The sequence below is a fragment of the Blastococcus sp. SYSU D00922 genome (assembly GCF_054050495.1).
This window is the reverse complement of sequence record NZ_JBJGZL010000010.1, coordinates 1-56,386: the sequence shown is the minus strand read 5'-3', so window position 1 is coordinate 56,386 and position 56,386 is coordinate 1. Positions and strand designations below refer to the sequence as shown.

Annotated in this window: 50 protein-coding genes; 23 read left to right on the top strand and 27 right to left on the bottom strand. The window is 73.3% G+C overall.

The genetic code is table 11. The features are described from left to right. Positions 1 to 33: 33 nt before the first annotated feature. From lpdA to ACI78T_RS14925, 3 genes are all read left to right on the top strand, one after another. Positions 34 to 1,413 (top strand): dihydrolipoyl dehydrogenase, encoded by a 1,380-nt coding sequence (gene lpdA / locus ACI78T_RS14935; RefSeq protein ID WP_456558898.1) that lies wholly within the window; start codon positions 34 to 36, stop codon positions 1,411 to 1,413. 51 nt (positions 1,414 to 1,464) lie between these two features. Next, positions 1,465 to 3,330 (top strand): 2-oxoglutarate dehydrogenase, E2 component, dihydrolipoamide succinyltransferase, encoded by a 1,866-nt coding sequence (gene sucB, locus ACI78T_RS14930; RefSeq protein WP_456558897.1) that lies wholly within the window; start codon positions 1,465 to 1,467, stop codon positions 3,328 to 3,330. Between the two features lie 78 nt (positions 3,331 to 3,408). Beyond that, the gene (locus tag ACI78T_RS14925; protein ID WP_456558896.1) at positions 3,409 to 4,314 is read left to right on the top strand and encodes a TIGR01777 family oxidoreductase; all 906 of its coding nucleotides are present in this window, start codon (positions 3,409 to 3,411) and stop codon (positions 4,312 to 4,314) included. A gap of 12 nt (positions 4,315 to 4,326) precedes the next feature. Here ACI78T_RS14925 and ACI78T_RS14920 read toward each other — a convergent pair whose 3' ends face one another. Further along, positions 4,327 to 5,982 carry a serine/threonine-protein kinase gene (locus ACI78T_RS14920; protein ID WP_456558895.1) on the bottom strand — a complete coding sequence of 552 codons (1,656 nt, stop codon included), beginning with the start codon at positions 5,980 to 5,982 and terminating at the stop codon, positions 4,327 to 4,329. A 118-nt stretch (positions 5,983 to 6,100) separates the two neighbouring features. Here ACI78T_RS14920 and ACI78T_RS14915 point away from each other — a divergent pair, with 118 nt between their 5' ends. The 3 genes from ACI78T_RS14915 to lipB are packed head-to-tail and all read left to right on the top strand — an operon-like array spanning position 6,101 to position 8,743. Further along, a complete protein-coding gene (locus ACI78T_RS14915) occupies positions 6,101 to 7,351 on the top strand; it encodes an NAD(P)/FAD-dependent oxidoreductase (RefSeq protein WP_456558894.1) in 1,251 nt (416 codons plus the stop codon). Then, positions 7,351 to 8,085 carry a Type 1 glutamine amidotransferase-like domain-containing protein gene (locus tag ACI78T_RS14910; protein ID WP_456558893.1) on the top strand — a complete coding sequence of 245 codons (735 nt, stop codon included), beginning with the start codon at positions 7,351 to 7,353 and terminating at the stop codon, positions 8,083 to 8,085. Before ACI78T_RS14915 ends, ACI78T_RS14910 begins: the two co-directional genes overlap by 1 nt. A gap of 13 nt (positions 8,086 to 8,098) precedes the next feature. Then, positions 8,099 to 8,743, top strand: coding sequence for a lipoyl(octanoyl) transferase LipB (lipB, locus tag ACI78T_RS14905; RefSeq protein ID WP_456558998.1), 645 nt, complete (start codon positions 8,099 to 8,101; stop codon positions 8,741 to 8,743). A 21-nt stretch (positions 8,744 to 8,764) separates the two neighbouring features. Here lipB and leuS read toward each other — a convergent pair whose 3' ends face one another. Further along, positions 8,765 to 11,677, bottom strand: a complete 2,913-nt coding sequence (leuS, locus tag ACI78T_RS14900) for a leucine--tRNA ligase (protein WP_456558892.1) — start codon at positions 11,675 to 11,677, stop codon at positions 8,765 to 8,767. Between the two features lie 260 nt (positions 11,678 to 11,937). On the opposite strand from leuS, the gene ACI78T_RS14895 reads away from it, so the two are divergent. Further along, on the top strand, positions 11,938 to 14,232 hold the full coding sequence (locus ACI78T_RS14895) for a putative bifunctional diguanylate cyclase/phosphodiesterase (protein WP_456558891.1): 2,295 nt from the start codon (positions 11,938 to 11,940) through the stop codon (positions 14,230 to 14,232). Between the two features lie 12 nt (positions 14,233 to 14,244). Here the strand turns inward: ACI78T_RS14895 and ACI78T_RS14890 are convergent, their stop codons facing one another. Then, positions 14,245 to 15,174, bottom strand: a complete 930-nt coding sequence (locus tag ACI78T_RS14890; RefSeq protein WP_456558890.1) for an LLM class F420-dependent oxidoreductase — start codon at positions 15,172 to 15,174, stop codon at positions 14,245 to 14,247. A gap of 114 nt (positions 15,175 to 15,288) precedes the next feature. Between ACI78T_RS14890 and ACI78T_RS14885 the strand changes: the two genes are divergently transcribed. The 4 genes from ACI78T_RS14885 to ACI78T_RS14870 all read left to right on the top strand — a co-directional run bounded on the left by ACI78T_RS14885 (position 15,289) and on the right by ACI78T_RS14870 (position 18,832). Then, positions 15,289 to 16,398 (top strand): hypothetical protein, encoded by a 1,110-nt coding sequence (locus ACI78T_RS14885; protein WP_456558889.1) that lies wholly within the window; start codon positions 15,289 to 15,291, stop codon positions 16,396 to 16,398. 75 nt (positions 16,399 to 16,473) lie between these two features. Further along, a complete protein-coding gene (lipA, locus tag ACI78T_RS14880; RefSeq protein WP_456558888.1) occupies positions 16,474 to 17,448 on the top strand; it encodes a lipoyl synthase in 975 nt (324 codons plus the stop codon). A gap of 50 nt (positions 17,449 to 17,498) precedes the next feature. After that, positions 17,499 to 18,278, top strand: a complete 780-nt coding sequence (locus ACI78T_RS14875) for a DUF4191 domain-containing protein (RefSeq protein ID WP_456558887.1) — start codon at positions 17,499 to 17,501, stop codon at positions 18,276 to 18,278. 83 nt (positions 18,279 to 18,361) lie between these two features. Further along, complete coding sequence (locus ACI78T_RS14870; RefSeq protein WP_456558886.1) at positions 18,362 to 18,832, top strand: nitroreductase/quinone reductase family protein; 471 nt, start codon at positions 18,362 to 18,364, stop codon at positions 18,830 to 18,832. A 7-nt stretch (positions 18,833 to 18,839) separates the two neighbouring features. Here the strand turns inward: ACI78T_RS14870 and ACI78T_RS14865 are convergent, their stop codons facing one another. Then, a complete protein-coding gene (locus ACI78T_RS14865; protein WP_456558885.1) occupies positions 18,840 to 19,259 on the bottom strand; it encodes an RDD family protein in 420 nt (139 codons plus the stop codon). Positions 19,260 to 19,423: 164 nt separating this feature from the next. Here ACI78T_RS14865 and glnA point away from each other — a divergent pair, with 164 nt between their 5' ends. Further along, the gene (gene glnA / locus ACI78T_RS14860) at positions 19,424 to 20,857 is read left to right on the top strand and encodes a type I glutamate--ammonia ligase (RefSeq protein WP_456558884.1); all 1,434 of its coding nucleotides are present in this window, start codon (positions 19,424 to 19,426) and stop codon (positions 20,855 to 20,857) included. 117 nt (positions 20,858 to 20,974) lie between these two features. Then, positions 20,975 to 21,844: a DUF4349 domain-containing protein gene (locus ACI78T_RS14855; RefSeq protein WP_456558883.1), complete on the top strand. Its 870-nt coding sequence runs from the start codon at positions 20,975 to 20,977 to the stop codon at positions 21,842 to 21,844. Positions 21,845 to 21,856: 12 nt separating this feature from the next. On the opposite strand, the gene ACI78T_RS14850 is transcribed toward ACI78T_RS14855, so the two are convergent. Continuing rightward, entirely contained in the window at positions 21,857 to 22,402 is a 546-nt protein-coding gene (locus tag ACI78T_RS14850) for a hypothetical protein (RefSeq protein ID WP_456558882.1), read from the bottom strand. A gap of 280 nt (positions 22,403 to 22,682) precedes the next feature. On the opposite strand from ACI78T_RS14850, the gene ACI78T_RS14845 reads away from it, so the two are divergent. Beyond that, the gene (locus ACI78T_RS14845) at positions 22,683 to 23,069 is read left to right on the top strand and encodes a hypothetical protein (RefSeq protein WP_456558881.1); all 387 of its coding nucleotides are present in this window, start codon (positions 22,683 to 22,685) and stop codon (positions 23,067 to 23,069) included. 64 nt (positions 23,070 to 23,133) lie between these two features. Here the strand turns inward: ACI78T_RS14845 and ACI78T_RS14840 are convergent, their stop codons facing one another. The 3 genes from ACI78T_RS14840 to ACI78T_RS14830 form a co-directional block, all read right to left on the bottom strand. After that, positions 23,134 to 24,630 carry an MFS transporter gene (locus ACI78T_RS14840; RefSeq protein ID WP_456558880.1) on the bottom strand — a complete coding sequence of 499 codons (1,497 nt, stop codon included), beginning with the start codon at positions 24,628 to 24,630 and terminating at the stop codon, positions 23,134 to 23,136. Positions 24,631 to 24,731: 101 nt separating this feature from the next. Beyond that, positions 24,732 to 25,403 (bottom strand): Pr6Pr family membrane protein, encoded by a 672-nt coding sequence (locus ACI78T_RS14835; protein ID WP_456558879.1) that lies wholly within the window; start codon positions 25,401 to 25,403, stop codon positions 24,732 to 24,734. Positions 25,404 to 25,431: 28 nt separating this feature from the next. After that, positions 25,432 to 26,160 carry a glutamine amidotransferase gene (locus ACI78T_RS14830; RefSeq protein ID WP_456558878.1) on the bottom strand — a complete coding sequence of 243 codons (729 nt, stop codon included), beginning with the start codon at positions 26,158 to 26,160 and terminating at the stop codon, positions 25,432 to 25,434. Positions 26,161 to 26,285: 125 nt separating this feature from the next. On the opposite strand from ACI78T_RS14830, the gene ACI78T_RS14825 reads away from it, so the two are divergent. Next, positions 26,286 to 26,675: a VOC family protein gene (locus ACI78T_RS14825; RefSeq protein WP_456558877.1), complete on the top strand. Its 390-nt coding sequence runs from the start codon at positions 26,286 to 26,288 to the stop codon at positions 26,673 to 26,675. A 12-nt stretch (positions 26,676 to 26,687) separates the two neighbouring features. Here the strand turns inward: ACI78T_RS14825 and ACI78T_RS14820 are convergent, their stop codons facing one another. The 8 genes from ACI78T_RS14820 to ACI78T_RS14785 all read right to left on the bottom strand — a co-directional run bounded on the left by ACI78T_RS14820 (position 26,688) and on the right by ACI78T_RS14785 (position 34,905). Continuing rightward, positions 26,688 to 27,812 (bottom strand): 5-methyltetrahydropteroyltriglutamate--homocysteine S-methyltransferase, encoded by a 1,125-nt coding sequence (locus ACI78T_RS14820; protein WP_456558876.1) that lies wholly within the window; start codon positions 27,810 to 27,812, stop codon positions 26,688 to 26,690. A gap of 43 nt (positions 27,813 to 27,855) precedes the next feature. Then, positions 27,856 to 28,023 (bottom strand): hypothetical protein, encoded by a 168-nt coding sequence (locus tag ACI78T_RS14815; RefSeq protein WP_456558875.1) that lies wholly within the window; start codon positions 28,021 to 28,023, stop codon positions 27,856 to 27,858. Between the two features lie 167 nt (positions 28,024 to 28,190). Continuing rightward, positions 28,191 to 28,397 carry a DUF1353 domain-containing protein gene (locus ACI78T_RS14810; RefSeq protein WP_456558874.1) on the bottom strand — a complete coding sequence of 69 codons (207 nt, stop codon included), beginning with the start codon at positions 28,395 to 28,397 and terminating at the stop codon, positions 28,191 to 28,193. 103 nt (positions 28,398 to 28,500) lie between these two features. Then, positions 28,501 to 30,150: a P-loop ATPase, Sll1717 family gene (locus tag ACI78T_RS14805; RefSeq protein WP_456558873.1), complete on the bottom strand. Its 1,650-nt coding sequence runs from the start codon at positions 30,148 to 30,150 to the stop codon at positions 28,501 to 28,503. A gap of 119 nt (positions 30,151 to 30,269) precedes the next feature. Beyond that, positions 30,270 to 32,564: a xanthine dehydrogenase subunit D gene (gene pucD, locus ACI78T_RS14800; RefSeq protein WP_456558872.1), complete on the bottom strand. Its 2,295-nt coding sequence runs from the start codon at positions 32,562 to 32,564 to the stop codon at positions 30,270 to 30,272. Continuing rightward, positions 32,561 to 33,031, bottom strand: coding sequence for a (2Fe-2S)-binding protein (locus ACI78T_RS14795; protein ID WP_456558997.1), 471 nt, complete (start codon positions 33,029 to 33,031; stop codon positions 32,561 to 32,563). Before ACI78T_RS14795 ends, pucD begins: the two co-directional genes overlap by 4 nt. A 2-nt stretch (positions 33,032 to 33,033) precedes the next feature. After that, entirely contained in the window at positions 33,034 to 33,909 is an 876-nt protein-coding gene (locus ACI78T_RS14790) for an FAD binding domain-containing protein (protein ID WP_456558871.1), read from the bottom strand. 150 nt (positions 33,910 to 34,059) lie between these two features. Continuing rightward, positions 34,060 to 34,905: an SDR family NAD(P)-dependent oxidoreductase gene (locus tag ACI78T_RS14785; RefSeq protein ID WP_456558870.1), complete on the bottom strand. Its 846-nt coding sequence runs from the start codon at positions 34,903 to 34,905 to the stop codon at positions 34,060 to 34,062. A gap of 74 nt (positions 34,906 to 34,979) precedes the next feature. On the opposite strand from ACI78T_RS14785, the gene ACI78T_RS14780 reads away from it, so the two are divergent. Next, a complete protein-coding gene (locus tag ACI78T_RS14780; RefSeq protein WP_456558869.1) occupies positions 34,980 to 35,993 on the top strand; it encodes an iron-containing redox enzyme family protein in 1,014 nt (337 codons plus the stop codon). Between the two features lie 115 nt (positions 35,994 to 36,108). Next, the gene (locus tag ACI78T_RS14775) at positions 36,109 to 37,614 is read left to right on the top strand and encodes a methyl-accepting chemotaxis protein (protein ID WP_456558868.1); all 1,506 of its coding nucleotides are present in this window, start codon (positions 36,109 to 36,111) and stop codon (positions 37,612 to 37,614) included. A 2-nt stretch (positions 37,615 to 37,616) separates the two neighbouring features. On the opposite strand, the gene ACI78T_RS14770 is transcribed toward ACI78T_RS14775, so the two are convergent. From ACI78T_RS14770 to ACI78T_RS14755, 4 genes are all read right to left on the bottom strand, one after another. Beyond that, a complete protein-coding gene (locus ACI78T_RS14770; protein ID WP_456558867.1) occupies positions 37,617 to 37,940 on the bottom strand; it encodes a CDGSH iron-sulfur domain-containing protein in 324 nt (107 codons plus the stop codon). A gap of 73 nt (positions 37,941 to 38,013) precedes the next feature. Further along, the gene (locus ACI78T_RS14765) at positions 38,014 to 38,847 is read right to left on the bottom strand and encodes an MIP/aquaporin family protein (protein WP_456558866.1); all 834 of its coding nucleotides are present in this window, start codon (positions 38,845 to 38,847) and stop codon (positions 38,014 to 38,016) included. A gap of 120 nt (positions 38,848 to 38,967) precedes the next feature. Next, on the bottom strand, positions 38,968 to 42,078 hold the full coding sequence (locus ACI78T_RS14760; protein WP_456558865.1) for a bifunctional [glutamine synthetase] adenylyltransferase/[glutamine synthetase]-adenylyl-L-tyrosine phosphorylase: 3,111 nt from the start codon (positions 42,076 to 42,078) through the stop codon (positions 38,968 to 38,970). After that, on the bottom strand, positions 42,075 to 42,806 hold the full coding sequence (locus ACI78T_RS14755; protein WP_456558864.1) for a type 1 glutamine amidotransferase: 732 nt from the start codon (positions 42,804 to 42,806) through the stop codon (positions 42,075 to 42,077). Before ACI78T_RS14755 ends, ACI78T_RS14760 begins: the two co-directional genes overlap by 4 nt. A gap of 163 nt (positions 42,807 to 42,969) precedes the next feature. Between ACI78T_RS14755 and ACI78T_RS14750 the strand changes: the two genes are divergently transcribed. Continuing rightward, entirely contained in the window at positions 42,970 to 44,889 is a 1,920-nt protein-coding gene (locus ACI78T_RS14750; protein ID WP_456558863.1) for a hypothetical protein, read from the top strand. 36 nt (positions 44,890 to 44,925) lie between these two features. Here ACI78T_RS14750 and ACI78T_RS14745 read toward each other — a convergent pair whose 3' ends face one another. Beyond that, positions 44,926 to 46,266 carry a glutamine synthetase family protein gene (locus ACI78T_RS14745; RefSeq protein WP_456558862.1) on the bottom strand — a complete coding sequence of 447 codons (1,341 nt, stop codon included), beginning with the start codon at positions 46,264 to 46,266 and terminating at the stop codon, positions 44,926 to 44,928. A 103-nt stretch (positions 46,267 to 46,369) separates the two neighbouring features. After that, the gene (locus ACI78T_RS14740; protein ID WP_456558861.1) at positions 46,370 to 47,599 is read right to left on the bottom strand and encodes an NAD(P)/FAD-dependent oxidoreductase; all 1,230 of its coding nucleotides are present in this window, start codon (positions 47,597 to 47,599) and stop codon (positions 46,370 to 46,372) included. A 157-nt stretch (positions 47,600 to 47,756) separates the two neighbouring features. On the opposite strand from ACI78T_RS14740, the gene ACI78T_RS14735 reads away from it, so the two are divergent. Together ACI78T_RS14735 and panB are read left to right on the top strand one after the other, a co-directional pair. Continuing rightward, positions 47,757 to 49,604: an NAD+ synthase gene (locus tag ACI78T_RS14735; protein ID WP_456558860.1), complete on the top strand. Its 1,848-nt coding sequence runs from the start codon at positions 47,757 to 47,759 to the stop codon at positions 49,602 to 49,604. Next, the gene (gene panB, locus ACI78T_RS14730) at positions 49,601 to 50,431 is read left to right on the top strand and encodes a 3-methyl-2-oxobutanoate hydroxymethyltransferase (RefSeq protein ID WP_456558859.1); all 831 of its coding nucleotides are present in this window, start codon (positions 49,601 to 49,603) and stop codon (positions 50,429 to 50,431) included. The genes ACI78T_RS14735 and panB overlap by 4 nt, the downstream gene beginning before the upstream one ends. 7 nt (positions 50,432 to 50,438) lie before the next feature. On the opposite strand, the gene ACI78T_RS14725 is transcribed toward panB, so the two are convergent. The 4 genes from ACI78T_RS14725 to ACI78T_RS14710 all read right to left on the bottom strand — a co-directional run bounded on the left by ACI78T_RS14725 (position 50,439) and on the right by ACI78T_RS14710 (position 52,821). Further along, a complete protein-coding gene (locus ACI78T_RS14725) occupies positions 50,439 to 51,416 on the bottom strand; it encodes a hypothetical protein (RefSeq protein WP_456558858.1) in 978 nt (325 codons plus the stop codon). Positions 51,417 to 51,555: 139 nt separating this feature from the next. After that, complete coding sequence (locus ACI78T_RS14720) at positions 51,556 to 51,840, bottom strand: DivIVA domain-containing protein (RefSeq protein WP_456558857.1); 285 nt, start codon at positions 51,838 to 51,840, stop codon at positions 51,556 to 51,558. After that, positions 51,840 to 52,535, bottom strand: a complete 696-nt coding sequence (gene npdG, locus ACI78T_RS14715; RefSeq protein ID WP_456558856.1) for an NADPH-dependent F420 reductase — start codon at positions 52,533 to 52,535, stop codon at positions 51,840 to 51,842. Before npdG ends, ACI78T_RS14720 begins: the two co-directional genes overlap by 1 nt. Positions 52,536 to 52,638: 103 nt before the next feature. Further along, positions 52,639 to 52,821, bottom strand: a complete 183-nt coding sequence (locus ACI78T_RS14710) for a hypothetical protein (RefSeq protein ID WP_116452400.1) — start codon at positions 52,819 to 52,821, stop codon at positions 52,639 to 52,641. Positions 52,822 to 53,018: 197 nt separating this feature from the next. Here ACI78T_RS14710 and ACI78T_RS14705 point away from each other — a divergent pair, with 197 nt between their 5' ends. After that, positions 53,019 to 53,180, top strand: a complete 162-nt coding sequence (locus tag ACI78T_RS14705) for a hypothetical protein (protein WP_456558855.1) — start codon at positions 53,019 to 53,021, stop codon at positions 53,178 to 53,180. Between the two features lie 12 nt (positions 53,181 to 53,192). Here ACI78T_RS14705 and ACI78T_RS14700 read toward each other — a convergent pair whose 3' ends face one another. Further along, a complete protein-coding gene (locus tag ACI78T_RS14700) occupies positions 53,193 to 53,666 on the bottom strand; it encodes a cupin domain-containing protein (protein ID WP_456558854.1) in 474 nt (157 codons plus the stop codon). A gap of 124 nt (positions 53,667 to 53,790) precedes the next feature. Here ACI78T_RS14700 and ACI78T_RS14695 point away from each other — a divergent pair, with 124 nt between their 5' ends. Together ACI78T_RS14695 and ACI78T_RS14690 are read left to right on the top strand one after the other, a co-directional pair. After that, complete coding sequence (locus ACI78T_RS14695) at positions 53,791 to 54,933, top strand: diguanylate cyclase (RefSeq protein ID WP_456558853.1); 1,143 nt, start codon at positions 53,791 to 53,793, stop codon at positions 54,931 to 54,933. 48 nt (positions 54,934 to 54,981) lie between these two features. Beyond that, positions 54,982 to 56,289 (top strand): M24 family metallopeptidase, encoded by a 1,308-nt coding sequence (locus ACI78T_RS14690; protein ID WP_456558852.1) that lies wholly within the window; start codon positions 54,982 to 54,984, stop codon positions 56,287 to 56,289. The last annotated feature ends 97 nt before the right edge of the window (positions 56,290 to 56,386 follow it).

Here is a 56,386-nt window from a genome sequence, read left to right as displayed (position 1 = left end):
AGCGGGGCGCGACGACTGCATCGAGGAGAACTCGTGAGCTCACCCACCTCCCCCGCCGACCTGGTCATCCTCGGTGGTGGCTCCGGTGGCTACGCAGCGGCCTTCCGCGCGACCGAGCTGGGCCTGAACGTCGTCCTCATCGAGAAGGACAAGGTCGGTGGCACCTGCCTGCACCGCGGCTGCATCCCGACCAAGGCGCTGCTGCACGCCGGCGAGGTCGCGGACCTGGCCCGCGAGGGCGAGCAGTTCGGCGTCAAGACGTCGCTGGCCGGCATCGACATGGACGGCGTCAACGCCTACAAGGACGGCGTCATCTCCAAGCTCTACAAGGGGCTGCAGGGCCTGGTGAAGGCCCGCAAGATCACCTACGTCGAGGGCGAGGGCCGGCTGACCTCCCCGACGACCGTCGAGGTGAACGGCCAGACCTACGAGGGCAAGCACGTCCTGCTGGCGACCGGGTCCTACGCCCGCTCGCTGCCCGGCCTGGAGATCGACGGCAAGAAGGTCATCACCAGCGACCACGCCCTCAACCTCGACCGCGTACCGGCCTCGGCGATCATCCTCGGCGGCGGTGTCATCGGCTGCGAGTTCGCCAGCGCCTGGAAGTCCTTCGGCGTCGACGTCACGATCATCGAGGCGCTCCCCCACCTCGTCCCGCTCGAGGACGAGTCCTCCTCGAAGCTGCTCGAGCGCGCCTTCCGCCGCCGCAAGATCGCCTTCGAGCTCGGCAGCCGCTTCTCCGGCGTCCAGGACACCGAGAACGGGGTCAAGGTCTCGCTGGAGAACGGCAAGGAGATCGAGGCCGAGCTGCTGCTCGTCGCTGTCGGCCGCGGCCCGGTCAGCCAGGGCCTGGGCTACGAGGAGGCCGGGGTCGCCATGGACCGCGGCTACGTCCTCGTCGACGAGTACTGCCGGACCAACGTCCCGACCATCTCGGCCGTCGGCGACCTGATCCCCACCCTGCAGCTGGCCCACGTCGGCTTCGGCGAGGGCATCCTCGTCGCCGAGCGGGTGGCCGGGCTCGAGCCGGCGCCGATCGACTACGCCGGCGTCCCGCGCATCACCTACTCCGACCCGGAGGTGGCCTCGGTCGGCCTCACCGAGGCGCAGGCCAAGGAGCGCTACGGCGAGGTCAAGACCCTGACCTACGACCTCGCGGGCAACGGGCGCAGCCAGATCCTCAAGACCACCGGTGCGGTGAAGCTGATCCAGGCCCCCGACGGCCCGGTCGTCGGCATCCACATGGTGGGCAGCCGGGTCGGCGAGCTCATCGCCGAGGCCCAGCTCATCTACAACTGGGAGGCCGAGGCCGACGACGTCGCCAGCCTCATCCACCCGCACCCGACCCAGAGCGAGGCGCTCGGCGAGGCCCACCTGGCCCTCGCCGGCAAGCCGCTGCACGTGCACGGCTGATCGACCCCCACTCCCCCATCCCCGCACAGCGCCAGAAGGAGCACTGCCCCGATGCCGACGTCCGTCACCATGCCCGCCCTGGGCGAGAGCGTCACCGAGGGCACGGTCACCCGCTGGCTCAAGCAGGAGGGTGAGCAGGTCGAGGCCGACGAGCCCCTCCTCGAGGTCTCGACCGACAAGGTCGACACCGAGATCCCCTCGCCCGCGGCCGGCGTGCTGACCAAGATCCTGGTCGCCGAGGACGAGACGGTCGAGGTCGGCGCGGAGCTGGCGGTCATCGGTGGCGACGGAGACGGCGGTGGGGACGCCGCTCCGCCCGCCTCGGCCGAGGACGCCGAGGAGCCGCAGACGCCGGCCGAGCAGGTCGAGGACGCCGGCCCCGGGTCGTCGGAGGCCGAGCAGCCCGCGCCGCAGCAGGAGGAGCCGGCACCGGCCTCCGCCGACAGCGGCTCCGGCGGCGGTGGCGGTGGCGGTGGCGGCGAGGGCACCCCGGTGACCATGCCCGCCCTGGGCGAGAGCGTCACCGAGGGCACCGTCACCCGCTGGCTCAAGGCCGTCGGTGACGAGGTCTCGGCCGACGAGCCGCTGCTCGAGGTCTCCACCGACAAGGTCGACACCGAGATCCCGTCCCCGGTCAGCGGCACGCTGCTCGAGATCACCGTCAACGAGGACGAGACCGTCGACGTCGGCGCCCAGCTGGCGGTCATCGGTGCCGCGGGTGGCGGGTCCGCCCCGGCCCCGGCCGCTCCGCAGCAGGAAGCCCCGGCGCAGGAGGCCCCGAAGCAGGAGGCCCCCGCTCAGGAGGAGCCGCAGGCGGCTCCGGAGGCCAAGCCCGCCGCGCCCGCCACCGCGACGACGCAGCCGGGTGGCGACTACGGCGCCAGCGGTGCCCAGCCCGCCCAGTCGCCGACCTCCGCCCCGCCGCCGCAGGTGGCGCCGCAGGCACCGGCCGCCCAGCAGTCGTCCGACAACGGCGCCGGCGCCTACGTCACCCCGCTGGTGCGGCGCCTGGCGGCGGAGAAGGGCGTGGACCTCGGCTCCGTCTCGGGCAGCGGCGTCGGTGGCCGCATCCGCAAGCAGGACGTGCTCGCCGCGGCGGAGAAGGCCTCGGCACCGGCACCGGCTGCCGCTCCGGCTGCCGCCTCGGGCGGGGCGCGGACGCCGTCCCCCGCCGCCATGCCCGACACCTCGGTGCGCGGCCGCACGGAGAAGATGTCGCGGCTGCGGACGGTCATCGCCCGCCGGATGGTGGAGTCGCTGCAGGTCAGCGCCCAGCTGACCACCGTGGTCGAGGCCGACGTCACCAAGATCGCCCGGCTGCGGTCGAAGGCGAAGAGCGACTTCGAGTCCCGCGAGGGCGTCAAGCTGTCGTTCCTGCCGTTCTTCGCCAAGGCCGCCATCGAGGCGCTCAAGGTGCACCCGTCGGTGAACTCCTCCATCGACCAGGAGGCGGGCACCGTCACCTACCACGACGCCGAGAACCTCGGCATCGCGGTGGACACCGAGCGCGGCCTGCTCGTGCCGGTCATCCACGACGCCGGTGACCTCAGCCTCGGCGGGATCGCCCGGAAGATCGCCGACCTCGCCGAGCGGACCCGCACCAACAAGGTGACGCCGGACGAGCTGGGTGGCGGGACCTTCACGCTGACCAACACCGGCAGCCGGGGCGCCCTGTTCGACACCCCGATCATCAACCAGCCGCAGGTCGCCATCCTCGGCGTCGGCTCGGTGGTGAAGCGGCCGGTGGTCGTGCAGGACGCCGACCTCGGCGAGGTCATCGCGATCCGCTCGATGGTCTACCTGGCCCTGACCTACGACCACCGGATCGTCGACGGTGCCGACGCCGCCCGCTTCCTCACCACCGTGCGGGAGCGGCTGGAGGCCGGCCAGTTCGAGGGCGAGCTCGGGCTCGCCTAGCAGCACACCCGATCGGGGCCCCGGCGCGAGCCGGGGCCCCGATCGCGTTCCGCCACCTCGTCCCCGGGAGGACCTGCCGTGAAGATCGCCGTGTCCGGCGCCTCGGGCCTGATCGGCGGCGCCCTGCTGCCGGCGTTGCGGGCCGACGGCCACGACGTGCTGGTGCTGGTCCGCCGCACGCCGCGGACCGCCGACGAGCACCGGTGGGACCCGCAGCACCGCCGCATCGACCCCGGTCTGCTCGCCGACGTCGACGCCGTCATCAACCTCGGCGGGACCCCGATCCGGCCCCGCCCGTTCACCGCGGGCTACAAGGAGCAGCTGCTGCGCAGCCGGGTCGACGCGACGACGACGATCAGCGAGGCGCTCGCGACCGCCGCGGCCGCCGACCGGTCGCGCCCCCGGGTGCTGCTCTCGGCGTCGGCAGTCGGCTACTACGGCGACACCGGGGACCGGACGGTCACCGAGGAGGAGCCCGCGGGCTCGGACTTCCTCGCCCAGGTCTGCGCGCAGTGGGAGGCGGCGACCGCTCCCGCCGAGGCGGCCGGCGTGCGCGTCGTGCGCATGCGGACCGGCCTGGTGCTCGACCGCAAGGCGATGCTGGTGCAGGTGCTGGGCACGGTGTTCCGGCTCGGCCTCGGCGGGCGGATCGGCAGCGGCCGGCAGTACTGGCCGTGGATCAGCCTGGCCGACGAGGTGGGCGCGATGCGTCACCTGCTCACCGCGGACGTGTCCGGTGCGGTGAACCTCACCGGGCCCGCGCCGGCCACCAACGCGGAGTTCACGCAGGAGCTGGCGCGGCAGGTGCGCCGGCCCGCGGCCATCCCCGTGCCGGCGTTCGCGGTGCGCCTGGGCCTCGGCGAGTTCGGCCGCTCCAGCGTGCTCGCCGGGCAGCGCGCGATCCCCGCCCGGCTGGAGGAGTCGGGCTACCGGTTCACCCACCCGGACCTCGCGTCCGCGCTGGCGGCGGCCACGACGCGCTGAGACCCGCGAGGGTCACCCCAGGCGCTGCGCGCTCTCGATGCGCCACCCCTCGGGGGTGCTGATCAGGACCATGCGCACGTTCGACTCCGGGCGCCCGGGCAGGGTGCGCAGCGCCGGACCGTCCGGTGCCGCTGCCGCGAGGACCTCGTAGCCCGCCCAGCGGTCGACGAGATCCATCTCCACGCGGTCCGTCCCGTCGTCCACCGCGGTGACCGCCACCACGACGGGCGTGAAGCCGCGCAGGACCTCGCCTGCCTCGGCCAGGCCGCGGATGTGCGCCTCGTCGGCCGCCCGCAGTTCGCTCCCGACCGGGTAGACCCCGGCGAGGACGTCCGGGGACGCCGTGCCGAACGCCGTCGCCCGGCGCTCGTAGAGGTCGCTCACGACGGACCGCCAGCCGGTCACCGAGTCCGGCCGCTCGTGCCGGTCGGCGGGCCGGGCCGGGTCCTGGTCCGCCGACGCGGCCGACGGCGACGGCGAGGCGGAAGGCGACGACGGAGCGGTGACCTGCCGGCCCGTCGGAGGGAGGTCGGAGGCCACGGCTGCCTCCACCGGACCGCCGGCGTCCGGCGATCCCCCGGCCCAGCGGACGCCGAGCCAGCCGGTCGCGAGCAGGACGACCGTCGCAGCGGCGACGAGGGCGGCACGGGCAGCGGGGATCCGGTCGGCCCGGCCGTGCACCGGCCACCAGCGGAACCGCCGCTCCGGCGGCCCGACGACGACGGGGGCGGGCCGGACGCGGCGGCCGGGGACCTGGTGGGTCAGCTCCGTCCGCGGCCCCCGGCCCGTGCGGCCGAGATCGGCGTCGGGGACGCCGTCGGCCGGCAACCGCACGGGTTCCGGGCGGCAGGCGTGCCGCAGGTCGAGGGCGAACGCCGCCGCGGACCCGCGGTCGTGCGGATCGGGCGACAGCCCGCGGTCGATGACCGCGATCAGCTCGGCCGGCGCGTCCGGCGCGAGCTCCGCCAGGTCGGGCAGGTGCCCGGACGCCGCGACGGCCAGCGTGTCGCCGGGGGTCGCAGCGTTCCAGGGCGCGATCCCCGTGAGCGCGTGGAACGCCGCCGCGGCGATCCCGAAGACGTCGGAGGCCGGCCCCGGTGCCCCACCTCGGGCGACGGTCGGGTCGACGTAGGGGGGCGTCACCTCCGCCGCCGCGGCCTCCCCCAGCACCCGCGCCACACCGAGGTCGGTGAGCACGGGGCGGCCCTCGGCGGTGAAGACGATGTTCCCGGGTGACAGGTCGCCGTGGACAACCCCTCCCGCGTGGGCGTGCGCGAGAGCCGCGGCGACCGGCGCGATGGCCGTCACCACCTCCCCCGGCCGCAGCCGGCCGCGCCGGGCCAGCAACGCGGCGAGGCTGCCGCCGGCCAGGAGCTCGAGCACGAGGGCGACCCGGGTCGCCCCGCCGCGCTGGGGCTGGTGGACGACCTCGATCAGCCGGACGAGGTGCGGGTGGTCGAGCCCACCGAGCAGCCCCGCCTCGCGCGCCTGCCGCTCCGGATCGCCGGCCACCAGCACCTTCACCGCGACCGGCTCGCCGCCCCGGCGGGGCACCGCCCGCCACACCTCGCCGGAGCCGCCCCGGCCGAGCAGCTCCTCGAGCGTGTACCCGGGCACCACGGGGGGACGCGAGGGTCCCGGTGCGTCCAGCGGTCCAACGGCAGGCATGTCCCGGACGGTAGGGCGCCGGGCGACGGCCCGGCTCCGGCTGTCCACACGGAGAGGCGCTGTCCACGTCCCGGAACCGCGCGGTGGGCGGACCGGGCGGTCCGGATACGGTCGGACGATGTCGTCGGGTGCCGAGGTCGTGGTGGTCGGGGCGGGTCTGGCCGGCCTCTCGGCGGCGACCCGGCTGGCGGCGGCCGGGGTCGACGTGCACGTCCTCGAGTCCGGCGGTCACGCGGGCGGACGCCTGGCCACCGAGCGGATCGACGGCTTCGTCGTCGACCGGGGCTTCCAGGTGCTCAACACCGGCTACCCACGGGCCGCTGATCTCGACCTGGACGCCCTGGAGCTCGGCTGGTTCGAGCGGGGGGCCGTCGTCCGAGTCGACGGCAGGGCACACCGGGTGGTCGATCCCCGCCGGCGTCCCACCGACGTCGTGGGTACCGCGACCGCTCCGCTCGGCTCAGCCCGGGACAAGGCGGCGCTCGCGGCCTTCTCCCTGCGGGCCGGGTACTCCCCGGTGGGCCGGTTGCTCGCGGCGCCGGAACGGACCGCGGAGCGGGCGCTGCGCGCGACCGGCGTGGGCGACACGGCCCTGGAACGGTTCTTCCGGCCGTTCCTCGCGGGTGTCCTGCTCGAGAGCGAGCTGGAGACCTCGAGCCGCTACCTCGACCTCCTCTGGCGCAGCTTCGTCCGCGGCTCGATCGGGCTGCCGGCCGACGGCATGCAGGCCGTCGGCGAGCAGCTGGCCGGACGGCTGGCTCCCGGACGGCTGCACCTGCGCACGGCCGTGCGCAGGGTCGCGCCCGGGTCGGTGCTCACCGACGAGGGCACGTGGTCCGCGGACGCCGTCGTCGTCGCCACCGACCCCGGGACAGCGGCCCAGCTGCTGCCGGGCGTCGAGGCGGAGGCACCGCGACAGGTCACGACGCACTTCCACGTGCTGCCCCGCTCACCGTGGAGCCTCCCGCTGATCGTCCTCGGGCAGCCCGGCGGCCGGCTGGTCAACAGCGTCGTGCTCTCCGACGCGCAGCCCCGCTACAGCCCCGACGGGCGCGCGCTGGTGGCCAGCTCCACCCTCGCGCCGACCCGGGAGGACGAGGTGCGTGCCGAGGTCGCGGCGGCGCACGGCGTCGCGCCCTCCGACCTCGACCACCTCACGACCGTGACCGTGCCCGGCGCCCAGCCGGCCGCGCTCCCGCCCCTCCAGCTGCGCCGGCCGGTCGACCTCGGGGACGGGCTGTACGTCTGCGGCGACCACCGCGACACCCCGTCCATCCAGGGCGCCATGGCCAGCGGCGCACGCACCGCTCGCGCCGTGCTGCGCGCCCTGCGCCCGACCACGCCACCCGATGACCGGAGAAGCACCTGATGCCCGCAGCCCAGCCCACGATCCTCGCCACCAGCATGGGGTTCGCCTCCCGCGGCCGGGGCCCCTACGACTGGCGTCCCGGTCCGGTGTTCGACCTGGCCTTCGAGCTGGCCGGTGCCCCCGAGCGCCCCCGGCTCTGCTACCTGGGCACGGCCACCGGCGACGACCCGGTGCGCGTGGCCGGCGTCTACGGCGCGTTCGCCGGCAGCCCCGTCCAGGTCAGCCACCTGAGCCTGTTCACGATGCCGACGGTCCCCGACATGCGCGCCCACCTGCTGGCGCAGGACGTCGTCTGGGTGGGCGGTGGCAGCGTCGCCAATCTGCTCGCGGTCTGGCGGGTGCACGGGCTCGACGAGATCTTCCGCGAGGTCTGGGAAGCCGGCGTGGTGCTCGGCGGCGTCTCGGCCGGGTCGCTGTGCTGGCACGTCGGCGGCACCACCGACTCCTACGGCCCCGACCTCCGCCCGGTCACCAACGGCCTGGGGCTCATCCCCACCTCGAACGGCGTGCACTACGACTCCGAGGAGCAGCGCCGCCCGCTGTACCACCGGCTCGTCGCCGACGGCACCCTTCCCGGCGGGCACGCGACCGATGACGGCGTCGGCCTGGTCTACCGGGGCACCGAGCTCGTCGAGGCCGTCGCCGACCGGTCGGGCGCGGCCGCGTACCGGGTGGAGCGCGGCCCCGACGGCACGGCGGTGGAGACCCGCCTCGAACCACGGCGGCTCGGCTGACCGCGGGCATAGGCTGGGCGCCGTGACGCTCGACGTGCTGCGGCTGGGCCTGGTCGACTACGAGGAGGCGTGGGCGCGCCAGCGTGAGCTGCACGCCGCGGTCGTCGAGGGCACCGGCCCCGACACCCTCCTGCTGCTCGAGCACCCGCCGGTCTACACCGCCGGGAAGCGCACCGAGCCGCACGAGCGGCCGTTCGACGGCACGCCGGTGATCGACGTCGACCGCGGCGGCAAGATCACCTGGCACGGGCCGGGCCAGCTCGTCGGCTACCCCATCGTCCGGCTGCCCGACCCGGTCGACGTCGTCGCCCACGTGCGCCGGATGGAGGGCGCGCTGATCGACGTCTGCGCCGGGCTCGGTCTGGCCACCGATCGGGTCGAGGGCCGCAGCGGCGTCTGGGTGCGGGCCGACGAGCGCGGACCCGACCGGAAGATCGCCGCGATCGGCGTCCGGGTCGCCCGGGGTGTGACCATGCACGGGTTCGCCCTCAACTGCGACCCCGACATGTCGGCCTTCGGCAACATGATCCCGTGCGGGATCCCGGACGCCGGTGTCACGTCGCTGAGCGCCGAGCTCGGCCGCGACGTCCCGGTCGCCGAGGTCATCGACGCCGTGGAGACCACCATGCGCGCCGTCCTGACCCCGACGGCCGTCTGAGCCGCCGCCGGGGTCCCTCGATCACCCGAGGACGAAGTTGACCAGCCGGCCCGGGACGGCGACGACGCGCCGGACTGTCGCCCCGTCCAGGTAGCCGGCGATCTTCTCGTCGGCCCGCGCCGCCGCCTCCAGCGCGGCGGCGTCGGCGTCAGCGGCCACGCTCACCTGCGAGCGCACCTTGCCGTTGACCTGGACCGCCACCTGCACGGTGTCCTCGACCAGCCAGCGCTCGTCGGCCACGGGGAACGGCGTCCACGCGGACGAGCCCTCGTGGCCGAGCCTGGTCCACAGCTCGTCGGCCATGTGCGGCGCCAGCGGGGCCACCATCAGCACCAGGGCCTCGGCGACCTCGCGCGGCACCGGCGACGTCGCCCCGTAGGCCTGCGTCAGGTGGTTGGTCAGCTCGGTGATGCGGGCGATCGCGATGTTGAACCGCAGCGTGGCGAAGCCGTCGCGGACCCCGGCGATCGTGCGGTGCAGCGCCCGCAGCGTCTCCTCGGCCGGCTCGACGCCGTCGGCCGCCCGCACGGCGCCGGACACCTCGTCGACGACCACGCGCCAGATCCGCTGCAGCAGTCGCTGCGAGCCGACGACGGCCTTGGTCTCCCACGGTCGCGACTGGTCGAGCGGGCCGGTCGACATCTCGTACACCCGGAAGGTGTCCGCGCCGTAGGCGCCGATCATCTCGTCCGGCGTCACCATGTTCTTCAGGCTCTTGCCGATCTTCCCGTACTCGCGGTTGACCGGCTTGCCCTCGTAGAAGAACTGGCCGTCCTTCTCCACCACGTCGGCGGCGGGCACGTAGAACCCGCGCTCGTCGGTGTAGGCGAAGGCGGAGATGTAGCCCTGGTTGACCAGGCGGCGGAACGGCTCCTCGCTGGAGACGTACCCCAGGTCGTGCAGCACCTTGTGCCAGAACCGGGCGTACAGCAGGTGCAGCACCGCGTGCTCGACGCCGCCGACGTACAGGTCGACGCCGCCCACGTCCCCGGGCTCGCGCGGGCCGAGCCAGTACTGCTCCAGCGCCGGGTCGACCATCCGCTCGTCGTCGGCGGGGTCCAGGTAGCGCAGGTAGTACCAGCAGGAGCCCGCCCAGTTGGGCATGGTGTTCGTCTCGCGCCGGTACTTCTTCGGCCCGTCGCCCAGGTCCAGCACGACCGTCGTCCAGTCCGTCGCGCGGGACAGCGGCGGCTCCGGCGAGGAGTCGGCGTCGTCGTCGGCGAAGGTCTTGGGCGAGTAGTCGTCGACCTCGGGCAGCAGCACCGGGAGCATGGACTCCGGGACGGCGATCGGCAGGTCGTCCTCGTCGTAGACGATCGGGAACGGCTCACCCCAGTAGCGCTGCCGGCTGAACAGCCAGTCGCGCAGCTTGTAGGTGGTGGTGGCCTCGCCGTAGCCGTGCTGGACCAGCCAACCGGTGATGCGTTCGATGGCCTCGGCCTTGCTGAGTCCGTCCAGCGAGATCTCGTCGTTGGACGAGTTGATCATGCGGCCGGGGCCGGTCCAGGCCCCGGACTCCTCGTCGAAGCCCTCGGGGCGGTCGACGGTCGGGATGACCTCCAGGCCGAACTTCCGCGCGAATTCCCAGTCGCGCTGGTCCTCGCCCGGCACGGCCATGATCGCGCCCGTGCCGTAGCCGGTCAGCACGTAGTCGGCGATGAAGACCGGGAGCTCCCGGCCGTTCACCGGGTTGACGGCGGTGACGCCCAGCCAGACGCCGGTCTTCTCGCGTCCGGTGTCCTGCCGGTCCAGCTCGGAGCGGCGGGAGGCCTGCAGCTGGTAGCCGCGCACCGCCTCGGCCGGGGTGGCCGCTCCCCCGGTCCAGCGGGGATCGGTGCCGTCCGGCCAGGCGTCGGCGGTCAGCGCGTCGACCAGCGGGTGCTCGGGCGCCAGCACCATGTAGGTGGCGCCGAACAGGGTGTCGGGCCGCGTGGTGAAGACCTCGACCTGCTCCGCGCCCGCGGCGAACCGGACCTTCGCGCCCGTCGAGCGGCCGATCCAGTTGCGCTGCATCAGCTTCAGCGAGTCCGACCAGTCCAGCCGGTCCAGGTCGTCGATCAGCCGGTCGGCGTAGGCGGTGATCCGCATCATCCACTGCTTGAGCGGGCGCCGGAACACCGGGAAGTTGCCGCGCTCGGAGCGCCCGTCGGCGGTGACCTCCTCGTTGGACAGCACCGTGCCCAGGCCCGGGCACCAGTTCACCGGCGCCTCGTGCAGGTAGGCCAGCCGGTGCGCGTCGACGACCTTGCGCCGCGACACCTCGTCCAGCTCCGTCCACGGCAGGCCGGAGGGGTTCGTGCCGGGGGCGGGCTCCCGCGTCCCGGCGTCCAGCTCGGCGACGAGCTCCTCGATCCGGCGCGCCTTGCCGACGGCCGGGTCGAACCAAGCGCCGAACAGCTGCAGGAAGATCCACTGGGTCCACTTGTAGTAGCCCGGGTCGATCGTGGCGAAGCTGCGGCGGTCGTCGTGGTCGACGCCCAGCCGGCGCAGCTGCGCCTTGATGGCCTTGATGTTGGCCTCGGTGGTGATCCGCGGGTGCTGGCCGGTCTGGACGGCGTACTGCTCGGCGGGCAGGCCGAAGGCGTCGTAGCCCATGGGGTGCAGGACGTTGTCGCCGTCCATCCGCCGGAACCGGCTCGTGACGTCGGTGCCCAGGTAGCCCAGCGGGTGGCCGACGTGCAGCCCGGCGCCCGAGGGATACGGGAACATGTCCATCAGGAAGTACTTCGGCCGGCCGGCGACCCGCTCGAACCCCGCGCTCAGCCGGCCGGTCGGGTTGGGCGTGTGGAAGGTGCCCTCGGCCTCCCAGCGGTCCTGCCAGGCGAGCTCGATCTGCTGCGCCAGCGCCGGCGTGTAGCGGTGCTGAGGTATCTCCCCACCCACCCGGTCGCCAGTCGCCTGCTCGGCGTTGGGCTGATCGGCGGTCTGGCTCATCGCTGGTGCTCCCGGGTCATCGCGGTACACGTACCGGCGGCAGACATGAAGAAACCCCTCACGCAGGAGGGGTCGCCGTGCTGGTCTGAACGTCTCAGGTCAGCACGGCCGGTGGAGCAGGAGCCGCCTGGTCACCCCGCCAGCCTACCGCGCGGCGGAGGCACCGGTCCGCGTCGGGCACCGGACCCGTCTCACCCCTCCGGGCCGGAATCGGCCGGTTTCGGCTGTGGTCGGGCGGCATCCCCGCCGATGACGTTCCCGTGGACCAGGACCAGCGAGGGACGACGGGGCGCGGCGCGCCGTCCGTCGCGCTCCTGGGCCTGGCCCTGCTGTGCCTGCTCGCGTTCGCCTCCGGCGTCGCCTGGCGTCCCACGGGCCCGGGCTGGGACGCGGCGTACGACGTCGTCCTCTACAACGCCACCTACCTCCCGGCCGCGGCGCTCTGCTGGCTGGCCGGCCGGCGGGTGCCGCGCGAGCGGATCGCCTGGCGGGCCCTGTGCGTCGCGCTCCTCATGAGCGCGACCGCCAACACGCTGCGCACCGCGGGCGCCGGGGTGGACGGCGCCGCGAACGGCTCGGCCGCCGTGGACGGCCTCGCGCTGCTGGCCTACCTGACCCTCTACCTCACCCTCGTCGGGTTCATCCGCGCCCGCGTGCCGCGCTTCCACCCGAGCATGTGGCTCGACGGCGTCATCGGCGCCCTCGGCGCCACCGCGGTGGGCGTCGCCTTCCTGCTCGGGCCGTACCTGGACGCGGCGCCCGGCCGGGACCCGATCCCCCTGCTCCAGCTGGGCATGCCGGCGACCGACGTCCTGCTCCTGGCGCTGCTCGTCGCGGTCGGCTCCATCCTCGGCGTGCGCCTCGACCGCACCCTCGTGCTGGTCGCCGCGGCCCTGGCGCTGATGATGGTCGGCGACCTGGTCCTGTTCGCCCGGACCGTCCTCGGCACCTACGTGGACGGCGGCCTGCTGGAGCTGACCTGGCTGTCGGCGATCGTCCTCGTCGCCCTGTCGGCCCACCTGGCGCGTCCGCGGCCGCAGCCACGGGCGGGGGCCGACAGCCGCACGCGCCTGGGCTGGCGCCTGCTCGCCCTGCCCCTGGCCTGCAACGTGGCCAGCCTCGTCGTCCTCGCCATCGGCTGGGGCGACGAGCTGCCGGGCGCGGCCGCCTGGCTGGCCATCGGCTGCGTCGTCGCGGCGATCGCCCGCACGGGCATCACCTTCCGCGAGGTCCGCGCCTTCAACGAGGTGCGGGAGCAGGCGCGCACCGACGAGCTGACCGGCCTGCCCAACCGCCGGGCGCTGCTGGAGAGGGCCGAGCGCGTCCTCGCCTCGGCGACCGCCCGCAGGCCCGCCGCGCTCCTCCTCCTCGACCTCGACGGGTTCAAGGAGGTCAACGACAGCCTCGGCCACACCGCCGGCGACCAGCTGCTCGCCCAGATCGGCCCGCGGCTGGAGCCCGCGCTCCGCGAGGGCGAGCTCCTGGCCCGGCTGGGTGGGGACGAGTTCGCCGTCCTGCTGCCGGAGGCGTCGCTCGACGAGGCCCAGGACCGCGCCGAGCGGCTGCGCAAGCTCCTGCTGCTCCCGTTCGCCGTCGAGGACATCCGGCTGCACGTCGGGGTCAGCATCGGCATCGCGACCGCGCCGGTCCCCGCCGCCACGGTGCAGGAGATGCTGCGCTGCGCCGACGTCGCCATGTACGCCGCGAAGGCCGCTCGCGAGGGCGTGCACGTGTACGTGCCCGACCCGCACGGGGGCAGCGGCGACCGGCTGCGCACGATGGAGGAGCTGCGGACGGCGCTGCAGTCCGACCAGCTCGTCGTCCACCTGCAGCCGCAGGTCGACCTCGGCGACGGCCGCGTCGTCGGCGTCGAGGCGCTCGTGCGCTGGCAGCACCCGGTGCGCGGGCTCCTCTCCCCCGCGGAGCTGCTCCCGGCCGCCGAGCAGGCCGGGCTGCTGCGGCCGCTCACCGACACCGTCCTCGAGCTGGCGCTGACCGCGACCGCGCGGTGGTGGCGGACCGACCGCGTGCCGGTGTCGGTGAACCTGGCTGCGGCGAACGTGAACGACATCGACCTGCCCGCGAAGGTCGCGGCCGCCCTGGCCCGGCACGGCCTGCCCGCGGAGGCCCTGACCCTCGAGCTGGTCGAGGACACCCTCATGGCCGACCCGGAGCGCGGCCGGCAGGTGCTGGCGCAGCTCCGCCGGCTCGGCGTCCGGACGTCGATCGACGACTACGGCACCGGGTACAGCTCGCTGGCCTACCTGCGGCACCTGCCCGCCGACGAGCTCAAGCTCGACCGGAGCCTGACGGCCGACGTCGACAGCGACGACCGTGCCGCCGCCATCGTCGAGCACACCGCGGCGCTCGCGCACGCCCTCGGCCTGCGCCTGGTCGCCGAGGGGGTCGAGGACGACGCGACCGGCGCCGCGCTCGCGCGGCTCGGCTGCGACATCGCGCAGGGCTACGCGATCGCCCGCCCCATGCCGGTGGCCGACTTCCTGCGGTGGCTGGCCGCGCCGCGCGCCTGGCTGCCGGACCGCTCGCGCAGCTGACCGCCGCCTCGCTCAGCCCAGCTGCGGGGCCACCTCGCTCGCGACGAGGTCGAGGTGGTCGAGGTCGGAGAGGTCGAGCACCTGCAGGTAGACCCGCTGCGCCCCCGCCTCGGCATAGCGGCCGATGATGTCGACCGCCTCAACCGGGGTGCCTGCGACGCCGTGCTCGCGCAGCTCGTCCACCTCCCGGCCGATGGCCGCCGCGCGGCGCGCGAGCTCCGCCTCGTCCCTGCCCACGCACAGCACCAGCGCCGAGCTGAACACCATCGACCCCGGGTCGCGGCCGACCTCCTCGCACGCCTCCCGCACCCCGGCGAACAGGCGGGCGTTGTCGGCCGCCGACATGAACGGCACGTTGAACTCGCCCGCGTAGCGGGCCGCCAGCCGCGGTGTCCGCTTCTTGCCGGCGCCGCCGACGATCACCGGGATGCCGCCGTCCTGGACCGGCTTGGGCAGCGCCGGCGAGTCCGAGACGGGGTAGTACTTGCCGTCGAAGTCGAATGTCTCACCGGCCGGCGTGCCCCAGAGCCCGGTGACGACGGCGAGCTGCTCCTCGTAGCGGTCGAAGCGCTCGCCGAGCGGGGGGAACGGGATGCCGTACGCCGTGTGCTCGGCCTCGAACCAGCCGGCACCGATGCCCAGCTCGACGCGCCCACCGCTCATCTGGTCGACCTGCGCGACCGAGATCGCCAGCGGGCCGGGCAGCCGGAAGGTGCCGGCCGTCATGAGCGTGCCGAGGCGGATGCGGCTGGTCTCGCGCGCCAGCCCGGCGAGGGTCACCCACGCGTCGGTGGGTCCGGGCAGGCCGTCGCCGCCCATCGTCAGGTAGTGGTCGGACCGGAAGAAGGCGTCGAAGCCGGTCTCCTCGGTGCGCCGGGCGACGGCCAGCAGGTCGTCGTACGTGGCGCCCATCTGGGGCTCGGTGAAGATGCGCAGCAGCACGGTCCCGACGCTAGCCAGCGGGGCCCGCCACCGCCGCCCGGGGCCCTCCGGGGTGTGCTCGCCGCCCGGACCGGGCAGGATGATCGCGAGACGATCAACTCGGAGGTGCAGCTCGTGTTCCGCAAGAAGACGCGTGGTCAGGTCATCGGTGCCGAGCTCCAGGAGGGTCTCGCCCACATCGGGGTAGCGGCCACCGAGGCCGGCCGCCTCGCGGCCGAGCAGCTCGCACCGCGCGTCGCCGCGGCACGCGAGGCAGCAGGCCCGGCGCTCGACGCCGCCCAGAAGGCCGCCGCCACCAAGGTGGCGCCCAAGGTCGCCGCGGCGGTGGCGGCCACCGCGCCGGCCGTCGCGACGGCACGCGACACCCTCGCCCCCAAGGTCGAGGCCGCCCGCGACGCGCTCGCCCCGCGCGTCGAGGCCGCCCGCGAAGCCGCCGCTCCCCGCGTCGCGGCCGCGCAGGCCGCCGCCGCCAAGGCCGCGGCCGACCTCGCCCCCCGGGTGGAGGCGGCCCAGAAGGCGGCGCAGAAGGCGCTCAAGGACGACGTGGTCCCCCGGCTCGAGGCCGCCCAGGTGGCCGCGCTCGCCTACGCCGCCCCCAAGGTGGTCGCCGCCCGGGAGGCCGTGACGCCCGCGCTGGAGAGCGCCCGCGAGACGCTGGCCGCCGGCGTCGACAGCGCGCTGAGCGAGCTGGACGCCCGCCGCGCCGAGTTCGTGGCCACGGCCGAGAAGTCCACCCGCAAGGCCCGCAAGGGGGCGAAGAAGGCCCGGAAGACCGCGGTCAAGAAGCGCCGGGAGTTCGAGAAGGCCGCCGCCGCGACGGCGAAGACGGTCAAGCGCAAGACCGGGATCGAGAAGGAGCCGCGGCGCTGGCCGTGGGTGTTCCTGGCCTTCGCCCTGGGTACGGCAACGTTCGTCCTGCTGCGCCGCAAGAAGGACGACACCTGGACCCCCGCCCCCGCGGGCGACGGCCCGGTTCCCAGCTACCGAGAGGACCCCGTGCCCAGCTCCGACAGCACGTCCGGCAAGACCGTCTCCACCGCCGACACCACCGGCGACTCCGCCCCGGCCGAGTCGGACATGGGCATGCGCGATGCGCAGCTGGTCGACGGCGACGGCCCCGACGACACCACGCCGCCGGAGTCCACCGCTCCGGAGCCGTTCACCTCCGGCAACGGCGGCTCCGACGCGGGCCCGACCGCGGGACCGGCCGACCGGCAGGTCTGAGCACCTCATCACATCCGACGCCCCCGTCGCCGCTGGCGACGGGGGCGTCGTGTGTCCCGGAGTACCGTGGAGATCATGAGTGAGACGGCCGCTCCAGCGCATTCGTCGGGCTCCCCGCTCGAGCCGGCCGGCCGCAAGCTCCTGCGCCTCGAGGTGCGCAACAGCCAGGTCCCGATCGAGCGCAAGCCGGAGTGGATCAAGACCCGGCTGAAGACGGGGCCGGAGTACACCGAGCTCAAGTCGCTGGTCCGCCGCGAGGGCCTGCACACGGTCTGCGAAGAGGCCGGCTGCCCCAACATCTACGAGTGCTGGGAGGACCGGGAGGCCACCTTCCTCATCGGTGGCGACCAGTGCACGCGGCGTTGCGACTTCTGCCAGATCGACACGGGCAAGCCCGCCGCCTTCGACGCCGACGAGCCGCGCCGGGTCGCCGAGAGCGTCGCGACCATGGGCCTCAAGTACGCCACCGTCACCGGGGTCGCCCGTGACGACCTCCCCGACGGCGGCGCCTGGCTGTACGCCGAGACGGTCCGCCAGATCCACGCCCAGCTCCCCGGGTGCGGCGTCGAGCTGCTCATCCCCGACTTCAACGCCGACCCCGACCAGCTCGCCGAGGTGTTCTCCTCGCGGCCGGAGGTGCTGGCGCACAACGTGGAGACGGTGCCGCGGATCTTCAAGCGCATCCGCCCCGGCTTCCGCTTCGAGCGGTCGCTCGCCGTGATCACCGCCGCCCGGGAGGCCGGCCTGGTCACCAAGTCGAACCTGATCCTGGGCATGGGCGAGGAGCCGCACGAGGTCGTCGAGACCATGCAGGCCCTGCACGACGCCGGCTGCGACCTGCTGACGATCACGCAGTACCTGCGCCCCTCCCCGCGGCACCACCCCGTCGTCCGGTGGGTGAAGCCGGACGAGTTCGTCGGCTTCCAGGCCGAGGCCGAGCGGATCGGCTTCCCGGGTGTCCTCGCCGGCCCCCTGGTGCGCAGCTCCTACCGCGCCGGGCGGCTCTACCAGCAGGCCGTCGAGGCCCGCGGGCTCACCCAGCAGGGCTGACCCGGCGGGATCGGCGCGGAAAGCGGCGCACGCGCCCCTATCCTGGGGACATGGCACGCAGCAAGCCCGCAGACTCGACCGCTCCGAGCGGCAAGGGTTCCGGCAGGGCCCCGAAGCTCGACAAGAACGGTCAGCCCAAGGTGGGCCGGCTGAAGAAGCTCGGCGGCCAGGCCCGCATGATCAAGCAGGCCTACTCGCTCACCCGTCGCAACGACCCGAAGCTGCCCTGGGTCATGCTGATCTGGTTCGTGGCGGTCGCCGCGGTGGTCGAGCTCATCGGCATCCTGCTCGACTCCCCCTTCGTGTTCCTGCCGTTGGCGCTCATCACCGGTGGGCTGGCGGCGCTGATCGTCTTCGGCCGCCGTGCGCAGGGCTCGGCCTACCGGCAGGTCGAAGGCCAGCCGGGTGCCGCAGCGTGGGTCCTCGAGGGCATGCGCGGCGACTGGCGGGTCACCTCCGGCGTCGCCGGCACCCAGCAGATGGACGCCGTCCACCGCGTCCTGGGCCGGCCCGGCGTGATCCTGGTGGCCGAGGGCGTGCCCGGGCGGGTGCGCGGGCTGCTGGCGCAGGAGAAGAAGAAGATCGCCCGCGTGGTCGGCGACGCCCCGATCTACGACATCATCGTCGGGGAGGACGAGGGGCAGATCCCGCTGCGCAAGCTCAGCACCCACGTCATGAAGCTGCCCCGCAACCTCAGCGCCGCGGAGGTCAACGCGCTCGGCCGCCGGATGAGCGCCCTGGGTGGCGCCCGCATGCCGGTGCCCGGTGGGCCGCTGCCCGGCGGCAAGCAGATGAGCGTCAGCCAGCGCCAGGTCCGGCGCCGCGGCTGACCGCCCGATCTCCGTCGAACCCGTCCCGCCGGGACGGGGCGTTCTCCCTTCTCGCGGTACTTCCCCCGTGCCAGGGTGACGGCGTGGCCGGCCCCACCTCGACCCGTCCTCCGCGCGTCCCGCCGTCCTGGTTCGTGCACTCGGCCTGGCGCGCCCACCGGGCGCTGCACCGGCTCAGCGGCGGCCGCTTCCTCTGGACGCCGTCGAACAAGCGGGGCTGGGGTGCGCTGCACCTCACCACCGTCGGCCGGCGGACCGGGCAGCCGCGCGGCGTGATCATCGGCTACCTCGAGGACGGCCCCCGCCTGGTCACGATCGCGATGAACGGCTGGGAGGAGGGCCACCCCGCCTGGTGGCTCAACCTGGAGGCCCACCCCGACGCCGTCGTCCGGCTCCCCGGTCAGCCGCCCCGACCGGTGCGGGCACGCCTGGCCGCGGGTGACGAGCGCGACCGTCTCTGGCAGCGGTGGAGGGCGGTCGACCCGCGCCTCGACGGCTACGCCGGCCGGAGGTCGACGCAGACCCCGGTCGTCGTTCTGGAACCGGCCGGCTGACCTCGGGTCAGCCGCGGACGACGGCGGTGTCCGTGACGCGGTCGTGCAGGCCGCGCCCGTCGGCGTCGACGATCAGGGCCGGGATCAGCAGGCAGAGCAGGGCGGTGCGGACGACGGCCCGCCACGGGGCCAGCCGCTGACCCGGCCGCGGGTGCGCCAGGCGGAGGCCGGTGAGCCGCATGCCGGGGGTCTGGCCGAAGAGCGCGAGGGTGAGCACGGTCAGCCCGGCGAAGGCGGCCAGCGCCCAGTTGCCCGGCAGCTCCGGCGCGGTGAACAGGCCGGCGGTCAGCGCGGACCCGAGGGCGTCGACGAGGAAGGCCACGACCCGGGTGCTGAAGGGCGCGAGCGACCCCGGGCCGTCCGCGGGCAGACCCAGAGAGGCGCCGCGCACGCGGTCCTGAGAGGGTGGCTGCACGTCGTTGACCATGCGACAAGCGTAGGACCAGGTTCGAGCGGTGCCCGTATGCCTCGATGAGGTGACCCGGCGACACGCCGGGAGCGTTGTTACGCCTCCGAAACACTCGGGACACCGGGGGGCAACTCCGCCCTCGTAACTTGCGGTTCGGCAGTCAGCCCAATCCCGGAGGATCGATGTTCACCAGCCCCGACGAGGTCGCCGCCTACATCCGCGACAACGACGTCGAGTACGTCGACGTCCGCTTCTGCGACCTCCCCGGCGTCATGCAGCACTTCACCATCCCGGCGTCGACCTTCGGCGAGGACACGTTCTCCGAGGGCCTGGGCTTCGACGGTTCGTCGATCCGCGGCTTCCAGGCGATCAACGAGTCGGACATGCTCCTGCTGCCCGACGCCAACAGCGCCTTCCTGGACCCGTTCCGCCGGCACAAGACGCTGAACGTCAACTTCTTCATCCACGACCCGATCACGCGCGAGGCCTACAGCCGCGACCCGCGCAACGTGGCGAAGAAGGCGGAGGCGTACCTCGCCAGCAGCGGCATCGCCGACACCGCGTACTTCGGCCCCGAGGCGGAGTTCTACATCTTCGACTCGATCCGGCACTCGACCGGGATCAACGAGGGCTACTACCACATCGACTCGGTCGAGGGCTCCTGGAACTCGGGCGCGCTGACGGGTGAGAACGGGGGCCCGAACCTGGGCTACAAGACCCGTGCCAAGGGCGGGTACTTCCCGGTCGAGCCCTACGACCACTACAGCGACCTGCGGTCGACGATGATGACCAACCTGACCAACGCCGGCCTCGAGCTCGAGCGCGGTCACCACGAGGTGGGCACCGGCGGCCAGGCCGAGATCAACTACAAGTTCGACACGCTGCTGCGGTCGGCCGACAGCCTGATGCTGTTCAAGTACATCATCAAGAACACGGCCTGGGCCCACGGCAAGACGGCGACCTTCATGCCCAAGCCGCTCTTCGGCGACAACGGCTCCGGCATGCACTGCCACCAGAGCCTCTGGAAGGACGGCGAGCCGCTCTTCCACGCCGAGACCGGCTACGCGGGCCTGTCCGACACCGCCCGCCACTACATCGGCGGCCTGCTGGCCCACGCCCCGTCGCTGCTGGCCTTCACCAACCCGACGGTCAACAGCTACCACCGCCTGGTGCCCGGCTACGAGGCCCCGATCAACCTCGTCTACTCGGCCCGCAACCGCTCCGCCTGCTGCCGCATCCCGATCTCGGGTGACAGCCCCAAGGCCAAGCGCATCGAGTTCCGCGTGCCCGACCCGTCGGCCAACCCGTACCTCGCCTTCTCGGCGATGCTGATGGCCGGCCTCGACGGCATCAAGAACAAGATCGAGCCCCCGGCGCCGGTCGACAAGGACCTCTACGAGCTGCCGCCCGAGGAGGCGCTCGGCATCGAGAAGGTCCCGGCCTCGCTCGACGCCGTCCTCGACCGGCTGGAGACCGACCACGAGTACCTGATCGACGGCGGGGTGTTCACCCCCGACCTGATCGAGACGTGGATCGAGTACAAGCGGGAGAACGAGATCGACCCGATCCGCCTCCGCCCGCACCCGCACGAGTTCGCCATGTACTACGACATCTGAGTCCCCTCCTCATCGCGGCCCCCGTCCTCACCCGAGGCCGGGGGCCGCGGTGCGTCCGCGTCACGATTGGGCATCGAGCCTGGTCAGCCGCGAGCCGACCGGCCTACCGTCCGCTGCATGAGGCGCCTCCCGGGCTCCGTGATCGCAGCGCTCGCCGTCGCGCTGGTCGTCGGCTGCTCGGGGCCGTCCGGGGACTCCGGCGGCGCCGACTCCGGATCCGGCACGGGCGCCGTCGCACCCGAGCCCGCCGCCCCCGGCGATCCGGAGGCCGCTCCCGACGACGCCGACCGGCAGGTGGTCACGACCGCGTCGGCCTCCCTCGCCGTGGACGACCCGGCCGACGGCGCCCAGCGGATCAGCGAGCTGGTTGAGGCCGCGGGCGGCCGGGTGGAGGAGCGCACGGAGCGGGGGGCGTCCGAGGAGGACGGCGGCGGCGCCGCTGCCGATCTCGTGGTGCGCGTGCCGTCGGACGCGCTGACGGACCTGCTGGCCGACCTCGAGCAGATCGGCGACGTCGAGAACGTGTCCGTGTCGCGCTCGGACGTGACCGCCAGCGCGGTCGACCTCGACGCCCGCATCGCGGCGCTGCGGACCTCGGTGGCCCGCCTGCAGTCGCTGATGGACCAGGCGGCCGACACCGAGGCGCTCCTGGCAGCGGAGGCGGCGCTGTCCGAGCGGCAGGAGGAGCTGGAGTCGCTGCAGTCCCAGCGGACGCTGCTCGCCGACCAGGTGGAGCTGTCCACCTTGAGCCTGCACCTGGAGCCCTTCGGCGTGGCACCGGCCGGCGGCCCCGACGGCTTCCTCGACGGCCTCGGCACCGGCTGGCGGGCCCTGGTGACCGCCCTGAGCGGCCTGGTCGTCGTCCTCGGGTTCGCCCTCCCCTGGCTCGCCGTCGCGGGGCTCGTCACCGCCGCGGTGCTGGTACCCGTCCGCCTGTCGCGCCGGCGGGCCGCCGTCGAGGCGCCCACCCCGCCGCAGGGCGGCTGAGCGTCGGGCCGTTCACCCGCGGTCGAGGGCGACCTGCCACGCGACGCCGGTGGCCCCGCAGTCGAAGCCCTGGATCGTCGACTCGGCGTAGCTCCCGGTCAGCCGGCCGTCGGCGACCACGAGCTCCACCCGCCACTGCGCGCTCCGGGTGGGGCTCCCGCCACAGCGGGGTGCGACGTCCGGTGGCAGCGGGCCGACCGCCCGGTAGACCCCGTCCTCGAAATGCAGCGGTGGGCTGCCGTAGCTGCTGTCGAAGGGCGTCACCACGCAGCCGCCGGCCGGGCACTCGATGCTGAGCCGGAACGCCCGGGTCCCGGAGCAGTCCTCGTCGGAGAACCCGGCGCAGCGCTGCAGGGTGCCGCCGCCGGTCCACTCCCCCGCCAGTTCGGCGTCCGCCACCGGTCCCGTCATGGTCGCCGGGGCGACCGCGCCGGTACCTCCGCGCTCTCCCCGGTCGACCACCAGGAGGGCCGCGAAAGCCAGCACCACGACCGCGACGACGCCGAGGGGGAGCCAGAGGGTGCGCCACCTGGGCGCCCGGCCGTACCCGTCGGTCACCGGCCCACCTCCAGCACCCGCCGCGCGAGGAATGTCACCGAGCGTTCCCGGTGTTGTCACCAGGCAGCAACGGGTCCGCTCCTAGACTGGACCCGTGCCCGACGTGGCACGAACCGGCCCGACGACCGCGCACCGCACAGCGACGAGCAGCGCGCGAGGCCCCCGGTTCCCGGCACCGACGCCGGCCCCGCAGCGTTGCGACCCCCACGACTCGCGCCGGCACGAGCCCGGCGTTTCCTGCGGCGACCCGGTCGCCCGACCCGAGACGGATGGAACACGCATGACCACTGCACGACCGACAGCACTCAACGACGACCACGGCGACCAGTTCCCCGGCGCCGTTCCCACTCCCGCCGCGACCGCCGGCCCGGCGGGCCACGACCGGCTCGTCCGGATGCACGCGGCGTACGTCCACAAGGTCAACGCCGTCGTCGGCTCCGGCAACGACGACCTCGCCCACGAGCTCGCGCAGAGCTTCGACGAGGAGACCGGCGCCCCCACCAGGACGCACGCCGACCGCCGGACCGCCGGACGCCGCACGCCGGGCCGGGGCGACGCCGGCCGCCGCCCGGGCCGGGTCGGCTCCCTCGCCCGCCGCTCGCTGCAGCGCTTCGACCGCTACACCCTCGACGTGTTCAACGCCGGGACGCCGTCCCGGGAGCGCTGAGCCCTCGACGCACCGCGGCCCCTCACCTCGGACGAGGCGAGGGGCCGCTGTGCGTCCGGGGCGATCAGGGCCGCGCGGACCCCTCGGCGCGGGTGCCCGGCCGACGGGCGGCGAACGGCGTGGCCAGGTCCTCGAGGGACTTGCCCTCGGCGGCGACGCCGATGACCGCGGCGACGATGCCGCCCACCGCCATCACGCCGGCGCCGAGCAGGTAGCCGCCGAACAGCGGGCCGCGGTCCTCGCCCTCGCCGATCAGCGCGCCGTAGATGACCGGGCCCAAGGCTCCGAAGCACTGGGCGATGGCGAAGAACACCGCGATCGCCTTGGCCCGGACTTCCTGCGGGAAGATCTCGCTCACCGTGAGGTAGGCCGAGCTGGCCCCCGCGGAGGCGAAGAAGAAGATCACGCTCCAGGCGATGGTCTGCGTCGTCGCGTTCAGCACGTCGGCCTCGAACAGGAACGCGGTCACCGCCAGCAGGACGCCGGACAGGATGTAGGTCGTCGCGATCATCTGCTTGCGGCCGATGGTGTCGAAGAGGTGGCCCAGGAGGAACGGCCCGCTCAGGTTCCCCAGGGCGAACGCGATGAGGAACAGCGGCGCCGTCTTCTCGTCGACGCCGTAGAAGTTGGTCAGCACGAGCGTGTACGAGAAGAAGATCGCGTTGAAGAGGAACGACTGCGTGATCATCAGCGTGGCGCCGTAGAAGGCCCGCCGCGGGTACTCCTTGAACAGCACCCGGGTCAGCGCTGCGTACCCGATGTCCTCGGCCGGTGTGAGGTCGATGGCCTTGGCCGGGTCGACGTCGGGCAGCTCCCGGCCGCCGTGGCGGACCTCGTGCTCGATGTAGTCGATCGACTCCTCGGCCTCGGCCTCGCGACCGTGCATGACCTGCCACCGGGGGCTCTCCGGCAGGTGCCGCCGCACCACGATGATGACCAGGCCCAGCACGGGGCCCAGCAGGAAGGCGACCCGCCAGGCGATGCCCGGGTCGAGCTGGTTCAGGAAGATGTAGGTGCCCAGCGTGCCGATCACCGCGCCGGCCCAGTAGGTGCCGTTGACCATGATGTCGACACGTCCCCGGTAGCGGGCCGGGATCAGCTCGTCGATCGCGGAGTTGATGGCCGCGTACTCGCCACCGATGCCCATGCCGGCGATGAAGCGGGTCAGGTACAGCCAGACCAGCGACAGCGCCCCGTTGCTGATCGTCAGCGCCGTCAGCCCGCTGCCGATGAGGTACACGGCCAGGGTGATGACGAAGAGCTTCTTGCGGCCGAGCTTGTCCGACAGCCGCCCGAAGAACAGCGCCCCGGCGACCTCGCCCGCGAGGTAGACCGTCGCGATGAGGCCTACCTGCGTGCTCGTCAGCGCGAGGGTGTCCTCCTGCGTCAGCGTGGCCACGACCGCACTGGCGACGGTGATCTCGAGACCGTCCAGCACCCAGGCGACGCCGAGGGCGATGACCATCCGGGTGTGGAAGGGGGACCACGGCAGGCGGTCGATGCGCGCCGGGATGAGGCTGCGGATGGCTCCAGGCGCCGGTGCCTGGGAAGCGGTCGTCATGGATGGACCTCCGGGTGAGCGGGACCGGCCGATACCCGCTCCCGCTTGGTTGACGCATCCAACGGCCCGGGAGCCACCCACTCGGGCGAACGCCCCTCCGCTCAGGCCGGGACGACGTCCTCCCGCCGGGCGGCGGAGGGAAGCCTGCGGTCCGCCACGAGGAAGAGCAGCAGGAACGCCAGTGCCGCCACCACGACCGCGGCGAGGTTGCCCAGCGCGACGGCGTAGCCGTGGATCTCGACGGACATGAAGTCGTACGGGTACCAGTGCGTCACGGCGCCCTGCGCGAGGATCCACGCGATCCAGAGCACCGGCCAGACCAGCGCGCGGCCGACGACGGCCCCGGCGATGCGCGGCCGGGGCCCGAACAGCAGCCAGCCCACGAGCGTCATCACCGGGGACACGTAGTGCTCGCCGGCGTTGGTCCAGGCGTGCAGACCCTGCGGGTCGTACAGCGGCGCCAGGACGACGGCGTAGACAAGCCCGGTGATCGTGATGCCGAGCAGCGAGGCGAGCCGGACGACGCGCCACAGCGGGCCGTCGTGCTCCGGGTCGCGGACGAGCGGCAGCACGGCGGCGAGCACGAGCAGGTTGCTCTGGATCGTGAAGTAGCTGAAGAAGCGGACGACGCGACCGAGGATGCTCAGCGACTCGTCCGCGGGATCGGCCAGGTTGAGCATGAACTGCACCGAGACCGACAGCGCCACGACGACGACCAGCACGCCCCACCACGCGCGGGCAGGGCCGATCCGGCGCGAGGGCGTCCCCGTCACGGCGGGGATCATGCCCTGACGTCTCCGGTCAGCCGTACCTCGCCACGAAGTTGGCCAGCATCCGCCCCGGCTCGGTGATCACCGCGGGGGTCAGCCGCGCGATCAGGTCGTCGCGCTCGTCGGGCGGGTAGTAGCCGGCGTGCTGGTAGACGCGGACCCGCGTGATGATGCCGTCGACGTCGAGCTCGGGGTGGAACTGCGTCGCGTACAGGTTCCGCTTGATCCGGAACATCTGCACCGGGCACGCCTCCGAGCTCGCCAGCAGCACCGCGCCGGGCGGCAGGACGCTGCACGCCTCGCGGTGCCCCACGAACGCGTCGAACTCCGGCGCCATGCTGGCCAGCACCGGGTCGGCCAGGCCGTCCGCGGTCAGCCTGATGCGGACGGCGGAGATCGGCTCGGCGTACGTGCGGTCGATGACCCCGCCCTGGTGCACCCCGAGCGTGCCGACGCCGTAGCAGGCGCCGAAGAACGGGAAGTCCCGCGCGACGATCTCGTCGAGCAGGGCCGACAGCTCGCGCTCGACCCGGCGCTGGACGTCGGACTTCTCCAGCGGCGGGTCGCTGGAGTTGAACGGCCCGCCCCCGACGAGGACCCCCGCGTAGTCGTCGAGGTCGATCGCCGGCAGCGGCCCGGCCTCCATGCGGATGCGCCGCAGGCGCTCCGGGGGCAGGCCGGAGAAGCGCAGGAAGGCCTCGTACTCCCCGTCGGCGGCGAGGTCCTCGGCGCGCGAGGACAGCAGGAGGAAGGGCCGCACGACGGGGATCCTAGGTCGGCCCGCGGATCGGGCGGACGCGCCAGGTCCCGTTGTCGCGGTCCCCCGGGAGGACTAGCTTCCGGCGCCATCGTCGCGGGGGACATCCATCGGTCAGGAGCGGACCCATGCTGAACGACAGCAAGGTGACGGCGAACATCCCGGCGGGCGACCTCGGTCGGGCGCGGGACTTCTACGCGGACAAGCTGGGGCTCACGCCCATCCAGGAGCTCGGTGGCGAGGCACTCGTCTACCGGACCGCGGGCGGCACCGAGTTCCAGGTCTACCGGACCGACTACGCCGGCCAGGCCGGGCACACCATCGCCCAGTTCCACGTGTCCGACATCGAGTCGGAGGTGCACGACCTGGAAGCCAAGGGCGTCACGTTCGAGACCTACGAGATGCCGGGCGTGCAGTGGGACGGGGTCATCGCGTCGCTGGAGGGCCTCGGCCGCGCCGCCTGGTTCAAGGACAGCGAGGGGAACACGATGTGCATCGACCAGGTCCCCGCGGGCTGACGCCGGACCGCGTCAGCCCCACACATCCTCGGCCGTCTCGACGATCAGCGCGAGCTTGGCGATCTGCTCGTCCTGGGTGAGCGAGTTGCCCTCGACGGTCGAGGAGAACCCGCACTGGCCCGACAGCGCCAGCTGCTCCAGCGGCACGAACCGCGCCGCCTCGTCGATGCGGCGCTTGAGGTCGTCCTTGCGCTCGAGCTCCGGGCGCTTCGTCGTCACCAGGCCGAGGACGACCCGCTTGCCCGGCGGCACGAAGCGCAGCGGCTCGAACCCGCCGGACCGGTCGTCGTCGTACTCGAGGAAGAAGCCGTCGACGTCGAGCCCGCCGAACAGCGCCTCGGCCACGAAGTCGTAGCCGCCCTCGGCGACCCACGACGAGCGGAAGTTGCCGCGGCACAGGTGCGTGGTGACCGTGAGCCCCGCGGGCCGGCCGTCGAGCGCCCGGTTGATCTGGCGGATGTAGCGCTCGTGCAGGTGCTCGGCGTCCCGGCCCTGCGCGGCCAGCTCGGCGCGCTGCCGCGGGTCGTTGAGGTAGGCCAGGCTGGTGTCGTCGAACTGGAGGTAGGTGCAGCCCTGCGCCGCGATGCCGCGGACCTGCGCCGAGTAGGCGGCCGAGAGGGCGTCCCAGAACTGGTCCTCGTCGGGGTAGACCGCCGGATCGATGGCCGCCGCTCCCCCGCGGTAGTGGACCATCGACGGCGACGGGATGGTCAGCTTCGGCGTCTGCTCCGGGGACGCCACCGACGTCAGGTAGGCGAAGTCCGGACCGAAGATCGGCTCGTCGATCCGCAGCGGGCCGTCGACGTGCAGCCCGGCCGGCGTGTAGTCGAGGCTCCCGTCCGCGTTCTGGAAGTGGACGACGATGTTCTGGTCGGTGACCTTGGTGATGCCGTCGATCGCGTAGATGAAGTCCATGTGCCAGGAGGCCCGGCGGAACTCGCCGTCGGTCGCCGTCCGCAGCCCGACGTCGGCCTGCATGCGGACGGCGTCGGCGATCGCCTCGTCCTCGATCCCCCGCAGCTCGGCGTCGTCGATCTCGCCGGCGGCGTGCCGGGCGCGGGCGTCGAGGAGGTTCTTGGGACGGAGCAGGCTGCCGACGTGGTCGGCGCGGAAGGGCGGGCCGGAGGCATCGGTCATGCCAGGCAGCTTGGCGCAGCCGCACGACCGGCGCAGCCGGTTCTCACGTGGTGGGAGGCAGCACCAGCCGCTCGGGCTGCGCCGGGACGAACCGGGACGCCAGCCCCTCGGCCGCTAGGTAGACCGCGAGGGCCGGGAGGATCGCGACGGCGGGCGGCAGAACCAGCGGGGCCGCCACGATCGAGATCGCCAGTACGTCGGGGGCGCTCACGAGTCAGCCCGGCCAGCGCCGTTCGTTTGCCAGGCCGCCTCAGCGGACGCCGGCCCACATCAGCCACCGGCGCAGCAACGGCACGTCGCTCTCCCGCACGCGCGCCGGAAGATCCCGTCCGCCTGCCGGGAGGTGACCACTCGCGTACGCAGGCCCTCGGTGACCAGTCAGTCGTGCAGGATTGCCGCCAGCGTGTACGCGCCGAAGCGCGGCACCAGCCACGTGACCGGCCGTGGCACGGAGGCGAAGTCGGTGCGGAAGCCCGCCGGGACGACGAACCGGTCCCGGCGGCCCTGGTAGACCAGCGCGTCCACCAGGGCCCACCGGTCGGCGTCGAGGCGTCGGCCGGTCAGCGATCCCGGGAGGAAGGGCACCCGGCCCACGCTCCGCCCGCTATCGCAGCACTTCCACTGAAAGATCGAGCAGCCGAACGGTCATCTTCGGACCGCACGTCTGAGCTCCAGGCACCTCCCGCTCCTATCTGTGAGCAGACACCGGGTGTATGTCCAGACCCGCCTGATAGATGCGGTGTACGTAAAAGGCGCCACAGGTTTCGACATTGCTGCGATGCTCCATAAAGAGTGGATCATCGGAGAAGAAGAACGGCTGACCACTAGTCCGGGTAGAGCACCCCAACAGACCAATCTGGTAAAGCACCAGGAGTAGTGGCTGATACATCTCACCCCAAGATGCATCATACGCGGCCGACCACATGCTTTGCGTTGCAGTCGTTAGCCAGCGAGTGCCAGCGAAATCCGAGTCCGACAGGAGCAGCATTATGTCGTCAAGGCGTTCGGTGAGCTCCTCCCGAGTCATCTTGGCCGGCGACCCTCGGAATCGGTCGATCACCCTCTCGATGCCCGGATATGTGGTCTTCCACTCATCACGAAGCGCAAGAACGCGTTTTGCAGAGTAGGCTTTCTCGGCGGCGAAGATGTCCTGCCATGTCAATCGCGCGCGACCGACGCCCACACTCAGACATTCATTGCCGAATGCGATCGCATCACGAGGCCGAAGAAGTGTCCGCTCCAACATATACTCAAGGGCATTGCCGCGGGCGCGGTTGGGCATCGGAAGAAGATCGCCGATCTCCACGACATCCATGCCAAGGGCGCGGCCAGCAACGGAGACCCGCTCATTCAGGAGCTCTTCGAGGTCCAGCCTGGTCCAGCGAATTGGCAGAACCAGGGAACGAAGCTTCTCCTCCTGACCGCCTCCCCTCTTTCCGAAGTCCAACTCCTGGAAGATGTTGGTTCTAAGTGCCACCAGGACCTTGAGGTTCTTCACCCGCTTCAGACTGAGCACTGTGCTGAACAAGCAGCGGATTAGATCATTAGCGATACGTTCATCGACCCAATCTTTGTCCAGGTCGTCAATCACCACATACGTGAAGTGCTGGGGACTGTCCAGCACGTCCTCATCAAGCACGCTCATCATCTGATTCAGGCGAGCCAGCTGTGTGTCATTCACTACCCGCTGAAAGCGATCAACCTGCTCCGCCTTACTCTGTCGACTTTCCTCAAGGCCATATCCGCCCTCCATATTGAAGGACATCTGACCGAGGCCCGCCTTTGCACCGGCAGCGGCATCGATCCTTCTAGTGAAATTGTCCGTTATCTCCCGGATTCGCTCATCCGCTTCGCACCAAAAGCGCCCTTCATACTCCTCCAGATAGTCGAGCGCCGCCCGCTTGGTCCGATCCGCTTTCACTCTGTCGCGCAGGATGCCCCAGAAGTTCTGCTTCGCTTCAGGCGAATCAACTCTATAGCGATGACGAAGTATTTCGACTAGGAGGACATGCCTCCAGAGCGTGGTCCAGAAGTTGTCAAGGTTTACTTCGAGAGAGTCGAGGTATCTGATCGCCTGAAGGTTAGTGATATAGGGTAGGGCTAAGTCTTCAGGATTGATGCGAATAACATGGTCGGATTGCGTGTCTTGCAGATGAGTCAGCGCTGCAGATTTCCCAGAACCAGTGCGACCGATCAAGAAGCACCTGGTATCTGACCGGGACACGATGACCTGATAGTCACTGGTCTCATAGAAGGCGTCTTCGAGCAGCGAATCCGCCTCCGCCTGCTCTCCGCCGAGCGTGAAGGTGCTCTTCAGCTTCGACTTTCGTGTGGCCATGAATCCTCCCCCGGTTTGCCCGACCGTAGGGGGAGCAACTTCAGTAGGCAAGGGACGAGTCAGTTGCGCTGTCAACTGGGGCCGCGTCTACGAAGGCATCACCCACCACAGCACCGACGTCAGGGGCCGGTGATGTGCTCCGGGCGGATCGGGACGCGGCGCAGTGCCTTGCCGCACGCGGCGCGCACCGCCGCGGCGACGGCGGGACCGGACGAGATCGTCGGCGGCTCCCCCACGCCGCGGACCCCGTACGGGGCGTGCGGGTCGGCGTACTCGAGCACCTGGACCTGCATGGGCGGCATGTCGAGGATCGTCGGGATCAGGTAGTCGGTGAACGACGGGTTCCGCACGTGCCCGTCGGTCACCACGATCTCCTCCATCAGCGCCAGGCCCATGCCCTGCGCCGACCCGCCGTGGATCTGCCCCACGACGGCGTCGGGGTTGATCGCCTTGCCGACGTCCTGCGCGGTGTCGAGCGCGACCACCTTCACCAGCCCCAGCTCCACGTCGACGTCCACGACCGCCCGGTGCGCCGAGAAGGCGAACTGCACGTGCGCGTCGCCCTGCCCGGTCTCCGGGTCGATCGCGTGGGTGGGCCGGTGCCGGTACTCGACCGTCTCCTCGACCGCCTCCTCGCCGAGCACCTCCGCGAGCCCCGCGAGCACCTCGCCGGAGGTGCCGACGATCTTCTCGCCGTCCAGCCGCAAGCCGGCGGCGTCCCGGCCGAGGGTCAGCGCCGCCCGGTCGAGGACGACGGCGCGCACGGCCTCGCACGCCGCCTTCACCGCTCCCCCGGTCACGTAGGTCTGCCGCGACGCGGACGTCGACCCGCCGGAACCGACCGCCGTGTTCTTGGGGTGGACGACGACCCGCTCCACGCCGAGCTCGGTGCGGCAGATCTGCTGCTCCACGGTGATGAGCCCCTGGCCGACCTCCGCCGCTGCGGTGTGCACGGTCGCGACGGCTTCCCCGCCGGTCATCTCCAGCCGCACGCGGGCGGTCGAGTAGTCGTCGAAGCCCTCGGAGAAACCGACGTTCTTGTAGGTCACCGCGTAGCCGATCCCGCGGACGACGCCCTCGCCGTGGGTGGTGTTGCCGACCGACCCGGGCAGCGAGCGGAGGTCCGGCTCCTCCGCCCGCTCCGCCGGCAGGGGCAGGTCCGACACGATCTGCAGGAGCTCCGCGACCGGCGCCGCCGAGTCGATCACCTGGCCGGTGATGTTGAGGTCGCCCTCGCGCATGCCGTTGAGCTGCCGGATCGCGATCCGGTCCAGGCCCACGGTGTCGGCCAGCTCGTCCATCAGCGCCTCGTGCGCGAACGCGGCCTGCACGCAGCCGAAGCCGCGCATCGCGCCGCACGGCGGGTTGTTCGTGAAGACCCCGTAGGCGTCGACGGTCACGTTCGGGATGCGGTACGGCCCGAGCCCCAGCGTGCCGGCGTTCCCCACGACCGCCGCGGTCGAGGACGCGTACGCCCCGCCGTCGAGCAGCACCTTCGCCCGTGCGTAGACCAGCGTGCCGTCGCGCTCCGCGCCGAACTCGTAGGTCAGCCACGCCGGATGCCGGTGGACGTGGCCGAAGAACGACTCCTCGCGGCCGTAGCTCATCTTCACCGGCTTGCCCGTGCGCAGGGCCAGCAGGCAGGCGTGCACGTGCACCGAGAGGTCCTCGCGCCCGCCGAACGCGCCGCCCACGCCGGCCAGGTGCAGCCGCACCTTCTCGGGCGGCATGCCCAGCGCCAGGCACATCTGCCGCTGGTCGACGTGCAGCCACTGGGTCGCCACGTACAGGTCGACCCCGCCGTCCTCGGCCGGGACGGCGAGCCCGGACTCCGGGCCGAGGAACGCCTGGTCCTGCATCCCGACCTCGAAGTCGAGCGAGACCACGACCGGCGCGGTGGCCGACTGGTCGCCGCGCCGCAGCTGGAGGTGGCGGACCAGGTTCCCGGGCCGGTGCACCGGCGGGGCGTCGTCGTCCATGGCCCGCCGCGGGTCGGTGACCGCGGGCAGCACCTCGTAGTCGACCCGGATGCGCTTGGCCGCCCGCCGTGCGGTCTCGGGGTGGTCGGCCGCGACCAGCGCGACCGGCTCGCCCTCGTACCGGACGAACTCCGACGCCAGCACCGGCTGGTCGGCGTGCTCGAGCCCGACGGCGTTCTCGCCGGGGACGTCGTCGGCCGTCAGGACGGCGGTGACACCCGGCACCGTGAGCGCCTCGGTGACGTCGATGCCCTTGATCCGAGCGTGCGGGTGCGGGCTGCGCAGCGTCACGCCCCACACCATGTCGTCGTGCCAGAGGTCGCTGGCGTAGGCGAACTCGCCGGTGACCTTGAGCGTCCCGTCCGGGCGGAGCGGGCTGTCCCCGATCCGGCCGGGCGTCTCCGTGGTGGTCCGCGTGCCCGCGTCGGTGCTCATGCCTGCGCCTGCCGCTGCGCGGCGAGCCGGACCGCGTCCAGGATCTTCTCGTAGCCGGTGCAGCGGCAGAGGTTGCCCGCCAGCGCCTCGCGGATCTCCAGGTCCGACGGATCCGGCACCCGCTCCAGCAGGTCGTGGGCGGCGACCAGCAGCCCTGGCGTGCAGAACCCGCACTGCACGGCGCCGGCCTCGACGAAGGCCTCCTGCACCGGGTGCAGGCCGCCGTCGCCGGCCAGGCCCTCGACGGTGGTGACCTCGCGGCCGATCGCCTGACCGGCGGCGACGAGGCAGGAGCACACCGGCTCGCCGTCCAGGTACACGGTGCAGGAGCCGCACTCCCCCTGCTCGCAGGCGTTCTTGGACCCCGGCAGACCCATGCGCTCGCGCAGCACGTACAGCAGGCTCTCGCCGGGCCAGACGTCGTCGACCTCGTGGACGGTCCCGTTCACGGTGGTGGTGATGCGCATCGTCACGCCGCCTTCCGCAGGTCGTTCCAGGCCCAGGTGGCGGCGCGGCGCGCCATCACCGACAGGGAGTGCCGCCGGTAGGCCGCGCTCCCCCGCACGTCGTCGATCGGCGAGGCCGCCGCCGCCACCCGCTCCCCGAAGGCGCGGGCCAGGGAGGCGGGCAGCTCGCCGCGGGATTCCCAGAGGCCGGCGGACTCGAGCTCACCGGCGAGGAACTCCTCGGCGTCGGCCGCCCGGCGGGGGGTGGGCGCGGCCGAGCCGATGCCGGTGCCGACCGCCTTCCGGTCGGGGTGCAGCGCGCAGGCGAACGCCGACACCGCGATCACCATCGCGTTGCGGGTGCCCACCTTGCAGAACTGCTGCGGGCCGGCCGCGGACGGGACCAGGACCGCGGCGATCAGCTCGTCCTCGGCCAGCGCGTTGCGCTTCACGCCGGTGTAGAAGTCGGCGGCCGGGATCCGGCGGACCCCCCGCGCGGCCGACTCCACCTCGACGACGGCGCCCGCGGCCAGGAGCGGCGGGTGCGCGTCACCGGCCGGCGAGGCCGAGCCGAGGTTGCCGCCCACGCTGCCGCGGATGCGGATCTGCGGGGAGCCGACGGTCCGGGCGGCCATCGCCAGCCCGGGCAGCCGGTCCCCCAGCTCCTCGATGATGCGGGCGTACGGGACGCCGGCCCCGAGCCGCACGACACCGCCGTCGTCGACGGTCCACTCCCGCAGCTCGGCCACCCGGCCGAGGTCGAGCAGCGCCCCGGGCCGGCGGCGGTCGAAGTTCAGGTCGACCATGACGTCGGTGCCGCCGGCGATCGGGACGGCGTCGGTCCGCTCGGCGCGCGCGGCCAGCGCGTCGGCCCACGAGGTCGGTTGCAGGAAGTCCATCGGTCCCTCTCGCCGGTCCACCGGAAGTCTTCCTGGAGACAACCGCGCCCGGCCGGGCGTGGCAAGGGTGCCACGGCCTCCGTCACCGGACCGAGAACAACCTCCCCGGCCCGTGTGACGCCGGTGTTTCCGGCGAGGGACCGCTGCGGGTCAGCCGATCCGCTTCCCGACCGCCTTCGCGGCCGCGGCCCGGATCCGGTCGGCGTTGCCGGAGAGCACCCGGTCCATCGCCCGGCCGACCGGCGGCAGCTCGCCCAGCCGGGCGAGGCCCGCCCACCGGGGGACGGCGACGGTGCGCGCCCCGCGCGCGGTGAGGCAGTCCGCGATCCGGTCCGCGACCCGGTCGGGCGCGATGCCGCGCGACAGCCGTCCGCGCGCGTCGGCGTCGGAGGCCGGCGGCGAGCCGTGCCCACGGGCGAGCCACTCGGTCGAGACGAAGAACGGGTTCACCGTGTGCACCCGGACGCCGCGGGCGGTCACCTCCCGGCGCAGTCCCTTCACGAAGCCGTGCACGCCCGCCTTCGTCGCGGAGTAGACGGTCAGCGGCGGCACCTGCGACCACGCGGCGACCGACGACACCGCGACCACGTCGGCGCGTCCGGTCCGCCGGGCGGAGGCCAGCAGGTGCGGCAGCGCCAGCCGGGTCACCTCGATCGTGCCGGTCAGGTTGAGGGCGACGATCCCCTCCACCGCCTCGCCGGGCATGTCCTCCAGCAGGCCGGCCCAGCCGAGCCCCGCGTTGAGCACGACGGCGTCCAGGCGGCCGTGCTCCTCGAGGACCCGCTCCACCAGCGCGGCGCGGTCATCGGCGTCGGCGACGTCGGCGACCACCGCGGACACCCCGGGGACGTCGCCCACCGCCTCCTCGAGCCGGTCGCCGTGCCGCGCGCAGGTGACGACCCGGTGACCGTCACGGGCGAGGCGGGCGACGGCGGCACGGCCGATCCCGGCGCTACCGCCGGTGACGAGGACGACGCGGTTCCACGGATGGGGCATGGCCGCGTACTACCCGCGGGGGACATCACACGCCCCCACGCATCGAACACCGGTCCCTGGGCATGATCCGGTCCATGCAGCTGCCCGAGCCCCGGGGCCCCCTGAGCGAAGCCCTCTGCCGCGACCTGGCCACCCGCACGTCGCTGTCCGCCGCGACGATCGAGCGGGCCGACCGGGTCGCCGCCGCCGGAGCGTGCGCCCTCACCGACGAGGACCTGCAGATCACCCTCGCCGTCCTGTACGAGCTGCACTACCGCGGCTTCGACGGCGTCTCCGAGGACTGGGAGTGGGACCCCGCCCTGCTGCGGGTGCGGGCCGCGCTCGAGCGCCGGCACCTGTCGGCGCTGCGGGAGCTGGTCGGTCCGATCGAGGTCACCGGCGAGCCGGTCGACCAGCAGCTCACCGCGCTCATCGCGGCCGACGACGGGCCGTCGCTGTCGTCGTTCATGAGCAAGCAGGGCACCCTCGAGCAGTGGCGTGAGTACCTGACGCTGCGGTCGGTCTACCACCTCAAGGAGGCCGATCCGCACACCTTCGCCATCCCCCGGCTGTCCGGGCGGGCCAAGGCGGCCATGGTCGAGATCCAGGCCGACGAGTACGGCGGCGGCTCCGCCGCCCGCATGCACAGCGAGCTGTTCGCCGGGCTGATGACCTCGCTCGGGCTCGACGCGACGTACGGCGCGCTCTGGGACGACGCGCCCGCCGCGGCCTTCGCCTCGGTCAACACGATGTCGCTGTTCGGGCTGCACCGGCGGTGGCGCGGCGCGGCGCTCGGGCACCTCACCGCGGTGGAGATGACGTCCTCGGAGCCCAGCCGCCGCTACTCGGCCGGGCTGCGCCGGCTCGGCTTCGACGAGCGCGTCACGGTCTTCTACGACGAGCACGTCGAGGCCGACGCCGTGCACGAGCAGATCGCGTCGGTGGACATGTGCGGTTCGCTGGTCGCCGAGGAGCCCCAGCTGGCCGCCGACGTGCTGTTCGGCGCCGCCTGCTCCCTGGCGATGGACGGCCTGGCCGCCGTCCACCTCCTCGGCTGCTGGGACACCGGCCGGTCCGCCCTCCGCGGGGAGCACCCGCTCGCCGCCTGACCAGCAGGAACGAGACCCTCCGGTTTCGGCTTCAGTTCGGCAGCGCACAACCGATATCCCGGGCATGTGGCGCCGACCGGGCACGTCCGTCCCCCCTGCACTCCGGCCGGAGGACATGCCTCGTGACGTCGAGGCGCTGGAGTACGTCATCGGGCTCCTCGACGAGGGCGTCTCCGACCCGCTCGACGCGGTCACCCTGAGCACCCGCGGACTGGTCGAGGCCACCGGGATGGCCTACGGCGGGGTGTGGTGGCCCAGCGGCGACAACCGGTTCCTGCTCTCCTGGGAGACCGGTGACCTCGCGACGGCGATGGGTGCGCGCTGGGATGCCTCGACCCTCCTGGACGAGGACGCCGGCTACGGAGGCCAGGCGCTGCGGGAGCGCAAGACCGTGCTGATGTCGGGCACGCCGGACGCCGGCCGCTGCCTGCGCTGGGCGACTGCCCACGCGGCGGGCGCTCTGGAGGGAGCCTTCCTGCCGATCTTCGAGGGCGGGCGGGTCGTCGCCATCATCGAGTACTACAGCCGCAAGCCGCTGCCGTTCTCCGGCGGCCGGGCGGAGAAGTGGCAGGCCATCGGCCGCATCCTGGGCCACGCGCGACGAGCGGCTCTCGCCCAGTCCCAGCTCAAGGAGACCCTCGACGACAGGGTCGCGGTCACCACTGTCGTGTCGAAGGTGGGCGAGGCGCGCGACGAGGCGAGCGCGCTGCGGGTCGCGCTCGACACGGTCCGCACGGCGTTCGGCTGGGCCTACGGCTCGTTCTGGACGCTGGACACCGAGGAGCAGGTCCTGCGCTTCGCGGTGGAGTCCGGCTCGGCGGGCGAGGAGTTCCGCGCGGTGACCCTGGCGGCGAGCTTCGCCGAGGGGGTCGGTCTGTCCGGGCGGGCCTGGAAGCGGCGCGACCTGGTGTTCGTCCGCGACCTGGGCGAGGTCACCGACTGCGTCCGCCGACCGGCCGCCATGGCGGCCGGGGTCAAGTCCGGGGTCTGCTTCCCGATCCTGATCGGTGGCCAGGTCGTCGGCACCATGGACTTCTTCGTGACCACGACCATCGAGCTCTCCGAGTCGCGCGCCTCGGCGCTGCGCAACGTCGCCGCACTCGTCTCGCAGCGACTGGACGTCCTGCGCCGCGCGGCCGAGGACGCCCGGAACGCGAGCGCCCTGCTCGAGACCGTCTCCCGGCTGCGCGAGGCGGCAGCGGCGGCGGGCCAGGTCGCCGACCGCGCCGTGGAGCAGGCCTCGTCCATGACGACCCAGGTGGAGTCCCTGGGGCAGGCGTCGGTCGCCATCGGCGAGGTGATCCAGGTGATCTCCGGGATCGCCGACCAGACCAACCTGCTCGCCCTCAACGCCACGATCGAGGCGGCGCGCGCAGGAGAGCTGGGCAAGGGCTTCGCGGTGGTGGCCAGCGAGGTCAAGGAACTGGCGCGCGAGACGGCGTCGGCGACCCAGCGGGTGACCGACCAGATCGCCGCCCTGCAGGAGACGAGCAGCGGGGTCTCGGCGGGGATCCACACCACCAGCGAGATCGTGGGCGAACTCGACAGCGTGCAGGCGCGGATCGGTGAGGTGCTCGAGGAGCAGGTGGAGATGGCCAAGGCCTTCGAGACCGGCCGCTGACCTCAGGAGGCCGGGCGGTCTCCGCGGCCCTCGCGCAGGATCTGCGCGGCGGGACGGGGCCGGCTCGGCGCGCTGGGCGCCGAGAACCCGGAGCGCTTGTGCGAGCCGTCGCAGAAGGGCTTGATCCCGGACTTCCCGCACCGGCAGAGGGCGACGGTCCTGCGGCCGGGGTCGATCTCGTTGCCGTCCTGGTCGAGCAGGCGGAAGTCGCCGCGCACGATCAGCGGCCCGTCGCGGTAGGGCGTGATCGTCGAGCCCGCCTCCTCCGTGGGACCGGCCTCGACGTCGTCGGGCAGCTCGGGCTGGGCGGACAGGGAGCGCGACACGCTCCTCCTCTGCCCCGGTCCCCCGGCGGGCACACACCTGCCGGGAGACCCGACCCGCACGGGTGACGGCGGCTCAGCTGGACGACCGGTGCCGCCGCCGGGCCGCCTCCGTCCCGGCCTCGACCGACGAACGGGCCCGCGGGAGTTCCGTGCCGGGCTGCTCCTCGTCGGGCAGCTGCACGCCCGTCTCGTCCAGCTCGCCGGCGGCTCCGGCCTGCTCGACGGTCAGCGCGGGGGCGGAGACCGCCCGCACGGCGAGGACGGCGATCGCGGCGCCGACCAGCGGCGCCAGGATGAACAGCCAGACGTGCGCCAGCGGGTCGCCACCGGCGAACAGCGCGGGCCCCAGCGAACGGGCCGGGTTGACCGAGGTACCGGTCAGCGGGATGCCGACCAGGTGCACCGCGGCCAGCGTCAGCCCGATCGCCAGCCCTGCGAAGCCCGGGGTCGCCGCCTTCCCGGTGACCATCAGGATCACGGCGACGAAGACGAACGTGAGCAGCGCCTCGACGAGGAAGGCTCCGCCCAGGCTGATCGTGAGGCCGTAGTCGTTGGCGCCGAGGGTGCCCGTCTGGTCCGTGACGTCGCCGAAGCCACTGGTGAGCAGCTGCAGCACCGCGGCACCGGCGATGCCGCCGGCGAACTGGGCCACCCAGTAGCCGGCCGCCTCCCTGATCGTCATGCCCTTGGACAGCAGCACGCCCAGGGTGACCGCCGGGTTGACGTGGCACCCGGAGACCGGCCCGATCGCGTAGGCGAGCGCGAGCAGGATGAGGCCGAACGCGAGGGCCACCCCGAGCGGACCGATGGCGTCGATCCCGACGACCGCCGAGCCGACCGCGACGACGACCAGGAGGGCGGTGCCGAGGAACTCGGCGGCCAGGGAACGGGCAAGGGTGGGAGACACGGGCGACCTCCACGGCGACCGCAGCCGTTCCCGCGCCACCCGTGTGGCACCGCGGTGCGGGTGTGCACAGCCTGTCGCCGTCCGTAGCCGCCCGACAGGGCCTTTGGTCAATGCCGGGGGTCAGCCCGTCGCCGGCCGGCCGTAGAAGACGTGCTCGACCACCGAGCGGGCGTGCCGGGTGGTGCGGCGGTAGTCGTCGACGAACTGCCCCGGGTCCGTGTCCGGCCCGTAGCCGGACGCCCGGGCCACGCCGGCCAGCTCCAGGCCCGGCCGCGGCAGCTGGTCGCTCGGCCGCCCGCGCACCAGGAAGATCGCGTTCCGCGCCCGGGTCGCCATGTCCCAGGCCGACCGCAGGGCGGCCACCTCCTCGGCGTCCAGCAGCCCGGCGTCGCCGAGCGCGGCCAGCGCCTCGACCGTCGGCTGGACCCGCAGGGCGGGCACCTCCGCCGCGTGCTGCAGCTGGAGGAGCTGGACGGTCCACTCGACGTCGGCCAGGCCGCCGCGCCCCAGCTTGGTGTGCGTGGCCGGATCGGCACCGCGCGGCAGCCGCTCGCGCTCGACCCGCGCCTTGATCCGCCGGATCTCCGCGACCTGCTCGTCGGTGAGGCCGGCCTCGGGGTACCGGATCGGGTCGATCATCGCCACGAAGTCCGCGCCCAGCTGCTCGTCCCCCGCCACCGGCACGGCGCGCAGCAGCGCCTGTACCTCCCAGACCGACACCCACCGCTCGTAGTACTCGCGGAACGCCGACAGGCTCCGCACCAGCGCGCCCTGGCGGCCCTCGGGGCGCAGGTCGGCGTCCACCTCGAACGCGGGATCGGGCGCCGGCTCGGCCAGCAGGCGGCGCAGCGTGTGGGCGACCGCGTTGGCCGTGGACGTCGCCTTCGCCTCGTCGGCGCCCTCCCGCGGCCGGTGCACGAACAGGACGTCGGCGTCGGAGCCGTAGCCCATCTCGCCGCCGCCGAACCGGCCCATGCCGATGACGGCCATGTCCATCGGCACGGCCTGGGGGTCCGCGCCGGTCTCGAGCGCGTGCGCGCGCACCGCCACGTCCAGGCCCACCTGCAGCGTGGCCGCGGCGATGTCGGTCAGCGCCTGCCCCGAGCGGACGACGTCGAGCCGGCCGAGCAGGTCGGCGGCCGCCACCCGCAGCAGCTCGTGGCGCCGCAGGCCCCGCACCACCCGGATGGCCTCCTGCGGGTCCGACGCGCGACCGGCCGCCGCCCGCCACGCCTTGGCCAGCGCGGAGGCACCGCGCGGCTCCAGCTCGGCGTCGTCGGCGAGCAGGCGCAGCGCTTCCGGGGTTCGGGTCAGCAGCGAGGCGACGTACTGGCTGGAGCCGAGGAGGTGCGCGAGCCGCTCGGCGACCTGGCCCTCGTCGCGCAGCAGCCGGAGGAACCACTGGTTGCCGCCGAGCGCCTCGCTGACCTGGCGGTAGGCCAGCAGCCCGGCGTCGGGGTTGGGGCACGACGCGAACGTCTGCAGCAGCACCGGCAGGAGGTACTTCTGCATGGACGCCGAGCGGGAGACCCCTCCGGTCAGCGCCGCCAGGTGCCGCAGCGCGCCCTCCGGATCGGCGAAGCCGAGGGCCCGCAGCCAGTCGCCGGCCGCCTTGGACCCCAGGTGCAGGTGCTCGCCGGGGACCCGGGCCACCGCCGACAGCAGCGGCCGGTAGAAGAGCTTCTCGTGCAGCCGGCGCACCTCGCGGGTGTGCAGCGCCAGCTCGGCGTCGAGGACGTCGACCGCGCTGCCCCGGGAGTCGGGCTTGTAGCCCAGCGCGCGGGCCAGCCACCGCAGCTGCTGCTCGTCGGTGGGCAGGAGGTGCGTGCGGCGCAGGCGGAGCAGCTGCAGCCGGTGCTCGACGGTGCGCAGGAAGCGGTAGGAGGCGATCAGCGTCGCGGCGTCCTCGCGGCCGACGTACCCGCCCGCCGACAGGGCCTGCAGCGCCGGGAGGGTGCCTCCGACGCGCAGCGTCGGGTCCACCCGCCCGTGCACCATCTGCAGCAGCTGGACGGCGAACTCCACGTCGCGGAGGCCACCGCGGCCGAGCTTGAGCTCCCGCTCGGCCTGCGCCGGCGGGATGTTCGCCTCCACGCGGCGGCGCATCGCCTGGACCTCGGCGACGAAGCCCGGCCGGTCGCCGGCCTTCCAGACCAGCGGCCACAGCGCCTCGACGTAGGCCAGCCCGAGGTCCGGGTCGCCGGCGACGGGTCGCATCTTCAGCAGGGCCTGGAACTCCCAGGTGCTCGCCCACTGCTCGTAGTAGGCCTGGTGGCCGGCGAGGGTCCTGACCAGAGCGCCGGCCTTGCCCTCCGGCCGCAGCGCGGCGTCGACCTCCCAGGCCGCCTCCTTGCAGATGCGCATGAGCGCGGCGGCGACGCGCGTGGCGCTGGACAGGGCCGCGCTCTCGGAGTCGCTGGGGTCGACCGGCTCGGCGACGAAGACGACGTCGACGTCGCTGACGTAGTTGAGCTCGCGTCCCCCGGTCTTGCCCATGGCGATCACGCCGAGCCGGCACGGGGAGGCCGAGGCCGGCTGCTCCGCGACCGCCAGGGCGAGACCGGCGGTGAGGACGGCGGCGGCGATGTCGGCGAGCTCGGCGGCCACCTCCTCCGTCGGTACGCCGTCGCCGAGGTCGCGACCGGCGAGGGAGAGGATCGCGCGGCGGTAGGCCACCCGGAGCTCGCGGATCCGCTCCGGCGAGGCGTCGGGCGCGGCCTTGCCCAGGCGCACGCCCCAGGGCGGGTCGTCGGGGTCGGCGCCGACGGCGGCCAGCATCTGGCTGCGCAGCTCCTCGGGCGCCGGGCGCGCGGAGCCGCGCGGCATCCCGTCGGCGTCGTCGTCGAGGACGGTCCAGTCCCCCGGGTGGGCCGCCAGGTGGTCGGCGAGCCCGGAGCTGGCCCCGAGGACGGCGAGCAGCCGGCTGCGCAGGAGACCGGAGCCGCGCAGGCCGGCCAGGAGCGCCGCGGCGGCGCCACCGTGCGGATCGGAGCTGTCCAGGGCCTCCACCAGCCGGTGCAGTGACCGCAGGGCGAGGTCGGGGTCGCCGGCCCGCGCCAGCGCCGCCACGACGGGGCCGGCCTCCGGATCGGCCGGCTCGTTCCGCTCGAGGTCCCAGAGCCCGAGGGAGGGATCGGACAGCAGGAGCGCCGCGCGGGCGCCGTCCTCGAAGCCGAACCGCACCAGCCGGACGACGGCGCGACGCGGGATCTCCGCCTCGGCCGTCGTCACGCTGCCTGCTGCGCTCGGGTGCGGGCCAGCTCGGCGAACCGCTCCGCGAACGGCCGCCACGCCTCCTCGACGTGCGGGTGGGCGGCGTCGGACAGGCGGCAGATCGTCTCGCGGTCCCAGGGGCTCGCCGCGACGCCGACGGTGTCCCGCTCGGCCCACTCGTGGATGATCTCCGGCGCCGTCTCGATGTGGAACTGCAGGCCGTACACGTGCCGGCCCACCCGGAACGCCTGGTGGGCGTACATCGGGCTGCTGGCCAGCAGCGTCGCCCCGGTGGGCAGCTGCGAGATCTCGTCGTGGTGGAACTGCAGCACGTCGGGCGACAGCGGCAGCGGGGCGAACAGCGGGTCGGCGTCCGCTGCGTCCCGCTTGGCCACCAGCAGCGCGCCCACCTCGGGACCCTCCACGCCCTCGCGGACCGTGCCGCCCCCCACCTGGGCCAGCAGCTGGGCGCCCAGGCAGATGGCGAGCGTCGGGACGTCGGCCTCCAGCGCCTGCGCGAGCAGCGCCCGTGCGCCGGTCAGCTCGGGGCTGGTCGCCTCGTCGTCCATCGCCGACTGCGGACCGCCGAGGACCACCAGGCCGTCGTAGCCGTGGAGCGACCCGGGCAGCGCGTCCCCGCGTCCGACGTGCCGTGCGTCGAGCTCGGCCCCGGCCGCACGCAGCCACTCCCCCAGCCGGGCTGGCGGATCGGTCTCGTGCAGGACGACGACGAGCAGGCGGGCCACGCCTGCGAGATTAGCCGCGCCGAGCGGGAGCGCCGCAGAGCCGGCCGGCTCCGCCGCCACCGCCGTCGAGCGGCTCACACCACGGGATGAGTCCACCTGCTCTCGAGCCGCGATGACGCCCAGACCTCCTACACTCACGCGCTGACCTGGGTGGAGGTAGTGAGTGACGCAGATCGCCGACTCGCCGGCGGCAGCACGGGTGCCTGCCTCCGCGCCTGCCGGGCCCAGCACGGAGACGTGGTCGTGGCGGTGGTCGGGCGGACGCCCGCTGCTCGTGGCGGTGGTGGCCACTGCCCTGGCGTCCCTCGCGCTCCGGATCTGGCTGGTCGGCGAGCGCTGGCTCTACGAGGACGACTTCTACCAGGGCTACCAGGGCGTGGCCCTGGATCTCTTCTCCCCGGAGTTCCTGTTCGAGAACCGCGGCGGGCACCTGTTCCCGGGAGCACTGCTCCTCCAGGGAGCCCTGTACCGGCTCGCCCCGCTCGAGTGGTGGCCGTCGGCGGTCGCGCTGGTGCTCATCCACGTCCTCGCCACCATCGCCGTCCTCCGCCTGGTCCGCGTGCTGGTCGGCGACCGGCCGGCCATGCTGACTCCCTTCGCGGTGTTCCTCTTCGGGCCGCTCAGCCTGGGTGCGTTCGGCTGGTGGTCCGCGGCGACGCAGTCCATGCCGTACCAGGTCGGCCTGGCGTGGTTCGTCGGCGATGCGGTGCTCCTCGCCCGCACGGGCCGCAGACGGCACGCGATCACCGGGACCCTCGCCCTGGTCGGGACGCTCGCCTTCTTCGAGCGAGCCATCCTGATGCCCTTCCTGGCCTTCGCGCTCGTGACGGTCCTGCTCTACGCGGCCGGTGAGCGGCCCGCCGTCCGCGCCGCGTGGCGGCGGGGCCGCGGGCTCTGGGCCGGGTCGCTGGGGGTGCTGCTCGTCTGGGCGATCGCCTTCGTGTCCCTGGTGCCTGCCGAGGAATCCGGGTCGACAGCCGTGACCGTCGACCAGGTCGTCACCCTCGAGAAGCAACTGCTCGCCGCCCTGGTGCCGGCTCTCGTGGGAGGTCCCTGGCAGTGGGCCGATCTGCCCCACGGGACGCCCCTGGCGGAGCCGCCCACCGCGTTGCCGTACCTGGCGGCCGTCCTCGTCGCACTCGTCGTCGTCTGGACGTCCTGGCGCCGGGTCGGCGCGCTGCCGCTGTGGATGGTGGCCGGGGCATTCGCGGTGGCCAGCACCGCTCCGGTCGCCGTCGGCCGCGCGATCACGTCGTTCGCCGAGGCGCTTCCGCTCACCTACCGCTACTACGCGGGTGAAGCCGTGCTCCTGGCGATCGTCGCCGCGGTGCTCGTCGCGCTGCCCTCTCGCCAGCCGCGCCCCGCCGCGTCTCCGGAACCGCCTGCGCAGCGGGACGGGCGCTTGGTCGACCGGGTCGCGGCCGGCTCGATCGGGTCGCGGGTCGCCCAGGTCGGCCTGCCGCTGGTGACGCTGCTCTTCGTGGCGAGCTCCGTCGTGTCGACGGTCGCCTACGTGCGGGCGTGGGAGAGCGACCCGGCCGAGCGGTACATCACGACGGCCCGGGCATCACTCGCCGCCGCAGGACCTTCCCCCCTCCTCGACCAGCCCGTTCCCGACGACGTCGTGTGGGGTCTGTCCGCGCCCTACAACAACGCCTCACGGGTGTTCGGGCCCCTGGAGGACCGTCCCGAGTTCGCGGATGCCACCGACCGGCTGCAGATGCTCGACGACACCGGCTCCCTTCGCCCGGCCGCGGTCGACGGGGGCGTCATCGCCCTCCCCGGACCGGCCGCGGGCTGCGGCTGGGCCGTGTCCGAGGGCGGCACCACGGCGGTCGCCTTCGGCAGCCCGCTGTTCCCATGGATGTGGACCGCGCGCCTCGACTACGTCGCCGACCGCGACGGCGAGGTCCTCGTGTCCATGGGGACCGGGGAAGCCGTCCCGGCTCCGGTGCGCAAGGGGGCGAACACGGTCTACGTGCGCCTGGTGGGCGACGGCGCCGAACTGCGCGTCACCACGCGGACGTCCGGCCTGTCCGTCTGCGTCTCGGACGTCCAGGTCGGAAACATCGTGCTCCGCTGACGCCGTCGGCGAGCGGGATACCGCTCGCCGACCACCTCACAGCCCGGGCAGGTAGCGCCGCAGCTCGAAGGGCGTGACGTTCTGCCGGTAGGAGTTGAACTCCTCCCACTTGTTGCGGAGGAAGAACTCGAAGACGTGCTCACCCAGGGTCTCGGCGACCAGCTCGCTGCCCTGCATCGCGGTCAGCGCCTCGCCGAGGGAGACCGGCAGGTCCTCGTAGCCGGCCGCGCGGCGCTCGGTGTCGGTGAGCGACCAGACGTCGTCCTCGGCCTCCGGCGGCAGCTCGTAGCCCTTCTCGATCCCCCGCAGGCCGGCCGCGAGGAGGACGGCGAAGGTCAGGTACGGGTTGCAGGCCGAGTCGGGCGACCGGATCTCCACCCGGGCCGACTGCGCCTTGCTCGGCTTGTACGAGGGCAGCCGCACCAGCGCCGACCGGTTGGCCCGGCCCCAGGTGGCGGCGGTCGGCGCCTCCGTGCCGGCCAGCAGCCGCCGGTAGGAGTTGACCGTCTGGTTGGTGACGGCGGTGTACTCGCGGGCGTGGGTGAGCAGGCCGGCGATGAACTGCTTGCCGGTCGTCGACAGCCGCATCGGGTCCGCGGCGTCGTGGAAGGCGTTGCGGTCGCCCTCGAACAGCGAGACGTGGGTGTGCATCGCGGAGCCGGCCAGCTCGGTGAAGGGCTTGGGCATGAAGGTGGCGTGCACGCCCTGGGCCAGCGCCACCTCACGGACGACGTGCCGCAGCGTCATGATGTTGTCCGCCATCGACAGCGCGTCGGCGTAGCGCAGGTCGATCTCCTGCTGGCCAGGCGCGACCTCGTGATGGCTGAACTCGACCGAGATGCCCATCGCCTCGAGCGCGAAGACCGCCTCGCGGCGGAAGTCGTGCGCCACGTTGTGCGTGGAGAGGTCGAAGTAGCCGCCGTTGTCGGCGGGCTCGGGCGGCGAGCCGTCTGCGGGCAGGTTCTTCAGGAGGAAGAACTCCACCTCGGGGTGGGTGTAGAAGGTGAAGCCCATGTCGGCGGCCTTGGCCAGCGTCCGGCGGAGGACGTGCCGCGGGTCGGCCCAGGCGGGCGACCCGTCGGGCAGCGTGATGTCGCAGAACATCCGGGCGGTGTCGCTGGTGCCGCCCTTGGTCGCCGGCATCACCTGGAACGTGCCCGGGTCGGGCTTGGCGAGCATGTCCGACTCGTAGACGCGGGCGAAGCCCTCGATCGCCGAGCCGTCGAAGCCGATGCCCTCGGCGAACGCCGCCTCGATCTCGGCCGGGGCGACGGCGACGGCCTTGAGGTAGCCCGAGACGTCGGTGAACCACAGCCGCACGAAGCGGATGTCGCGCTCTTCCAGGGTCCGCAGGACGAACTCCTGCTGTCGGTCCATGCTCGCCATGATCGCGTCCGCTCGTTTCCGGGATGTGACGTCCCCGCCAGCCTGCCCCCATCGGGGCACCGCGTGCACCCCGGCACGCGGAGCCGAGCTCCGGCTACGCCGCCAGGCGCTCCAGGGGCTCGTCCGGATCGGTCAGCGACGCCACTGGGACGTGCCGCCGCGCGCGGATCAGCGCCTGGATCGGGTCGGTGACGTCCCAGACGTTGACGTTCATCCCGGCGACCACGCGGCCGTCGTGCAGCCAGAAAGCGATGAACTCCCCGCCGTCGACGTCGCCGCGCGTCACGACGGCGTCGGTGGGGCCGCCCAGCCCGGAGTACTCCATGCCCAGGTCGTACTGGTCGGTGAAGAAGTAGGGCACCCGGTCGTAGCTGACCGCCTGGCCGAGCATGGACCGCGCCGCCGCCGGCCCGCCGTTGAGCGCGTTGGCCCAGTGCTCGACGCGCACGTACCGCCCGTAGAGCGGGTGGAAGGACGACGCGACGTCGCCCGCGGCGAACACGTCGGGCGCCGAGGCCCGCAGCGCGTCGTCGGTGACCACCCCGTTCTCCACCTCGAGCCCGGCGGAGGCGGCGAGCTCGACGTTCGGCGTCGCCCCGATGCCCACCACGACGACGTCGGCGGGCAGCCCGGCGTGGCGGTCGGTGACCACCGACTGCACCCGCCCGTCCGCGCCGCGGAACTCGCGGACGACGGTGTCGGTGAACAGGTCGACGCCGTGGTCGCGGTGCAGCCGGGCGAACACCCGGCCCATGTCCGGCCCGAGCACGGCGTGCAGCGGGGTCGGCTGCGGCTCGACGATCGTCACCTCGTTGCCGTGGTGCCGGGCCGCGGCCGCGACCTCCAGCCCGATCCAGCCGGCGCCGACGACCACGACCCGCCGTCCGCCGCCGGAGAGGTCGGCCAGCAGCCGGTCGGAGTCGGCGAGCGTGCGCAGGTAGCGGACGCCGTCGAGGTCCGCGCCGGGGACGGGCAGCCGGCGCGCGGAGGACCCGGTGGCCAGCAGCAGCTTCGCGTACCGGAGCTCCTCGCCGGTCTCCAGCCCGAGCCGGTGGCGGGCCGGGTCGAGGGAGGTGGCCCGGACGCCGGTGCGCAGGTCGACGCGCTGCTCGGCGTACCAGTCGGCCGCGTGCACCCGCGCGCTCTCCCGGTCCGCCTTGCCCAGCAGGTGGTCCTTGGAGAGGGGCGGTCGTTCGTAGGGCACCTCCGGCTCACCCGCCACCAGGACAACGGGACCGTCGAAGCCCTCGGCGCGCAGCGTCTCGGCCGCCTTGGCCCCGGCCAGTCCCCCGCCGACGATCACGTACGGCTCCGCGGCGGTCATCGCGGTCCTCCCCGGTCGAGGTGGCTACGAGCTCCTGGGGGAAGGGTCCTCCAGGCGGGCCCCGCGCGGGGCCGACGGCGTCGTCGTCGGGTGCCGTGACCATCCAGACAGCTCCCCCGCCTGGCCGAACGCCCTCCCGGGCGACGAGACTGGGCCGGTGAACGATCAGCAGCCTCGTCAGTTGCGGGTGGGTCTGGCGCAGGTGGACACCCGCGTCGGCGACCTGGAGGGCAACGCCGAGCTGGTGACCACCTGGACCGCGAAGGCGGCCGGGGACGGCGTCCACCTCGTCGTCTTCCCCGAGATGACCCTGACCGGCTACCCGGCCGAGGACCTCGTGCTCCGGGAGTCGTTCGCCCGGGCCAGCGAGCAGGCCGTCGTCGACCTGGCCGGCACCCTCGCCGAGCGCGGGCTCGGGGACGTCGCCGTCGTCGTCGGCTACCTGGCGCACAGCCAGGACGGGGCTCCCGGACCCGCCGACGGACCGCAGGGTGCCGAGCGGGAGGACCCCGAGGAACTGCCCGGCGACGCGAACCCCCGGAGCAGCCAGCCGCGCAACGCCGCCGCTCTCCTGCACGGCGGCCGGGTGGTCGCCCGCTACTACAAGCGCCACCTGCCCAACTACGGCGTGTTCGACGAGGCCCGCTACTTCGTGCCCGGGACGGAGCTCGCCGTCGTCCGCGTCCACGGCGTCGACGTCGCGCTGACGATCTGCGAGGACCTCTGGGTCGAGAACGGCCCCTGCGGCGTGGCCGGCGAGGCCGGGGTCGACCTCGTGGTCTCGCCCAACGCCTCGCCCTACGAGCGGGCCAAGGACGACCTGCGGCTGCCCATGGTGCGCCGCCGGGCCGTCGAGGCGCACGCCCCGGTCGTCTACTGCAACCAGGTGGGCGGCCAGGACGAGCTGGTGTTCGACGGGGACTCCCTGGTCGTGGCCGCCGACGGGGAACTGCTCGCACGGGCTCCGCAGTTCGTCGAGCACCTCATGACCGTCGACCTGGCCTTCTCCGGCTCGACCGAGGGACGCCGCGACGGGCGCATCGGCGCCATGACGGTGAGCCGCTCGGTGGTCTCCGAGGAGCCGGTCCCCTCGTTCGACGCGCGTCCCGGGACGGTCGCCGATCCGCTGGAGGACTGCGAGGAGGTGTGGCGGGCGCTGGTCCTCGGCCTGCGCGACTTCATCGAGAAGAACGGCATGCCCTCGGTCGTCCTCGGGATGTCCGGCGGCATCGACTCCGCCGTGGTGGCCGCCCTGGCAGTCGACGCCCTCGGCGCGGACCGCGTGCACGGCGTCGGCCTGCCCTCGAAGTACTCCAGCGAGCACTCCCTGTTCGACGCGCAGGACGAGGCCGACCGGCTGGGGCTGCACTACTCGGTCGTCCCGATCGCCCCGATGGTCGACGCCTACCACGGCTCGGTCGAGCTGACCGGCGTCGCCGCCGAGAACCTGCAGGCCCGCGTCCGGGGCACGCTCCTCATGGGCCTGTCCAACCAGCACGGCCACCTGCTGCTGACCACGGGCAACAAGAGCGAGATCGCCGTCGGGTACTCGACGCTGTACGGCGACTCCGCCGGCGGGTACGCGCCGATCAAGGACGTGCCCAAGACCCTCGTCTGGGAGCTGGCCCGCTGGCGGAACCGGTACGCCGCCGACCGCGGCGAGGTCGAGCCGATCCCCCAGCACTGCATCGACAAGCCGCCGTCGGCCGAGCTGGCACCCGGGCAGGTCGACACCGACTCCCTGCCCTCCTACGAGGAGCTCGACGCCGTCATCGCCGATTACGTCGACCGCGACATGGGGATGGCCGAGCTGCTCGAGCGCGGGCACGACGCCGAGGTGGTGGCGCGGGTGCTCCGGCTGGTGGACGCCGCGGAGTTCAAGCGCCGGCAGTCGGCACCGGGAACGAAGATCAGCCTGAGGGCGTTCGGCCGGGATCGACGCCTGCCGATCACCAACCGGTGGCGGGAGACCCTCCCCACGGTCCGCGAAGGAGCGCGAGCATGAGCGAGTCGGTGCTGTACGGCGGCCAGTCGACCGCCCGGGTGCGCATCCACCACCTGCAGCAGGCCAAGGAGCGCGGCGAGAAGTGGGCGATGCTCACCGCCTACGACACCTACAGCGCCGCGGTCTTCGAGGAGGCCGGCATCCCGGTGATGCTGGTCGGCGACTCCGCGGGCAACGTCGTGCTCGGCTACTCGAGCACCGTGCCGGTCACGGTGGACGACCTGCTGGTGATGACCAAGGCCGTCACCCGGTCGACCAAGCGCTCGCTGATCGTCGCCGACATGCCGTTCGGCTCCTACGAGTCCGGCCCGCAGCAGGCCTTCGACACAGCCGTCCGCTTCATGAAGGAGGGCGGGGCCCAGGCGGTCAAGCTCGAGGGCGGCGTCCGGGTGGCCCCGCAGATCAAGCTCCTGCACGACGCCGGCATCCCGGTGATGGCGCACATCGGCTTCACGCCGCAGAGCGAGCACACCCTCGGCGGCTTCCGGGTCCAGGGCCGGGGCACGGGCGCCGAGCAGCTGCTGGCCGACGCGCACGCCGTCCAGGAGGCCGGCGCGTTCGCCGTCGTCCTGGAGATGGTGCCGGCGGAGCTGGCCGGGCAGGTGACCAAGGAACTGGCCATCCCGACCATCGGCATCGGCGCCGGCGTCGACTGCGACGCCCAGGTGCTGGTCTGGCCGGACATGGCGGGGCTCAACGGCGGGCGCGTGCCGAAGTTCGTGAAGAAGTACGCCGACCTGCGCGGGGAGCTGCTGCGCGCGGCCCAGGAGTACGCCGACGAGGTGCGCACCGGGGTGTTCCCCGGCCCCGAGCACTCCTTCGACTGAGCGGGGCTCAGCGCGGTTCGAAGCGGACGTCCTCGTCGAAGACGGAGCCCTCGATGAGCCGTCCGGGCGGCGAGATCACCCCGCACGACGCCCGGTGCTCGGGTTCTCCACCGGCCGTCCGGGGCGAGCCCCAGTCCAGCGCCGGCGCGCCGACGAGCTGCGCCCCCACGAGTCCCCGGCGGACCGCATCGGGCACGAGCTCCGGCGCCAGTTCCTCGCAGGCCCCGGCCAGGAGCCGGTACTGCCCGGAGGTCTCCGCTCCCACGGAGATGCGGGGCAGCATGTCCGGGTCGAGCACCGCGGCGGCGTCGAACTCGAAGATCGCCTCCCAGTCGTGGGGGTCGTCGCAGCCCACGATGGTCGCCGGGTTCGACGGGTCCTTGCCGTAGCGCTCGCACCACCGCAGGTCGGCCCGGTACTCCGTGGTGGTGAACGTCGGGAACATGGGCTCGTCCTCGGACCACGCGAACATCTCCGGGGCTCCGAGCTTGTCGCTGTAGGCGACGCCGCACACCACGGTGCGCTCGCCCCGCGACCAGAACGCCTCCTGCGGAACGGTGAAGAAGTTCCACACGCTGGCGATCGGGGTGACGGCCAGGGCCTGCCGCCGCGCCGGGTCCTCGGGCAGGTCGAGGACGTCGGCCAGACCACTGCTGGTCAGGAGGACGTCGCCGCACACGTCCTGGCCGTAGGGTCCGAACAGCGCCGAGGGGCCGTCCACCGTGCTCATCAGGTCACGCCGCTCGTGCGAGGCGAGCTCCGCGGGGAGCCGCCGGACGCCGAGCACCTCGACGGTGTGCTCGGCGTCGCAGTCGACGACGTTGCCCGGGCTGAGCAGCTCCGGGTTCGCCGTGAGGTAGCACAGCCCCGCCCCGACCGACCCCGCCTCGGCAGTGGCGTGGCCGTCCACCACGGTGGTGCAGCCGGTGAGCGCGATCGACACCACCCCGCCGAGCACGGCGGCGCGCAGCCCAGGTCGTCGCACGTCTGCCTCCGGTTCCGGATCCGGGCGGTTCCCGACCGCCGGAGGAACTCTGACGTGCGGCAAGCGGCTGGAGCGAGGAACCTGCGGCGCGACACCCCGAACGGGTGAGGCCGGCCCAGCACCCGGGGCTCGGGGACGACTACCCCGCGGCGCCGGCCCGCAGGGACTGCTCGACCACGTCGAGCAGGTCGTCGACCTGGTCCTCGTCGTACCCCCGTCCACCACCGAGGGGCGGCTTGCGGAAGACGACGTCGTGCACGTCGTCGGCGCTGAGCTCGGGCGTCCGGCCCGCGGCGAGGGCGTCGAGAGCGTCGGCCGCGCGCGCGAGGAACTCGTCGACGTCCGTCGTCCGGTAGCCCTTCCTCCCCCAGCCCGGACGGCGGAGCTCGACCGACCGCAGCCCGTCGGCGGTGAGACCGGGCATCAGACGTCGGTGATGCGGATGCCGGCGTGCACCTTGTACCGGCGGTTCACCGACACCAGGTTGATGGTGAGGGCCTCGACCTGGCGGGCGTTGCGGAGGCGGCCGGCGTAGATCCCGCGCATACCGGGCAGCCGGCCGGCGAGGGCCTGCACCGTGTCCATGGACGCGCGGTCGTCGCCGACGACCATCACGTCGCCGTCCAGGGTGGGCCGGGAGAGGTCCTCGAGCAGGACGGCGGACAGGTGGTGGAAGGCGCCGACGACGTGGCTGTCGGGCAGCAGCGCCGCCGCCTGCTGCGCGACGCTGCCCTCCTCCACGTCGAGGACGTAGGCGCCCAGCTCGTCGAAGCCCATCGGCACCACGCAGTCGACGACGATCTTCCCGGCGAGCGGCGTGGCCAGCTCGGCGAGGGTGGCCGCGTGGCCGGAGTACGGCACGGCGACGATGACCAGGTCGGCGGCGCCGGCGACGTCGACGTTCGACCCGCCCTGGACCGACACCTCGGCGCCACCGGAGGCGGTGGCGGCGCGCTCGGCGACCTCGGCGGCGACCTCGGAGGCGCGGTCGGCGTCGCGGCTGCCCAGCAGGATGCGCTGCCCCGCGGCGGCCAGACGGACGGCCAGGCCACGGCCCTGCGGCCCCGTCCCGCCCAGGACCCCGACGACCAGATCCTCGACAGTGCGCCCGTCAGTCACGAAAGCCCCCTCCATCGGCCCGGACCGCCCGGCGCCACGCACCTGATCATCCCTGAGCCGGGCATCCACCCCCGCACGCGGAGGGTTCAGCCGGTGAACGGGGTCAGTCGCCTTCCCACCTGCGGTCCTCGGCGTCGAGCTGCTCGTTGCGCTCGGCCACCGACTGCAGCGCGTGCTCGGCCTGCTCGCGGGTCTCGTACGGACCGAGGCGGTGGCGCTCGGCGCATCCGTCGCGCGTCTCCACGGTGTGGTGCTTCAAGCAGAAGAACCATGGGCCCTGCGGCATGGACAGCCTCCTCGTCGCGGTCGGCGCCACCGGCGTCCTGCTCACGACACTACCCACGCACCGGCGCCCCGGCGGCCTCGCGCGGCGGTGACCGCGCAGGTGGGCGGTCTGTCGCCCGGGCGATCGACAGCGTCCGCGGTTAGGCTTGCGGAGCGCAGAGCTCAGGCAGCGGGCCGCCGCGCGGTCTGAAGGACGTCATGGCCGAGCACCTGCCGGGGTTCCTCCGGTTCCGGACCCGTCACCACCCCGTCCGCGTGCGCTGCCGCGCCTGCGGCGCCCCGCAGCCGGACGGCACCTGCCCCGCGCAGGACCTCTGCCCGCCGTGCGAGGACGAGCAGCGCACCGGCCACAGGACGTGACGCGGGCCCGCCTCAGCCGTCGACCATCACCTGGTCGTGCCGGGCGTAGAAGGCGGTCATCTCCTCGGGGGTGAGGGTCCGGCCGCTGCGCCGCAGCTCGGCCATCTCGAGGAAGAAGTTCTCGCGCGCGATGCCGGGCGCGAACAGGATGAGGAACGACGTCCACTCGTCCCCGTCGTTGCGGAAGCCGTGCGCCCCGCCCTCGTGGACCAGGGCGTAGTCGCCGGGGCCGAAGGGGTCCCACGACCCCGCGTGGAAGACGGTCAGCTGCCCGGAGAGCACGTAGAAGGACTCCGAGAACGTCTGGTGGAAGTGCGGCGCGGCCCCTGGGCTGTGCGGTGCGACGTGGTACTCGACGAGCCCGTAGCGGCCGGCGGTCACCGACCCGGGCGCGACCATCCGCAGCTTGCTCGTGGCGCCGTTGGACACCAGCGGGTGCTCGGCCGCGGTGCGGACGTCGACGAGGGCGGGATCGACATGCGACATGCGGGCACCCTGGCAGGCGGAGGGCGACCGCGGCACCCCCCCGCGCGCCCCCTGCCTGCAAGTTCCCCCAGATCGAGTGCGCACAACCGGTTACAGAACGCTCCCCGTACGGCATCCTGCAGTCATGACCGGCCGGTGGCAGCGCGACCTCGACCGCGGCCCCGCCGTCCGCGGTGCGGTCGCCGTCAGCCGCGGCCCAGAGCACCGGGTGGCCGCCCTCACGCTCGCGACCATGCTCGTGCTCGGCGCGCTGATGGGTGGCATCAACCCGTTCGTCGACGGCGTGCTGCGCGAGGGGCCGTGGCGCTGGGTCTACGGGGTCACGATGGGGCTGCTCGTCGTGATGGCGGTGCCGCTGGTCGTCCGCCAGCGGGCCGGCCGGTGGCACATGTTCGGGCTCGTCCTCCTGGGGGACCTGATCTACGTCGTCGTCGTGCTGTGCATCGACGACCCCCTGCTCTACGCCACGCCGCTCATGCTGCTGTTCCCCTCCCTGGTCGCGGCCTGGTTCTTGGGCCCCTGGGAACTGGGCGTCAACTTCGTGGCCACGACGGCCGCCTGCCTGGTCGGGCTCTGGCCCAGCCACGACGACCCCGTCGGGCTGGGCGTCCAGGTCGGTGTCAGCGCCGGGATGCTGAACTTCATGTCGCTGGCGGTCTTCGTGCTGCGCCGCCGCGTGCAGCGCCTGCTCGTCGCCACCGAGAACCTGACCCGGCTCGACCCGCTCACCGGCCTGTTCAACCGGCGGTTCCTGGTCGAGCAGGCCCCGAGGCTGTGGCGGCAGGCCCGCCGCGACGGCAGCCGGGTCGCCGCGCTGGTGCTCGACCTGGACCACTTCAAGCGGCTCAACGACGCGCACGGCCACGCGGCCGGCGACGCCGTCCTACAGCAGGTGGCCGCCGCCCTGTCCGCCGCGGTCCGCCCCAGCGACATCCTGGCCCGCACCGGTGGCGAGGAGCTGGTGGTGCTCGGTCTGGTCGGCGACCCGGACGAGGCGGCCCACCTCGCCGAGCGCCTCCGGGCCGCCGTTGCCGGCAGCCGGACGGACGGGGGTCACGCGGTCACCGCCTCGATCGGGGTCGCGCTCACCCGGCCGTCCGACGGCGAGCGGGCCACCGACGAGCTGTGGCGGCTGGTCGACCGCGCCGACGCGGCGATGTACGAGGCCAAGCAGCAGGGGCGCGACCGCGTCGTCGCCCTGTGGGTGCCGCGCGCACGGTCCCCGCTCACCGACGGGGTCCCCCTCCCGGCCGCCGTCGACGCCTGACTCCGCGCTCGACCGGCGGAGCCGCCGGTTGTTTGCAACGCTTCGGGCATGACGCTGGTGGCGCCAGACCCCACCCGCACGGTGCCCCTGCCGTTGCGCGAGCAGGCCGACGTCCGCGACCGGTGGCTCACCCAGCGCCTGCTCGACCTCCTGCCCGGCCTGATGGACCGCGCCGGCATCGACCTGTGGCTGGTCGTCGGGCGGGAGTACAACGAGGACCCGGTCCTGGCCACCCTGCTGCCGGCGACCTGGCTCTCGGCCCGCCGGCGCACGATGCTGGTCCTGCACCGCAGCGACGACGGTGTCACTGCCGCCGCCGTCTCCCCCTACCCGGTGGGCCAGTTCCTGGCCGCCTGGTCCCCCGACGACGCCCCCGGCCTGTCGTTCGAGCAGTCGCAGTGGGCGGCGGTGCGGCGGATCGTGGAGCAGGCCGATCCGCGGCGCATCGGCATTGACGTCTCCGAGACGTTCGCGCTCGCCGACGGGCTGTCCCACACCGACCACCGGCTGCTGACCGAGGCGCTCGGGCCCTACGCCGAACGCCTGGTGCCGGCCGAGGGTCTGGTGGTGGGCTGGCTGGAGACCCGGCTGCCCGAGGAGATCCGGGCGCTGCACGCCCTCAACCGCCTGGTCCACGACGTCATCGCCGAGGCGTACTCCCCCGCCGTCCTCGTCCCCGGGACGACGACGGCGCTGGACCTCGCGTGGTGGATCCGCCAGCGCTTCCACGACCTGGGCGTCGAGCCGTGGTTCCAGCCGAGCGTGACGCTGCAGCGGCCGGGCGTGCCCCTGGTCGAGGAGCGCGGCGCCCTGCTGCCGGCCGTGCCGTACGGGACCGTGATCGAGCCGGGTGACCTCGTCCACTGCGACGTCGGGCTGTCGAGCCTGGGCCTGCGCACCGACACCCAGCGCAACGGCTACGTGCTGCGCCCCGGTGAGACCGACGCCCCGGAGGGGCTGCGGGACGCGCTGCGCATCGGCAACCGGATGCAGGACCTGACGACCGCCGCGCTCGCCGTGGGGCGGACCGGCAACGAGGTTCTCGCGACCGCCCGGGCAGCCGCTGCCGCCGAGGGCATCGACGCCGACGTCTACTCCCACCCCGTCGGGTTCCACGGCCACGGCGCCGGTCCCGCCATCGGCCTGTGGGACGAGCAGGGCGGGGTGCCCGGCGCCGGCGACTATCCCGTGCACGCAGACACCGTCTACGCGCTCGAGCTGGCGGTGCGCCGCCCCGTACCCGAGTGGGGCGGTCAGTGCGTGCGCATGGCGCTCGAGCAGGGCATCGCGCTGACCGACGCCGGCGTCGAGTACCTCGACGGCCGGCAGACCGAGCTCATCCTGATCCCCGGCTGAGCGTCGGGGGGGGGGGGGGGGGGGGGGGGGGCCCCGCCCCCCCCCCCCACCCCCCCCCCCAGCACCTGGCGGTGTAAACACCGCCCCAATAACTACC

Excerpts from the sequence above, each read along its gene's own strand:
- sucB (WP_456558897.1), top strand. The coding sequence starts at position 1,465 with ATGCCGACGTCCGTCACCATGCCCGCCCTGGGCGAGAGCGTCACCGAG.
- ACI78T_RS14920 (WP_456558895.1), bottom strand. The coding sequence starts at position 5,982 with ATGCCTGCCGTTGGACCGCTGGACGCACCGGGACCCTCGCGTCCCCCC.
- ACI78T_RS14915 (WP_456558894.1), top strand. The coding sequence starts at position 6,101 with ATGTCGTCGGGTGCCGAGGTCGTGGTGGTCGGGGCGGGTCTGGCCGGC.
- ACI78T_RS14910 (WP_456558893.1), top strand. The coding sequence starts at position 7,351 with ATGCCCGCAGCCCAGCCCACGATCCTCGCCACCAGCATGGGGTTCGCC.
- leuS (WP_456558892.1), bottom strand. The coding sequence starts at position 11,677 with ATGAGCCAGACCGCCGATCAGCCCAACGCCGAGCAGGCGACTGGCGAC.
- lipA (WP_456558888.1), top strand. The coding sequence starts at position 16,474 with ATGAGTGAGACGGCCGCTCCAGCGCATTCGTCGGGCTCCCCGCTCGAG.
- ACI78T_RS14875 (WP_456558887.1), top strand. The coding sequence starts at position 17,499 with ATGGCACGCAGCAAGCCCGCAGACTCGACCGCTCCGAGCGGCAAGGGT.
- ACI78T_RS14865 (WP_456558885.1), bottom strand. The coding sequence starts at position 19,259 with ATGGTCAACGACGTGCAGCCACCCTCTCAGGACCGCGTGCGCGGCGCC.
- glnA (WP_456558884.1), top strand. The coding sequence starts at position 19,424 with ATGTTCACCAGCCCCGACGAGGTCGCCGCCTACATCCGCGACAACGAC.
- ACI78T_RS14855 (WP_456558883.1), top strand. The coding sequence starts at position 20,975 with ATGAGGCGCCTCCCGGGCTCCGTGATCGCAGCGCTCGCCGTCGCGCTG.
- ACI78T_RS14845 (WP_456558881.1), top strand. The coding sequence starts at position 22,683 with ATGACCACTGCACGACCGACAGCACTCAACGACGACCACGGCGACCAG.
- ACI78T_RS14840 (WP_456558880.1), bottom strand. The coding sequence starts at position 24,630 with ATGACGACCGCTTCCCAGGCACCGGCGCCTGGAGCCATCCGCAGCCTC.
- ACI78T_RS14825 (WP_456558877.1), top strand. The coding sequence starts at position 26,286 with ATGCTGAACGACAGCAAGGTGACGGCGAACATCCCGGCGGGCGACCTC.
- ACI78T_RS14820 (WP_456558876.1), bottom strand. The coding sequence starts at position 27,812 with ATGACCGATGCCTCCGGCCCGCCCTTCCGCGCCGACCACGTCGGCAGC.
- ACI78T_RS14805 (WP_456558873.1), bottom strand. The coding sequence starts at position 30,150 with ATGGCCACACGAAAGTCGAAGCTGAAGAGCACCTTCACGCTCGGCGGA.
- pucD (WP_456558872.1), bottom strand. The coding sequence starts at position 32,564 with ATGAGCACCGACGCGGGCACGCGGACCACCACGGAGACGCCCGGCCGG.
- ACI78T_RS14795 (WP_456558997.1), bottom strand. The coding sequence starts at position 33,031 with ATGCGCATCACCACCACCGTGAACGGGACCGTCCACGAGGTCGACGAC.
- ACI78T_RS14790 (WP_456558871.1), bottom strand. The coding sequence starts at position 33,909 with ATGGACTTCCTGCAACCGACCTCGTGGGCCGACGCGCTGGCCGCGCGC.
- ACI78T_RS14785 (WP_456558870.1), bottom strand. The coding sequence starts at position 34,905 with ATGCCCCATCCGTGGAACCGCGTCGTCCTCGTCACCGGCGGTAGCGCC.
- ACI78T_RS14780 (WP_456558869.1), top strand. The coding sequence starts at position 34,980 with ATGCAGCTGCCCGAGCCCCGGGGCCCCCTGAGCGAAGCCCTCTGCCGC.
- ACI78T_RS14775 (WP_456558868.1), top strand. The coding sequence starts at position 36,109 with ATGCCTCGTGACGTCGAGGCGCTGGAGTACGTCATCGGGCTCCTCGAC.
- ACI78T_RS14745 (WP_456558862.1), bottom strand. The coding sequence starts at position 46,266 with ATGGACCGACAGCAGGAGTTCGTCCTGCGGACCCTGGAAGAGCGCGAC.
- ACI78T_RS14740 (WP_456558861.1), bottom strand. The coding sequence starts at position 47,599 with ATGACCGCCGCGGAGCCGTACGTGATCGTCGGCGGGGGACTGGCCGGG.
- panB (WP_456558859.1), top strand. The coding sequence starts at position 49,601 with ATGAGCGAGTCGGTGCTGTACGGCGGCCAGTCGACCGCCCGGGTGCGC.
- ACI78T_RS14720 (WP_456558857.1), bottom strand. The coding sequence starts at position 51,840 with ATGCCCGGTCTCACCGCCGACGGGCTGCGGTCGGTCGAGCTCCGCCGT.
- ACI78T_RS14710 (WP_116452400.1), bottom strand. The coding sequence starts at position 52,821 with ATGCCGCAGGGCCCATGGTTCTTCTGCTTGAAGCACCACACCGTGGAG.
- ACI78T_RS14705 (WP_456558855.1), top strand. The coding sequence starts at position 53,019 with ATGGCCGAGCACCTGCCGGGGTTCCTCCGGTTCCGGACCCGTCACCAC.
- ACI78T_RS14700 (WP_456558854.1), bottom strand. The coding sequence starts at position 53,666 with ATGTCGCATGTCGATCCCGCCCTCGTCGACGTCCGCACCGCGGCCGAG.
- ACI78T_RS14695 (WP_456558853.1), top strand. The coding sequence starts at position 53,791 with ATGACCGGCCGGTGGCAGCGCGACCTCGACCGCGGCCCCGCCGTCCGC.
- ACI78T_RS14690 (WP_456558852.1), top strand. The coding sequence starts at position 54,982 with ATGACGCTGGTGGCGCCAGACCCCACCCGCACGGTGCCCCTGCCGTTG.